Source organism: Nocardia sp. NPDC055002 (assembly GCF_053608825.1).
In genome coordinates, this window is record NZ_JBSGWE010000004.1 from 170502 (window position 1) to 228172 (window position 57671).

The 57671-nt window shown below is 68.0% G+C and carries 57 protein-coding genes (2 of these 57 cut by a window edge); 38 read left to right on the forward strand and 19 right to left on the reverse strand.

Going from position 1 to position 57671, the window contains the following annotated elements:
• On the reverse strand, positions 1–736 hold the 5' portion of the coding sequence (gene glyA, locus ACWF99_RS17590) for a serine hydroxymethyltransferase (protein ID WP_101468461.1). 560 nt of this gene lie to the left of the window's left edge; only the first 736 of its 1296 coding nucleotides appear in the window; its start codon is at positions 734–736; the stop codon falls past the left edge of the window.
• Between the two features lie 157 nt (positions 737–893).
• On the reverse strand, positions 894–2105 hold the full coding sequence (locus tag ACWF99_RS17595) for a DUF885 domain-containing protein (RefSeq protein WP_452536797.1): 1212 nt from the start codon (positions 2103–2105) through the stop codon (positions 894–896).
• Positions 2106–2304: 199 nt separating this feature from the next.
• Between ACWF99_RS17595 and coaA the strand changes: the two genes are divergently transcribed.
• Positions 2305–3237, forward strand: a complete 933-nt coding sequence (gene coaA / locus ACWF99_RS17600; protein ID WP_101465876.1) for a type I pantothenate kinase — start codon at positions 2305–2307, stop codon at positions 3235–3237.
• 22 nt (positions 3238–3259) lie between these two features.
• Here coaA and ACWF99_RS17605 read toward each other — a convergent pair whose 3' ends face one another.
• The 3 genes from ACWF99_RS17605 to ACWF99_RS17615 form a co-directional block, all read right to left on the reverse strand.
• Complete coding sequence (locus tag ACWF99_RS17605) at positions 3260–4384, reverse strand: hypothetical protein (protein WP_378636298.1); 1125 nt, start codon at positions 4382–4384, stop codon at positions 3260–3262.
• Between the two features lie 83 nt (positions 4385–4467).
• On the reverse strand, positions 4468–5034 hold the full coding sequence (locus tag ACWF99_RS17610) for a hypothetical protein (RefSeq protein ID WP_378636297.1): 567 nt from the start codon (positions 5032–5034) through the stop codon (positions 4468–4470).
• A 29-nt stretch (positions 5035–5063) separates the two neighbouring features.
• Positions 5064–5843, reverse strand: a complete 780-nt coding sequence (locus ACWF99_RS17615) for an isoprenyl transferase (RefSeq protein ID WP_378636294.1) — start codon at positions 5841–5843, stop codon at positions 5064–5066.
• 248 nt (positions 5844–6091) lie between these two features.
• On the opposite strand from ACWF99_RS17615, the gene trhA reads away from it, so the two are divergent.
• Positions 6092–6757 carry a PAQR family membrane homeostasis protein TrhA gene (gene trhA, locus ACWF99_RS17620; protein ID WP_378636292.1) on the forward strand — a complete coding sequence of 222 codons (666 nt, stop codon included), beginning with the start codon at positions 6092–6094 and terminating at the stop codon, positions 6755–6757.
• A gap of 115 nt (positions 6758–6872) precedes the next feature.
• On the forward strand, positions 6873–8354 hold the full coding sequence (locus ACWF99_RS17625; protein ID WP_378636289.1) for an adenylate/guanylate cyclase domain-containing protein: 1482 nt from the start codon (positions 6873–6875) through the stop codon (positions 8352–8354).
• Positions 8355–8366: 12 nt separating this feature from the next.
• On the opposite strand, the gene ACWF99_RS17630 is transcribed toward ACWF99_RS17625, so the two are convergent.
• On the reverse strand, positions 8367–10418 hold the full coding sequence (locus ACWF99_RS17630; protein ID WP_378636286.1) for a thioredoxin domain-containing protein: 2052 nt from the start codon (positions 10416–10418) through the stop codon (positions 8367–8369).
• Between the two features lie 265 nt (positions 10419–10683).
• Here ACWF99_RS17630 and ACWF99_RS17635 point away from each other — a divergent pair, with 265 nt between their 5' ends.
• The 9 genes from ACWF99_RS17635 (at position 10684) to ACWF99_RS17675 (ending at position 22759) form a co-directional block, all read left to right on the forward strand.
• Positions 10684–11895, forward strand: coding sequence for an MFS transporter (locus ACWF99_RS17635; RefSeq protein WP_452537158.1), 1212 nt, complete (start codon positions 10684–10686; stop codon positions 11893–11895).
• A 5-nt stretch (positions 11896–11900) separates the two neighbouring features.
• Positions 11901–13136 (forward strand): aminotransferase class I/II-fold pyridoxal phosphate-dependent enzyme, encoded by a 1236-nt coding sequence (locus ACWF99_RS17640; protein WP_452536801.1) that lies wholly within the window; start codon positions 11901–11903, stop codon positions 13134–13136.
• Entirely contained in the window at positions 13133–14698 is a 1566-nt protein-coding gene (locus ACWF99_RS17645; RefSeq protein ID WP_452536803.1) for an acyl-CoA carboxylase subunit beta, read from the forward strand. The genes ACWF99_RS17640 and ACWF99_RS17645 overlap by 4 nt, the downstream gene beginning before the upstream one ends.
• Positions 14695–16689: an ATP-binding protein gene (locus ACWF99_RS17650; RefSeq protein WP_452536805.1), complete on the forward strand. Its 1995-nt coding sequence runs from the start codon at positions 14695–14697 to the stop codon at positions 16687–16689. The genes ACWF99_RS17645 and ACWF99_RS17650 overlap by 4 nt, the downstream gene beginning before the upstream one ends.
• Positions 16690–16730: 41 nt before the next feature.
• Entirely contained in the window at positions 16731–18326 is a 1596-nt protein-coding gene (locus ACWF99_RS17655) for an ABC transporter substrate-binding protein (RefSeq protein ID WP_452536807.1), read from the forward strand.
• Positions 18327–18332: 6 nt separating this feature from the next.
• Complete coding sequence (locus tag ACWF99_RS17660) at positions 18333–19337, forward strand: ABC transporter permease (RefSeq protein ID WP_452536809.1); 1005 nt, start codon at positions 18333–18335, stop codon at positions 19335–19337.
• Positions 19334–20200, forward strand: a complete 867-nt coding sequence (locus ACWF99_RS17665) for an ABC transporter permease (RefSeq protein ID WP_378660736.1) — start codon at positions 19334–19336, stop codon at positions 20198–20200. Before ACWF99_RS17660 ends, ACWF99_RS17665 begins: the two co-directional genes overlap by 4 nt.
• Complete coding sequence (locus tag ACWF99_RS17670) at positions 20197–21903, forward strand: dipeptide ABC transporter ATP-binding protein (protein WP_452536811.1); 1707 nt, start codon at positions 20197–20199, stop codon at positions 21901–21903. Before ACWF99_RS17665 ends, ACWF99_RS17670 begins: the two co-directional genes overlap by 4 nt.
• A 70-nt stretch (positions 21904–21973) precedes the next feature.
• Positions 21974–22759, forward strand: coding sequence for a helix-turn-helix transcriptional regulator (locus ACWF99_RS17675; RefSeq protein ID WP_378636268.1), 786 nt, complete (start codon positions 21974–21976; stop codon positions 22757–22759).
• Positions 22760–22809: 50 nt separating this feature from the next.
• Here the strand turns inward: ACWF99_RS17675 and ACWF99_RS17680 are convergent, their stop codons facing one another.
• Positions 22810–23430 (reverse strand): alpha/beta fold hydrolase, encoded by a 621-nt coding sequence (locus ACWF99_RS17680; protein WP_452536814.1) that lies wholly within the window; start codon positions 23428–23430, stop codon positions 22810–22812.
• 161 nt (positions 23431–23591) lie between these two features.
• On the opposite strand from ACWF99_RS17680, the gene ACWF99_RS17685 reads away from it, so the two are divergent.
• The 8 genes from ACWF99_RS17685 to ACWF99_RS17720 all read left to right on the forward strand — a co-directional run bounded on the left by ACWF99_RS17685 (position 23592) and on the right by ACWF99_RS17720 (position 31462).
• A complete protein-coding gene (locus ACWF99_RS17685) occupies positions 23592–24794 on the forward strand; it encodes a transcriptional regulator (RefSeq protein ID WP_378636261.1) in 1203 nt (400 codons plus the stop codon).
• 87 nt (positions 24795–24881) lie between these two features.
• Positions 24882–26399: an aldehyde dehydrogenase gene (gene adh / locus ACWF99_RS17690; protein ID WP_378636258.1), complete on the forward strand. Its 1518-nt coding sequence runs from the start codon at positions 24882–24884 to the stop codon at positions 26397–26399.
• The gene (locus ACWF99_RS17695) at positions 26399–26776 is read left to right on the forward strand and encodes a DUF779 domain-containing protein (RefSeq protein WP_378636257.1); all 378 of its coding nucleotides are present in this window, start codon (positions 26399–26401) and stop codon (positions 26774–26776) included. The genes adh and ACWF99_RS17695 overlap by 1 nt, the downstream gene beginning before the upstream one ends.
• Before the next feature lie 163 nt (positions 26777–26939).
• On the forward strand, positions 26940–28367 hold the full coding sequence (gene eat / locus ACWF99_RS17700) for an ethanolamine permease (protein ID WP_378636254.1): 1428 nt from the start codon (positions 26940–26942) through the stop codon (positions 28365–28367).
• Positions 28368–28413: 46 nt separating this feature from the next.
• Positions 28414–29826, forward strand: coding sequence for an ethanolamine ammonia-lyase subunit EutB (locus tag ACWF99_RS17705; protein ID WP_378636252.1), 1413 nt, complete (start codon positions 28414–28416; stop codon positions 29824–29826).
• A gap of 59 nt (positions 29827–29885) precedes the next feature.
• Positions 29886–30722 (forward strand): ethanolamine ammonia-lyase subunit EutC, encoded by an 837-nt coding sequence (gene eutC / locus ACWF99_RS17710; RefSeq protein ID WP_378636249.1) that lies wholly within the window; start codon positions 29886–29888, stop codon positions 30720–30722.
• Positions 30723–30797: 75 nt separating this feature from the next.
• Positions 30798–31196, forward strand: a complete 399-nt coding sequence (locus ACWF99_RS17715) for an NUDIX hydrolase (RefSeq protein WP_378636247.1) — start codon at positions 30798–30800, stop codon at positions 31194–31196.
• Between the two features lie 41 nt (positions 31197–31237).
• Positions 31238–31462: a hypothetical protein gene (locus ACWF99_RS17720; protein ID WP_452536818.1), complete on the forward strand. Its 225-nt coding sequence runs from the start codon at positions 31238–31240 to the stop codon at positions 31460–31462.
• On the opposite strand, the gene ACWF99_RS17725 is transcribed toward ACWF99_RS17720, so the two are convergent.
• Entirely contained in the window at positions 31459–31704 is a 246-nt protein-coding gene (locus ACWF99_RS17725; RefSeq protein WP_378636354.1) for a hypothetical protein, read from the reverse strand. The genes ACWF99_RS17720 and ACWF99_RS17725 overlap by 4 nt on opposite strands.
• A complete protein-coding gene (gene mca, locus ACWF99_RS17730; protein ID WP_378636242.1) occupies positions 31704–32570 on the reverse strand; it encodes a mycothiol conjugate amidase Mca in 867 nt (288 codons plus the stop codon). The genes ACWF99_RS17725 and mca overlap by 1 nt, the downstream gene beginning before the upstream one ends.
• Positions 32571–32690: 120 nt before the next feature.
• Here mca and ACWF99_RS17735 point away from each other — a divergent pair, with 120 nt between their 5' ends.
• Positions 32691–33152, forward strand: a complete 462-nt coding sequence (locus tag ACWF99_RS17735; RefSeq protein ID WP_452536820.1) for a DUF4307 domain-containing protein — start codon at positions 32691–32693, stop codon at positions 33150–33152.
• Positions 33153–33410: 258 nt separating this feature from the next.
• A complete protein-coding gene (greA, locus tag ACWF99_RS17740; RefSeq protein WP_056813695.1) occupies positions 33411–33902 on the forward strand; it encodes a transcription elongation factor GreA in 492 nt (163 codons plus the stop codon).
• Positions 33903–33993: 91 nt separating this feature from the next.
• Here the strand turns inward: greA and ACWF99_RS17745 are convergent, their stop codons facing one another.
• Positions 33994–35136: a cystathionine gamma-synthase gene (locus ACWF99_RS17745; RefSeq protein ID WP_378636236.1), complete on the reverse strand. Its 1143-nt coding sequence runs from the start codon at positions 35134–35136 to the stop codon at positions 33994–33996.
• Positions 35137–35234: 98 nt separating this feature from the next.
• Between ACWF99_RS17745 and ACWF99_RS17750 the strand changes: the two genes are divergently transcribed.
• Positions 35235–36416, forward strand: a complete 1182-nt coding sequence (locus ACWF99_RS17750; RefSeq protein WP_378660710.1) for an acyl-CoA dehydrogenase family protein — start codon at positions 35235–35237, stop codon at positions 36414–36416.
• A 1-nt stretch (position 36417) separates the two neighbouring features.
• On the opposite strand, the gene ACWF99_RS17755 is transcribed toward ACWF99_RS17750, so the two are convergent.
• Both ACWF99_RS17755 and ACWF99_RS17760 read right to left on the reverse strand, forming a co-directional pair.
• Entirely contained in the window at positions 36418–36699 is a 282-nt protein-coding gene (locus ACWF99_RS17755) for a hypothetical protein (RefSeq protein WP_378636231.1), read from the reverse strand.
• Positions 36700–36856: 157 nt separating this feature from the next.
• Positions 36857–38158: an NtaA/DmoA family FMN-dependent monooxygenase gene (locus tag ACWF99_RS17760; protein ID WP_452536823.1), complete on the reverse strand. Its 1302-nt coding sequence runs from the start codon at positions 38156–38158 to the stop codon at positions 36857–36859.
• 157 nt (positions 38159–38315) lie between these two features.
• Here ACWF99_RS17760 and ACWF99_RS17765 point away from each other — a divergent pair, with 157 nt between their 5' ends.
• Entirely contained in the window at positions 38316–38660 is a 345-nt protein-coding gene (locus ACWF99_RS17765) for a DUF6401 family natural product biosynthesis protein (protein WP_452536825.1), read from the forward strand.
• A gap of 75 nt (positions 38661–38735) precedes the next feature.
• Here the strand turns inward: ACWF99_RS17765 and ACWF99_RS17770 are convergent, their stop codons facing one another.
• Positions 38736–39569 (reverse strand): membrane protein, encoded by an 834-nt coding sequence (locus ACWF99_RS17770; protein WP_452536827.1) that lies wholly within the window; start codon positions 39567–39569, stop codon positions 38736–38738.
• Positions 39570–40002: 433 nt separating this feature from the next.
• Between ACWF99_RS17770 and erm the strand changes: the two genes are divergently transcribed.
• Entirely contained in the window at positions 40003–40827 is an 825-nt protein-coding gene (gene erm / locus ACWF99_RS17775) for an ErmE/ErmH/ErmO/ErmR family 23S rRNA (adenine(2058)-N(6))-methyltransferase (RefSeq protein WP_452536829.1), read from the forward strand.
• Between the two features lie 58 nt (positions 40828–40885).
• Here the strand turns inward: erm and ACWF99_RS17780 are convergent, their stop codons facing one another.
• On the reverse strand, positions 40886–42136 hold the full coding sequence (locus tag ACWF99_RS17780; RefSeq protein WP_452536831.1) for a Glu/Leu/Phe/Val dehydrogenase dimerization domain-containing protein: 1251 nt from the start codon (positions 42134–42136) through the stop codon (positions 40886–40888).
• Positions 42137–42286: 150 nt separating this feature from the next.
• Here ACWF99_RS17780 and ACWF99_RS17785 point away from each other — a divergent pair, with 150 nt between their 5' ends.
• A complete protein-coding gene (locus tag ACWF99_RS17785) occupies positions 42287–43258 on the forward strand; it encodes a LysR family transcriptional regulator (RefSeq protein WP_378636219.1) in 972 nt (323 codons plus the stop codon).
• Here the strand turns inward: ACWF99_RS17785 and ACWF99_RS17790 are convergent.
• Positions 43226–44608, reverse strand: coding sequence for a cystathionine beta-synthase (locus ACWF99_RS17790; RefSeq protein WP_378636216.1), 1383 nt, complete (start codon positions 44606–44608; stop codon positions 43226–43228). The two genes, ACWF99_RS17785 and ACWF99_RS17790, sit on opposite strands and share 33 nt — an antisense overlap.
• Before the next feature lie 113 nt (positions 44609–44721).
• Between ACWF99_RS17790 and ACWF99_RS17795 the strand changes: the two genes are divergently transcribed.
• Both ACWF99_RS17795 and ACWF99_RS17800 read left to right on the forward strand, forming a co-directional pair.
• On the forward strand, positions 44722–45591 hold the full coding sequence (locus tag ACWF99_RS17795; protein WP_378636213.1) for an SGNH/GDSL hydrolase family protein: 870 nt from the start codon (positions 44722–44724) through the stop codon (positions 45589–45591).
• Between the two features lie 61 nt (positions 45592–45652).
• Positions 45653–46873, forward strand: a complete 1221-nt coding sequence (locus tag ACWF99_RS17800) for an acetyl-CoA C-acetyltransferase (RefSeq protein ID WP_378660691.1) — start codon at positions 45653–45655, stop codon at positions 46871–46873.
• 60 nt (positions 46874–46933) lie between these two features.
• On the opposite strand, the gene ACWF99_RS17805 is transcribed toward ACWF99_RS17800, so the two are convergent.
• Entirely contained in the window at positions 46934–47791 is an 858-nt protein-coding gene (locus ACWF99_RS17805; RefSeq protein ID WP_378636207.1) for a Bax inhibitor-1/YccA family protein, read from the reverse strand.
• A 150-nt stretch (positions 47792–47941) separates the two neighbouring features.
• Positions 47942–49090, reverse strand: a complete 1149-nt coding sequence (locus ACWF99_RS17810; RefSeq protein WP_378636204.1) for a class I SAM-dependent methyltransferase — start codon at positions 49088–49090, stop codon at positions 47942–47944.
• 402 nt (positions 49091–49492) lie between these two features.
• On the opposite strand from ACWF99_RS17810, the gene ACWF99_RS17815 reads away from it, so the two are divergent.
• From ACWF99_RS17815 to ACWF99_RS17855, 9 genes are all read left to right on the forward strand, one after another.
• Positions 49493–50071, forward strand: a complete 579-nt coding sequence (locus ACWF99_RS17815) for an AMIN-like domain-containing (lipo)protein (RefSeq protein WP_452536834.1) — start codon at positions 49493–49495, stop codon at positions 50069–50071.
• A 48-nt stretch (positions 50072–50119) separates the two neighbouring features.
• Positions 50120–50644, forward strand: a complete 525-nt coding sequence (locus ACWF99_RS17820; RefSeq protein WP_452536836.1) for a DUF6153 family protein — start codon at positions 50120–50122, stop codon at positions 50642–50644.
• Between the two features lie 65 nt (positions 50645–50709).
• Positions 50710–51312: a DUF305 domain-containing protein gene (locus tag ACWF99_RS17825; RefSeq protein ID WP_452536838.1), complete on the forward strand. Its 603-nt coding sequence runs from the start codon at positions 50710–50712 to the stop codon at positions 51310–51312.
• A 155-nt stretch (positions 51313–51467) separates the two neighbouring features.
• Positions 51468–52007, forward strand: coding sequence for a hypothetical protein (locus ACWF99_RS17830; protein WP_378636192.1), 540 nt, complete (start codon positions 51468–51470; stop codon positions 52005–52007).
• Between the two features lie 110 nt (positions 52008–52117).
• Positions 52118–53404, forward strand: a complete 1287-nt coding sequence (locus ACWF99_RS17835; RefSeq protein ID WP_452536840.1) for a serine hydrolase domain-containing protein — start codon at positions 52118–52120, stop codon at positions 53402–53404.
• Positions 53405–53512: 108 nt separating this feature from the next.
• Positions 53513–54244: a GntR family transcriptional regulator gene (locus ACWF99_RS17840; protein ID WP_378993109.1), complete on the forward strand. Its 732-nt coding sequence runs from the start codon at positions 53513–53515 to the stop codon at positions 54242–54244.
• An 85-nt stretch (positions 54245–54329) separates the two neighbouring features.
• On the forward strand, positions 54330–54605 hold the full coding sequence (locus ACWF99_RS17845) for a hypothetical protein (protein WP_378636183.1): 276 nt from the start codon (positions 54330–54332) through the stop codon (positions 54603–54605).
• 158 nt (positions 54606–54763) lie between these two features.
• A complete protein-coding gene (locus ACWF99_RS17850; RefSeq protein ID WP_378636181.1) occupies positions 54764–54919 on the forward strand; it encodes a DUF6131 family protein in 156 nt (51 codons plus the stop codon).
• Between the two features lie 35 nt (positions 54920–54954).
• Positions 54955–55167, forward strand: coding sequence for a hypothetical protein (locus ACWF99_RS17855; protein ID WP_378660670.1), 213 nt, complete (start codon positions 54955–54957; stop codon positions 55165–55167).
• Between the two features lie 36 nt (positions 55168–55203).
• Here the strand turns inward: ACWF99_RS17855 and ACWF99_RS17860 are convergent, their stop codons facing one another.
• Together ACWF99_RS17860 and ACWF99_RS17865 are read right to left on the reverse strand one after the other, a co-directional pair.
• On the reverse strand, positions 55204–56001 hold the full coding sequence (locus tag ACWF99_RS17860) for an MHYT domain-containing protein (RefSeq protein ID WP_452536843.1): 798 nt from the start codon (positions 55999–56001) through the stop codon (positions 55204–55206).
• Positions 56002–56188: 187 nt separating this feature from the next.
• Positions 56189–56635, reverse strand: a complete 447-nt coding sequence (locus tag ACWF99_RS17865) for an SRPBCC family protein (RefSeq protein WP_378660664.1) — start codon at positions 56633–56635, stop codon at positions 56189–56191.
• Positions 56636–56798: 163 nt separating this feature from the next.
• Here ACWF99_RS17865 and ACWF99_RS17870 point away from each other — a divergent pair, with 163 nt between their 5' ends.
• Positions 56799–57671 carry the 5' portion of a peptide MFS transporter gene (locus tag ACWF99_RS17870; protein WP_452536846.1) on the forward strand. It continues 615 nt past the right edge of the window, so 873 of the gene's 1488 nt are visible here — the first part of the coding sequence; it begins with the start codon at positions 56799–56801; its stop codon lies beyond the right edge, outside the window.

Consider the following 57671-nt stretch of genomic DNA (forward strand, 5'->3'; position numbering starts at 1 on the left):
GGATCAGGCCGGAGCGGGGGCCGCCGAGGGTCTTGTGCACGGTGGAGGACACCACGTCGGCGTACGGCACGGGCGAGGGGTGCAGACCGGCGGCGACCAGGCCGGCGAAGTGCGCCATGTCGACCCACAGGTAGGCGCCGACCTCGTCGGCGATCTCCCGGAAGCGGGCGAAGTCCTGGTGGCGAGGGTAGGCCGACCAGCCGGCGACGATCACCTTCGGCTTGGCCTTCAGTGCGATGTCACGCACCTCGTCCATGTCGATCCGGTGGTCTTCCTTCGACACACCGTAGGAGTGGACGTCGTAGAGCTTGCCCGAGAAGTTCAGGCGCATGCCGTGGGTGAGGTGACCGCCGTGCGCGAGGTCGAGACCCAACAGGGTCTCGCCCGGGTTCATCAGCGCCATCAGCACCGCGGCGTTGGCCTGCGCGCCCGAGTGGGGCTGCACGTTGGCGAATTCGGCGCCGAAGAGCTCCTTGGCCCGGTCGCGAGCCAGGGTCTCCACCACGTCGACGGCCTCGCAACCGCCGTAGTAGCGGCGGCCCGGGTACCCCTCGGCGTACTTGTTCGTGAGGACGGAGCCCTGCGCCTGCAGGACCGCGCGCGGCACGAAGTTCTCCGAAGCGATCATCTCGAGGGTGTCGCGTTCGCGGGCGAGCTCGCCCGCCATCGCGGCGGCCAACTCGGGATCGAGCTCACCGAGAGACTGGGTATTCACCGAAGCGGTCGTCTGCGTCACGCCGTCGAGTCTATTGCCGACCGTGTGCGCGCCGAGCACGGGGATACCGCAACACCGTCCCGGCCGCTACCGGAGAGACCGGGGTCACAGCCCGTCTGACCAGGTTCGATAGTCGTCGAACAGGCGAACTCGCTGTTCAACCCCGGCGGGTGCGCCGTCAGCCGGTAGCGACACTCATCCGCCGGATCGCCCCCGGCGTCAGCGGCTCGTCGAGCAGACGCCCGAACCGCTCGACCCGATCCTGGGCACCGGCCGCACCGTCGAGCCACCCACCGAGCAAGCGGTAACCCTCGACATAGGTGCTGATGTAGGCCCGCCACAGCGGCGAGGACAGAAATCGCAGCGACTGCCGCGCCCGTTCCGGCGTCGCCAGAATCCACCGTTGCAGGAACAGCGCCACCTCGTCTTCGCTGCGATGCTGGTCGTGCAGCAGCAGCGCGGCGTCCTGACGCACGTTCAGCAGTTTCGCCGACGCGGTCGAGAAGCGTTCGGCCCGTTCACCGTCGAAACGAAGGCCGAGGTCGGCGTAGATCTCCTGCGCCCAGACGCCCCAGCCGGGTCCGACGATCGACCGAAGGGCCAGGTCGGCGAGGCCCTCGGCCATCAGGCACTGCGGGGTGTTGACCAGGAACAGCGTCTGCTCGTCCTCGCCCGCCGCGACCAGTCCGGCCTCCTTGCGGCAGTGCTCGGTGTGATGACCGGGGTAGGCCTCGTGCGCGATGAGCGCGGGGAGGTTGCCCATGTGCTGTTTGAGGTCGGAGTTGATCGCGACCGTCGAGGCGAAATCGCCCAGGTAGTAGTTGAAGCCGGACCACGGCTTGTCGCCGACCACCTCGTAGGTGACGTGCTCGTTGTCGGGCAGCGGATAGCGTTCGCGTACCCGCTCCCGCAGCGCACTCGAGAACGCTTCGACACAGGTAGCGAGCTTTTCCGGCGGGATCTCGTCACCGCGGCGGTAGGCGGCGGCGCGTTCGGCCAGCGGTCCGTCGCCGCCGAGCACCTCGTCCATCTGCCGGTGCGCCTCGCGATAGTCGTCGGGGTCGCCCGGTGCGATGTCGACGTCGAAGTAGGCGCGGACCTCGTCGACGAAGCCGATCTGCTCACCGGCGAACTTGCGGGCCGAGCACTCCATCGCCACCAGGTGGGCATCGAGGAATTCGGTGCGCTGAGCCGAGAGCCCGGCATCGGGCAGGGCGGCGCGCAGATCGACGGCACGGCGGGCCAGCTCCGAGGGCACCGGGACGGGCGCGTTCTCGATATCGCGGCGCAATTGCGGATCGCCGGTGTAGGCGTCGACGAACCCCTCTTCGAGGCGATCGAAAGCCAAACCAAGGCGCAGGTATTCGGTGACAAGTGGATGTGACCCCATCCGCCCGACATTACGTGGTCGATCGGAAAATGGCGTCTTACCTCGGTGTTGTCGCTGGTTACCGACCGGTAGCCAAACCCCCTGTTGCGCGCGGGCAGCGAGCACGGAGCACAATCTCGCTATGCGGTCAGAGTTATCCCGGATCTCACCAGACGGGCAGCCAAGCTGTGCGGATGCGCCCGGACGGAGGGTCGGGTAGGTGGCACGGATGAGTGAACCGAGCCCCTATGTGGAGTTCGATCGAAGCCAGTGGCGCACACTGCGCAAGTCGACTCCCCTGGTACTGACCGAGGACGAGCTGACCGGCCTGCGCGGTCTCGGCGAGCAGATCGACCTCGACGAAGTCGCCGAGGTCTACCTGCCGCTGGCCCGGTTGATCCATCTACAGGTCGCGGCCCGGCAGCGGCTGTTCGCCGCCACCGCCACCTTCCTCGGCGAGAAACATCCCGACAAGCAGGTGCCGTTCGTGATCGGTGTCGCGGGCAGTGTCGCGGTCGGCAAGTCGACCACCGCGCGCGTGCTCCAGGCGCTGCTGGCGCGCTGGGATCACCACCCCCGGGTCGACCTGGTGACCACCGATGGATTCCTTTATCCCACAGCCGAACTCATTCGTCGCGGCATCATGCACCGCAAGGGGTTCCCGGAAAGCTACGACCGGCGCAAGCTGCTGCGATTCGTCACCGAGGTGAAGTCGGGCGCCGAAGAGGTGTGCGCGCCGGTGTATTCGCACAAGTCCTACGACATCGTGCCCGACGAGAAGCACTGTGTGCGCCAGCCCGACATTCTCATCGTCGAGGGCCTGAACGTGCTGCAGACCGGTCCGCGACTGATGGTGTCGGACCTGTTCGACTTCTCCATCTATGTCGACGCCCGCATCGAGGACATCGAGAACTGGTACGTGCAGCGCTTTCTCGCGTTGCGCAAGACCGGCTTCGCCGACCCCGACGCGCACTTCCACCACTACGCGGCCTTCGACGACGAACAGGCCACCGCGGCCGCGCGCGATATCTGGCACTCGACCAACCGGCCCAACCTGGTGGAGAACATCCTGCCGACGCGCCCCCGCGCAACCCTGGTGTTGCGCAAGGACTCCGACCACACGATCAACAGGTTGCGGCTGCGCAAGCTCTGATCCGCCCGCGCCCCGACATCGCTCAGCCGGTGGCCGTCGGCGCACCGAGCGAGACGACCTGCTTCGCCAATTCCTCACGGGCATCGCCCTTGTGGACGACCAACACCCCGTGCGGTGTGCCGCGCGCGTCGGTGGGCTCACCGGCGACCACCTCGATCACCGACTCCTGCGTGTGCGGGAGCATGTCGACCACCGGGTACTCCCCGACCGGCGCCCACCCCTGCGCCGCCGACTGCAACCGGTCGACCATGCTGGGCGCGCCCAGGACATCGGCCCACTTGCGGGTGGCGATCGTGATCGAGCCGTCGGCGGTCCAGCGCGGGCTGTAGGCCGCCGAGCACTCACCCGGCAGCGTCGGCAGGGCCCGGACGCCGTTGGTGGCGGCGTCGATGGTCGCCACATTGCCACTGCCGCAGGTCGCGCTGCGCGCCGTCGCCCCGGCCAGCACGAAGGTGTGCCCATCGGGGCCGGCCGCGGCCGAGAGTCCGGCGTCGATGCCGGGCACGCGACCCAGCGGCAGGATGACATCGGCGCCGATGGCGTAGAGGTGGCTCTTCTCCCACCACAGGCCGCGCGATTCGACGCGGGCCAGCAGCACGAATTCGTCGGTGGCCGCTACCAGCTTGGCCCCGTCCCACGCGCCACCGGTCAGCGGGCTCGGCGAATCCGGCAGGACGATCTCCCGTTCGGCCGCGGCGGGTTCGGCACCGGCCAGGTCCATGCTCATGATCTCGCCCGGCTCCCGCCACCAGCCGACCACCGACCCACGCAGTGCCACCGCGTCGGTGCAGTCACACGGTATGCGCGTCACCGACCGGTCCCGCACCCCCAACGCGACCAGCGTCTTGCTGCTGGTCTCCACCGCGAAGGCGTATCGCCCGTCCCTGGTGAACATCACCGCGGCCGACGAATAGCCGAAACTGCCCGGTGCCCGCACGGTTTCGGCGCCGCGCACCACCGCCAGCTCGGCGTCGGTGCGATAGGCGAACACCGCACCCTTCGCGGCCTGCTCCTCGGCGGGCGTCAGTCGCGGCGGCGCGGGCTGGTCGACCCCACCGCAGCCCGCGACGACCGCCACGGCACCGCACACGGCGCCGAGCACCACGATCCGCGCCCGCCACCCGCTCGCCTTCGTCGCAATTCCCACAGCTCACACCCCTGCAATGTGTCGTCGGGCCCGGTCTCGCGCAGCAGCCTAGCGGGGGGTGGCGCCGGATCGGGTCTACTCCGCTACAACTTCCAGGCCGCGTCGAGCCTGGTCGCCACGTCGATATTGCGGACCGCCGCGATCTCGGGCTTGCGGATCTCCTGTGCGACGTACCGGGCGACGAACCGGCGGATCTCGTGGTCGACGCTGGCCAGCACCCGCAGCAACTCACCGCGCTTGGAGCTGCTGGCGACATTGACCCGCACATCGCCCGGACGCGGCTCGGCGATATCGATGACCACCCGCAACGGGTCGGCGGTGCGCGCGGTGAGATGCAGATGCACGGTGCCGTCGACCCGGAAACGCGACCGGTCGACCGCCAGATCGAGAACCAGATCCACGCGCAACGGGATGGTCAGTTCGAAGGAGATGAACGCGTCGACGAAACGCAGGATTCGTGGCTGCCCGAGCTCCACCTGCGCGGTGACCTTCGCCAGCCGACCGGGCCCCACCCCGATGGGCCCGAAATCGAAAGCGGCACCGGTGAGTTGGCCGAACGCGTCGGCGATGCGCTGCTCGGAGACGGCGTATTCCAGGAAACGCCTGCCGAATTCCTCATAGCTGATGTAAGAAGGCTGGTCGGGTTCCACTGACCGCAGAGTACGCGACGGTTACGACATCACACGCCGAAACGGCGGTGGCGCGCGGCGTAATCCCTTAGTGCGCGCAGGAAGTCGACACGCCGGAATTCCGGCCAATACGCCTCGGTGAACCAGATCTCCGAATAGGCGCTCTGCCACAACAGGAACCCCGAAAGTCGCTGCTCACCAGAGGTTCTGATCACCAGGTCCGGGTCGGGCTGACCGGAGGTGTAGAGATGCTGGCCGATCGCGTCGACCGTAATCGACTGCACCAGATCCTCACCCGACTCGCCCGAGGCGATCTCCTGGCGCACCAGCGACCGCACCGCGTCGGTGATCTCCTGACGGCCGCCGTAACCCACCGCGACATTCACGTGCACGCCGTCGCGCCCGCTCGTTCGCTCGGCGGCCACCCGCAGCCGCTTGGCGATCAACTCGGGGAAACCCTCGAGCGACCCGACGATCCGCACGCTCCAGTTCTGCTCCGGGGCGGACAGTTCCTCGACGACATCGGTGATGACCTCGAACAGGGTCTCGAGCTCGTCGGGGTCGCGGCGCAGATTCTCGGTGGAGAGCAGGTAGACGGTGACCATCTCGATGCCCTGATCGGAACACCAGCCGACGAGCTCGGCGATCTTCAGGGCGCCGACGCGATGGCCGTGGCTCACATCGGTGAACCCGTTCTCACGCGCCCAGCGTCGATTGCCGTCGCACATGACGGCGACGTGGCGAGGGTGCTGCTTGTCTGCCAGCTGCTGCGACAGCCTGGCTTCGTAGATGCGGTACGGCAATCCACGCACCCGACCAAGAAACTCCACGCCCGCACCCTACGCTTGCCCGCCTCCCCGAGTATTTTGCCGGTCGTGAGTAGGGGGTGAGATCCGTGCCGGGCCGGCGGCACGGGCAAGGCCAGGTTTCGGGGTGGCCGGGAAGTTACCCATGTCCTCCCGAGATCAGCCGGTCGGGTTTTGTGTGGCCAGGGGCACGTTTGTGGTGTCGAGATGGGCGTTTGACGTACGGTTGGGGCACAACCTACGGTACCGTAGGTTCCGGCTCGGGAGGTTACGTGGACGATGTCCTGACTGAGATCGCCACGGTGATCAAGCCCCGTTTTCGTGGCTGGATCCATACGTGGGCGGTCGGCGTCGCCGCCGTCGCGGTGACGGTGCTCGTGGTGTTCGGGTTCCTCACGTCGTTGACCGCGGGTTGGTCGACGCTGCTCTACGGGATCTCGGTGTGTGCGCTGTTCGGGGTGAGCGCGGTGTATCACCGGGTCACCTGGGCCAGCGTGCGGACGCGGGTGCGGATGAAGCGGGCCGACCATTCGATGATCTTCCTGTTCATCGCCGGCAGTTACACGCCGTTCGCGCTGCTCGGGTTGCCCGGGCGGACCGGGCAGATCCTGCTGGCCGTGGTGTGGGCGGGGGCTGTCGCAGGGGTCGCGTTGAAGTTGCTGTGGCCTACCGCGCCCGCGTGGGTGGGGGTGCCGCTGTACCTGTTGCTCGGGTGGGCGATCGTGCCGGTGGTCCCCGAGCTGCTGCACAACGTCGGAGTGGCGCCGCTGGTGCTGCTCGCGGTCGGTGGCGTGATCTACAGCGTGGGGGCTGTTCTCTACGCGACCAAGTGGCCCAACCCCTGGCCCGACTTCGGGCACCACGAGTTCTTCCACGCCGCGACGGTGGTCGCGGCACTGTGTCACTACATCGCGATCTGGCTGGTCGTGCTCGGCTGAACGGCGCGTGCGCGTGGCCGCTACCCGCGCGCCTTCTATGCTCGGTAGTTGTGTCACCCGTCAGCGCAGCACGTGATGCCCGGGCGTCCTCGGGCGCCGGGCTCGGGCGTGCGCGGTGAACCGGCTGGTCCGGTGGGCGCTGCAGTCCTACTGGGGACTCGCGCTGGTGGTCATCACCGCCAACATGGTCGGGGTCGCGGCCATCTTCCTGGTCAGCTGGGCGGGTGGCGTGTTCACCCGGATCGGCGACGACTGGAGTGACGCGGCGGTACTGATCCTGATCTACCCGGTGCTCGCCTTCTCCCTCGGGATCGGGATCGCGCTCTACGACCGGCGCCGATATATGCGCTGGCTCGACGACAACCGCAAACCGACGCCGGAGGAAGCGCGGGTCCTGATCCGGCTGCCCGCCGCGATCACCCTGCGCGCGATCATCCTGTGGACACCGGGCGTCGCGTTGACCGTGTGGCTGGTCGACCGGTTCACCGACTATCACAACATCACCGTGCTGCTGGCCGGATTCACGCTCGGCGGGCTGGAGGCGGCGGGCGCGATCTACCTGATCCTGGACCGCCTGATCCGCCCGGCCGTGCCGATCATCACCGCGGTGCTCGGGCCGACGGTGCATCCCAGCTCGACCGTGCTGGTGCGGGTGCTCGTCACCTGGGCGGTATCCAGTGCGCTGCCGGGGCTGATCATCATCGTCGTCCTCAGTGACACGACCACACCGGCATCCGACCGGGTGCGTGCGGCGTGGTTGTTCTCCATCGTCGCGCTCGGGGTGGGCGCCCTGGCCACCGCGCTGCTCGCGCGCTCGGTGGCCACGCCGATGCGCACGATGTACCGGGCGCTGGACCGGATCACCCGCGGCGAACTCGATGTGCGGGTGCCCGTCAGCAGCGCGAGCGAGATCGGCCGCCTCGAACACTCGGTCAACGAACTCGCCGCCACCCTGCGCGACCAGATGCACACCGAGGACGTCTTCGGCAGGCACGTCGGATCCACGGTGGCCGAACGCGCCCTGTCGGGCAGCTCCGACCTCACCGGCGATGTGCGCATCGTCTCGGCGCTGTTCGTCGACGTCACCGGCTCGGTGCAGCTCTCCGCCGAAATGGCCCCCGAGGATTTCGTCCACAAACTCAACCGGCTGCTCGCCACCGTCGTAGCGGCCACCGAGGACAACGGCGGCCTGGTGAACAAGTTCGCCGGCGACGCCGCGCTGTGCATCTTCGGCGCGCCGTCCGCACTCCAGGACAACGCCACCCCTGCCCTGCGCGCCGCCCGCCGCATCCGCGACGAAGTAGTGGCCACCGGCGAGCTCGACGTCGGCATCGGCGTCGCCCGCGGCCAGGTCTTCGCCGGCGACGTCGGCGCCGACACCCGCCTCGAATTCACCGTCATCGGCGACGCGGTCAACGAAGCGGCCCGCCTCACGACAGTGGCGAAGGAAGCACCGCGGCGGGTGTTGGTCAGCGATGCGATCTGGCAGGCCGCGACCCCGGCCGAACGAGCCAAGTGGAAGCGCTACAAGGACTTACGGCTGCGCGGTATCCCCGGCCGGACCCGGACCTGGACAGACATCTCACCGAGAAAGTGAGACCCGGGTCCGTTACCGCCGCAGCGAAGCCGTCAGCGCGGCGGGATCGGTGACCGGGAGGTCGCAGACCGAGCCACGGCAGACATAGGCGGCGGGGGCGCCGTTGACGAGGGGGCGGTCGTTCAGAAGAGGTGCGGTGTTCGGCGGGGCCGCGAGGACGATCGAGCCGCCAGGGGCGCAGGCACGGGCAGCGGCCAGGAGTTCCATTGCCGTGGAGGACTTCTCGGTGGCCGCGATGGCCACCTGGTACGGGCCGCGGACCGATGCTTCGGCGACGGAGAGCCAGTTGCCCGCGGTGCGTGGTGCGCGGGCCAGCAGGATCGCGCCGAGGGCGAGGGTCTGGTCGGCGAGTTCGCGATAGCGGATGGCACGGTCGGGGTCGGCGACCGCCGAGGCGGTGAGGAGCGCCTCGGCCAACGCGGAAGCGCCGGACGGGGTGGCGCCGTCGACGGGGTCGCGGGGGCGGGCGACCAGGGTTTCGGCGTCGTCGGCGGTGTCGAACCAGCTGCCGGGGCGTTCGGGGTCGGCGAAGTGGTCGATCGTGTTGTCCAGCAGCAGCTGTGCGGCGGCGAGCCAGTCGGGTTCGCCGGTGGCCTGGTAGAGGGCGAGCAGGCCGGTGACGAACCAGGCGTAGTCCTCGAGGACGCCGGGCGGGGTGCCCGCGACACCGTCGAGGGAGGCGCGGCGCAGTCGGCCGTCGACGAGGTGGACGTCGAGCAGGTAGCGGGCGCATCGCACGGCAGCGGCGATCCACGACGGTTCTTCCAGTGCCGCACCGGCTTCCGCGAGTGCGGTGATGGTCATGCCGTTCCAGGCGGTGACCACTTTGTCGTCACGGGCGGGCTGTGGGCGCCGGGTACGAGCCTCGAACAACTGGGCGCGCAGTCGATCGAAACGTGACGACTGCTCGGCGTCGACGGGATCGCTGTGGCGGGTGAGCACCGAGGTGCCCTGTTCGAAATTGCCGCCGGTGCTGACGCCGAAAGCGTCGGCGGCCCACATGCCGTCGAGCGGGCCGAGTTCGCCGATCAGCTCGGCCGGCGTCCACACATAGGTCGCGCCTTCGACGCCGGGCCCGTCCGGTTCGAGGTGGGTGTCGGCGTCGAGCGCGGAGGCGAAACCGCCCTGTGCCGTGCCGAGATCACCGAGCAGGAATTCGACCGTCTCGCGGGTCACCCTGTGCGGCAACGACTCCAGCGGGGTCACGGGCGCGCGACGCGCGAGATGGGCGTAGGCGCGCAGCAGCAGGGCATTGTCGTAGAGCATCTTCTCGAAGTGCGGCACGAGCCACCCGGCGTCGACCGAGTAGCGCGCGAACCCGCCGCGCAACTGGTCGTAGATCCCGCCACGCGCCATCGCCTCGGCCGTGCGCTCGACCACGTCGAACACCGACTGGTCGCCGGTCCGCTCCCAGTGCCGCAGCAGCCCTTCCAGCAACGCCGACGGCGGAAACTTCGGCGCCCCACCGAATCCACCGTGCGTCGCGTCCTCGTCGGCGACGACGGCGGGCACGGCCTTGTCGAGAAGATCAGGGGCAATGGCGAATTCGGCGTCGGGCAGACCCGATGCCTGCGCCTGGAGCGCATCGGTCACCTGCCGCGCGGCCTTGTCCACATCGTCGCGCCGGTTGCGCCAGGTCTCGGTCACCGCGCTGAGCAACTGCGTGAACGACGGCATGCCGCCGCGCGGCTGCTTCGGGTAGTAGGTACCGCAGTAGAACGGTGCGCCGTCGGGGGTGAGAAAGCACGTCATGGGCCAGCCGCCCTGCCCGGTCATGGCCACGGTGGCGTTCATGTACACCGCGTCCAGATCGGGACGCTCCTCCCGGTCCACCTTCACGCAGACGAAGTCGGCGTTCATCTGCTCGGCCGTGGCGAGGTCCTCGAAGGACTCGTGGGCCATCACATGGCACCAGTGGCAGCTCGCATAACCGATCGACAGCAGGATCGGCACATTGCGCTCGGCGGCCTCGGCTAGCGCGTCGGCATCCCACTCCCGCCAGTGGACGGGGTTGTCGGCGTGTTGACGCAGATAGGGCGAGGTCGCACCGGCCAATCGGTTCACGAGTTCCACCCTGCCATACGCGACGAGCGCGGGGTTCGCCCCATGTGGTGGACGCGCCCTTCGCCCGGCCTGCGGTGCTCAGGCAATTTCTTCGCATCCCCCACGCGGCCCACCGCGCGGCCACGAATCCGCCATCGATTATTAACCTTTCCCGCTGAAATCAACGCGATCGCAACGGTGTTCGACCGCTTCGCCTGGCCGTATACCTAGAACTCGGATCCAGCATCCTGCGTGATTCGCTCGGCCATAGGGGAGTGCATTGTCTGTGCAAGCGGAAACCGGCGAAATTCCGGCTTCCGCGGCAACACGCCGAGCAGTTGTCACAACGGCATGTGTCGCGGTCGCGGTCGCCCAAATGGCGACCACCATCTACCTGCCGAGCATGCCGGCGCTGGGCGCCGACATCGGCGCCGGCGACAGCGTCCTGCAGCTGTCGGTGGCCGTGTTCGTGGTGTTCGCCGCGCTCCCGGTCGTCGCCTGGGGCAGGGCGGCGGAACGGTTCGGCCGGGTACCGGCCTTCGTCGCGGCCGGGCTGTGCTTCGTCCTCGCCAGCGCGGGCCTCGCGCTGATCACCAACGCGCCCGAGTTGCTCGGGCTGCGCGTGGTCCAGGCGATCGGGGCGGGCGGGATCGCGGTCGTCGGCCGGATGATGATCAAGGATCTGTTCACCGGCGCGGAGCTCGCGCGCCAGCTCGCGCTGCTGTCGATGGCGTTCGTCGTCGCGCTCGGTGGCGGGCAGGTGATCGGCGGCATCGTCACCTCGACGGTCGGGTGGCGATACGGGTTCGTCGTGCTGGCCGTGCTGGCCGCGGTGCCGGTCGCCTTCGCCCTGCGCATCTCGCTGCCCCGACGCGAACCGGGGCCGAGAGCCAAAGGCACCGCAAGACGCCTGTTCACCGACCGGATCTTCGTCGTCAGCGCGGTAGCGGGCGGCATCGGGTTCGCCGTCATCGTGATGATCCAGCAGAAGTCCGCGTTCATCTTCACCGACCGATTCGCGCTCTCACCGTGGGTGTTCGGCCTGTTCGGCGTCTTCTACGGTGCCGCCTACCTCGGCGGCGCGACCTACGTCCGCCGGCGTGTGCGACAGGTGGGAGCGCACGCCATGATGCGGCAGGGCGCCGCGATCATGCTCGCGGGCTGCGTGCTCGTCACCGTCGTGTGGGCCGTTGATCTGCCCCGGGCGATCGCGCTGCCGGTCTTCCTCGCCGGGTACGTCACCACGACCTTCGGCCAGGCGACGCTGTTCCCCAACAGCGCCGCGCACGCTGTCAGCCACCTCGCCACCGGCGCCGCCATCGCCGTCTCGTGGTGCGCGCTGGTGCAGCAGGGCCTCGCGGGCATCGCCTCGCTGGCAGGCCCCACCCTGTCCGGGCTCCTCGCCTGGTCCATCGCCATCACCCTGCTCGCCGCGGTGAACGTACTCGTCGTCGCGGCGCCCGAGAAAACTGACGCATCCTCGCCAACAAAGGAATGAACGGAATGGCCAGAAACCAATTCGCAAATATCCGCAGGCAGTTGCAACTGAGCAACACTTTCTGGGACGACAGCACCACGCACGGACTGGTCGACATCATCGCCGATAATATGCGCGAGGGAATTGTCCATTCCCGCGACGGTCGAACGATCGTCAACTTCTCGTCCTATTCCTATCTCGGTTTGGACAGCGATCCACGAATCATCGAGGGCGCCCATCGCGGGCTCGACGAAACCGCGACGATCAATTCTTCTATTTCCCGGATGCGCATCCGGCTCGGTCTGCTGGAGGAGGCCGAACAGCGGCTCTCCCGGACCTTCGGCGCGCAGGCGGTCACCGTGTCGTCGTGCGCGGCCGCCGCGTGGGCGACCTTGCCGCTGCTCGCCTCCGGTGAGCTCACCGACGGGCACCCGCCGCTGGTGGTCTTCGACAAGAACGCGCACTTCTGCCTGAACGCGATGAAGCCGCTGGTCGCCGACGAGACCGAGTTGGTCACGATCGAGCACAACGACATCGCCGCCTTGGAAGAGTTGTGCCGCACGCATTCCCACGTGGCCTACGTGGCGGACGGGGTCTACAGCACCGGCGGTGGCGCACCACTGGCCGAGCTGCACCGGCTCCAGGATCGCTACGGCTTGTTCCTGTATTTCGATGAGGCGCACGGCATTTCGACATTGGGTAGCCACGGCCGCGGATACGTTCTCGGAGCCTACGAGGGCTGGCGCGAACGGACCCTCGTGATCGCCTCGCTCAACAAGGGTTTCGGCGCCAGCGGTGGCGTGATCTTCTTCGGCGCGGCGGGCGACGCGTCCCGAACACCCACCTTGTTGCGCACGAGCGGCCCGCTGATGTGGTCGCAGCGCGTCAACACCGCCGGACTCGGCGCGATCATCGCCGCCTGCGACCTCCACGACGACGGCACCGTCGACCGGCTCCAGGTCGCGCTCCAGGAGCGGGTCCGCCTGTTCGACTCGCTGGTCGACACCGACCTCGCCGGTGACGGCCTGCCGATCAGATTCGTGAGCATCGGCCAGGAGGACGTCACCGTCGCCGTGGCCAGGGACATGCTCGACGCCGGTTTCTACACCTCGCCGGTGTTCTTCCCGATCATCCGCCGCGGCAGCGCGGGCCTGCGCCTGATGCTGCGGGCCGACCTCGACCCCGACACGATCCGCCGCTTCGCCGACACCCTGAGCTCGAGTCTCGCCGCGCATCAGGACCGGGAGGAACTACCAGCATGACCGCCGTCATCGAGAACACCCTCGGATTCGAAGCCCAACGCGCCCTGTTGCGTGACCACACCGCCGAGATCGTGGCGCCGCGCCGGCGCCCAGGCGACGCGAAACTTCCGGTGCGCGAACGGGTCAACCGCATCCTGGATCCGGGGACGCCGTTCCTGGAGATCGGTCGCCTCGCCGCGCACGAGGTCTACGACACCGATCTGCCCGCGGCCGCGCTGATCGTCGGCATCGGCACCATCCACGGCAGACCGTGCATGGTGTTCGCCAACGACCCGCACGTGAAGGGCGGAACCTTCTATCCGCTCACGATCAAGAAGCACCTGCGTGGGCAGAAACTGGCCAGGGAGTACGGGCTGCCGTGCGTGTATCTGGCGGACTCGGGCGGCATCTACCTGCCGTTGCAGGAGGAGATCTTCCCCGACGAGGAGCACCTCGGAAAGATGTTCCGCAATATCGCGGAGATGTCGGCCCTCGGCTTGCCGCAGATCTCGGCCGTGCTCGGCATCTGCACGGCGGGTGGCGCCTACATCCCGGCGATGAGCGACGAGACCGTGATGGTCAAGGATCTGAGCACCGTCTTCCTCGGCGGGCCGCAGCTGGTGGAGGCCGCCACGGGCGTGGTGGTCGACGCGCAGACTCTCGGCGGCGCCGATCTGCACGTCCGCGAAACCGCGGTGGCCGATCATCTCGCGGCGAACGAACTGGAAGCGCTGGCGATGGTGCGCGACATCGTGTCCCGTACCCCCGGTGACCGTGTGCATCCGCCGGCGTTCGAGGCGCTCGAGCCCGCCGACGATCCAGCGCGGCTCCCGGATCTGATTCCGGGGACCACCAAGAAGGAGATGGACGTCCGCGCGATTCTGCGCTGCGTGGTCGATGCGGGCTCGTGGGTCGAATACCGCAAGGACTACGGCATCACGATCGTGTGCGCGACCGCCCGGATCGCGGGTTACGAGGTCGGGATCATCGCCAATCAGGGCGTGATCTTCCCCGACAGCGCGCTCAAGGCCACCAACTTCATCCAGATCTGCGAACAGCGCCGCATCCCACTGTTGTTCGTGCACAACGTGAGTGGGTTCATGGTCGGCGAGGAGTACGAACGGGCCGGGATCGCCAAACACGGCGCGAAGATGGTGAACGCGGTCTCGTGCGCCACGGTGCCGAAGATCTCGCTGGTGATCGGCGGCAGTTTCGGCGCCGCCAATTTCGCGATGTCGGGGCGGTCGATGGGCGGCCAGTTCATGGCGATGTGGCCGAATGCCCGCTCCACCGGGGTCGGTGGCGAGCAGGCCGCGGCGGTGATGGCGATCCTCAAGCGTGACCGGCTGCGCCGCGAGGGCAAGGAGCTCAGCGCCGCCGAGGAAGCCGCCATCAAGCAGCCGATCATCGACAGCTTCGAGCGCCAATCGCTGCCGACCTACATCGCGGCCCGCATGTGGATCGACGCCGTGGTCGAACCGGAGGACACCCGCTCGTGGCTGGCGCGCTGCCTGTCGCTGGCGCACGAGCGCTGGGACCGGCCGCAGCCCGCGGGTTCGAACTTCGGGGTGTTCCGGCTGTGATCTCTCGACTACTCATCGCGAACCGGGGCGAGATCGCCGCCCGGATCGCCCGTACCTGCGATCGCCTCGGCATCGAGTACGTGACGGTGAGCGTGGCGGCGGACCGGTCGCTCACCTATCACGCGGCGGCGGTGTCGACCGTCACGCTGCCCGAGGGGTATCTCGATATCGGCGCACTGGTGCACGCCGCCACCGAAACCGGTTGCGACGCAGTACATCCCGGATACGGATTCCTGTCCGAGAACGCCGATTTCGCGCGGGCGGTCCGTGCGGCCGGATTGGTGTTCGTCGGCCCGAGTTCGCGGGTGATCGAGACGATGGCCGACAAGTCCTCCGCGCGCCAGATCATGGCCGAGGCGGGTGTGCCCGTGCTGCCCGGCACCGTGCGGGCGAGCGAGGATCTCGATGCCCTGGTGGGCGCGGCGGCCGACATCGGGTACCCGCTGATCGTCAAGCCGGCGGGCGGTGGTGGCGGCAAGGGCATGTCGGTGGTGCGCGCGGCCGCCGGACTGCGCGAGGCGCTGGCGTCTGCTTCCCGCACCGCGACAGCGGCTTTCGCCGACGGCCGACTGCACCTGGAACGGTACGTCGAGCGCGCACGTCACATCGAGGTACAGGTCTTCGGCGACGAATTCGGCCACGCTGTCCACCTTTTCGATCGCGACTGCTCGCTGCAACGGCGGCATCAGAAGGTGATCGAGGAAGCGCCTGCCCCGCGGATTCCCGCCGCGGTGCGCGCGGCCATGTTCGCCGCCGCGGTCCAGGGCACGAAGGCTTTGCAGTACGTGGGCGCGGGCACTTTCGAGTTCCTGCTGGTCGGGGACGAGTTCTTCTTCATCGAGATGAACACCCGGCTGCAGGTGGAGCACACCGTCACCGAGGAGATCACCGGCCTGGACCTGGTGGAGTGGCAATTGCTGGTCGCCGCGGGCGAACCGCTGCCCGCCGACCAGGCGGCTATCGGGTACTCGGGCGCTTCGGTGCAGGTGCGGATGTACGCCGAGGACCCCTTCCGGTCGTTCCTGCCGTGCCCGGGCGAGCTCGAGGTCACCCACTGGCCGGATGTTCGCGTCGAACGCGCCTTCGCCCGCCACCTCGATGTCACCGGCGGGTTCGATCCGATGATCGCCAAACTCGTCGCCACCGGCGCCACCCGCGACGACGCGCTCGCCGCCGCCCGGCGGGCCTGCGAAGACCTTCGCTGGCAGGGCATTTCGACCAACCTCGGCTTCGTCGCACGTGTCCTGGCCGCCCCGATCGTCGCGGCGGCCGAGCACGACACCGCCTATCTGGACCGGATCGATCCGGTCGCCGAGTTCGGCGATCCCGACGAGCTCAGCGCCCTCGCGGTGGCCGCGGCGCTCACCGCCCCCGACCGCGCGACACCCTGGTCGACCGGCGCGCCCGGCGGTGATCGGTCCTGGCTCGATCCCACCGATCGCGACCTCGGCGGTCTCGACCTGTCGGTCGACGGGCGCGCGGTGACGGTGCGAGTCGGCGGCTACGAGGGCGACGCGGTGCTCGTGCGCGCCGACACCGCCGACCCGAGCAGCCCCGCTGTGCAGACCACCGGCCGCAGCGCCACCGCCCGGCGCACGACCGAGGTGGGCGTCACCGCTCGACGAACCGACCGCGACACGATCACCGTCGGCTCGACCCCCTGCGTCGTACAACGCGTAGGCGAGGGCTGGATCTGCCAGGTAGCCGGGGTTTCCCGGCAGGTGCGCTACGCCGAATACCGCTCGCTCGGCACGACCGCGACGGATCCCGAGATCCGATCGCCCATGCCGGGCACCCTCGTACAGCTCCACGTCGAATCGGGCAACCCGGTCGAGAAGGGACAGCTGCTCGGCGTGGTCGAGGCCATGAAGCTCGAACACGAACTGACCGCCACCCATGCGGGGATCGTCACCGTGACCGCGGCCGAAGGCGCCGTGGTCACCACCGCTCAATCATTGTTTCTCATCGAAGAGAGGGGCGCCGCGCTGTGATGCGACATCGGCGACTACTTGCCACAGCTCTGGTATCGGCGGTGGCCGTGCTGGCGACCGCGTGCGGTGGAACGGACACCGCGGCACGCGAATCGGCGCAACCGGTCAGCGGCGGATCGTTGACGTGGGGGGTGGAGACCGAACCGACGACGTTGAACCCGCACCTCAACGGGCAGAGCAATACGCACCTGATGTTGCGCAACGTCTTCGAGTCGCTCCTCGCGCGCACCACCGAGGGCGGTTTCGTCTCGTGGCTGGCCACCGGCCACGAGATCTCGCCCGACGGGCTCACCTATACCTTCCCCCTGCGCGAGGGCGTGAAGTTCACCGACGGCAATCCGCTCACCGCGACCGCCGTGGCCCGCAACTTCACCACGATGCAGGACGTGTCCTATTCCGGCGGCTGGTCCGCCGGGCCGCTGTCACATCTGGCCGCGGTCACCGCCCGCGACGAGCGCACCGTGGTGTTCACCCTGAAGGACCCGTACGCGCCGTTCCTCGACTTCGCCGCCGGTTTCCCCATCATCTCCTCGGCCGCGTGGGACAAGCCGCAGCTCAAGGCCGGTGGGCCGGAGATCGCCGGTACCGGTCCGTTCATCCTCGACCGCTACGTGAAGGGTCAGGAACTGCACTTCCGCAAGAACCCCGACTACAACTGGGCGCCACAGAGCGCCAAGCATCAGGGTCCGGCCTATCTCGACGAGGTGACCTACCGTTTCCTGCCCGAGTCGTCGGTGCGCACCGGCGCGCTCACCTCCGGTCAGGTCGACCTCATCGAAGGCGTCTCCGGCAACGACGCCTCGCTGTTCCGGGACAACCCCGACTTCACCTATACGACCGGGCTGAACAACGGCAGCCCGTACACGCTGTACTGGAACGCGACCTTCGGCCCGGCCACCGATCAACGAGTCCGCAAGGCGCTCAACAACTCCGTCGACGTGAACGCGGTGCTGCAGTCGATCTATCGCGGTGAGCGCACCCGAGGCTGGGGCATCGCCTCCAGCGTCGACACCCTGTTCTACGACAAGAGCATCGAGGGCACCTACGGCGCCGACAAGGCCGCCTCGAACCGGCTGCTCGACGAAGCGGGCTGGACGGCAAAGGATTCCGAAGGGTTCCGGACCAAGGACGGCCAGCGGCTGACCGTCGAACTGGTGCAGGCCCAGTCGACGGTGCGCGACCAGCGTGAGGTGCTGTTGCAGGCGGTGCAGGCACAGGCCAAGCAGAACGCGGGCATCGATCTGAAGCTGTCCTACGTCGACCTCGGCACCTACAGCGAGCTCCGCAAGAAGAACGCCTTCGGGTCGATCGCCAACTCCGACACCATCACCGGCGGCATCGACATCGAGAACCACTGGTACCCGCCGACGCCGCTGGGCACCCTGAACTACAGCCGCGCCACCGATCCCGAACTGTCCACCTGGCTGCGGGCCGCCGCCTCGACCACCGACTCCGCCGAGCGGGCGAAGCAGTACGCGCAATTGCAGCGCTTCGCGATCGTCGACAAGGCCTACGGGCTGCCGCTCTACATTCCCGAGAACCAGATCGCGACGGGAGCCCACGTGTACGGCGCGGGATACCGTCCGTACAAGCAGCTCGCGGAGAACGCGTACGACATCTGGGTCGATCGTGGATAGCCACCGATGACGACGGAAGCGATCGCACCGGAGGTCGTGACCACCACAGTGGACAGCGAGGCTCGCGCCGGCACAGCCACACGGATCGCGCTGCGGGTGATCACGGGTCTCGGCGTGCTCTGGGGCGCGACCACGCTGTCGTTCCTCGGTGTGCGGCTGGCGCCGGGCGACACGGTCGACGTGTTGCTCGGCGAACAGCAGCGCACCCCGGAGGTCGAGGCGGCCATCCGTGCCGAATGGGGACTCGACAGCCCGGCCGTTGTCCAGTACGCCCGCTACCTGTGGAATGTGGCGCACGGGGATTTCGGGCGTTCCTACGTGTTGCAGCGGCCGGTATCGGAAGTCATCGGCTCGCAGGCCGGTCCCACCTTGGCGCTGACCGGTGCCGCGTTGGTGGTGGCGCTGGTGTTCGCGGTCGTCGTCGCGACGAGCACGGCGCAGCGGCGGCGATCACGCGCCATCGCGAATGCGGTGGAACTGGCTCTTGTCTCGACGCCCTCCTTCTGGCTCGGCATCGTGTTGCTGTCGGTGTTCAGCTTCCAGCTGAAGATCTTTCCGGTGGCGGCGAACAAGGGGCTGTCGGCCTTGGTTCTGCCCGCACTCGCCCTCGGTCTGTCGCTGGGCGCGGTGATCTCCCAGGTGCTGCGCGACGGGCTGGAGCGGGCGCTGGACGAACCGTTCGCGGTGACGGTGCGGTCGTGGTCGGTGAGCGAGAGTGCGTTGCGGCTGCGACACGGTCTGCGGCACGCGGCCCTGCCCGCGGTGACGCTGACCGGCTGGCTGGTCGGCGGATTGCTCGGCGGGGCGGTGATCATCGAAGAGGTCTTCGGACGACCAGGACTCGGACGGGTGACCGTCGACGCTGTACTGGCGCAGGACCTTCCCGTGGTGCTCGCGGTCGCGATCCTCTCCGCCTTCGTCTACGTCGTGATCAGCACGCTGGTCGATCTGCTCTACCTGTGGCTCGACCCGCGTCTGCGCCGCGACTCACGCAATGGAGGGAAACGATGACTGTCACCGCGACGCCGCGCGCGGCCGGTCGACTCGGTCTACGCGCACAGGGTTTCGCTGTAGCGCCGGGCGTAGCGGTGGCAGCGCTGACGGTGGGGCTGGTCGCGATCGCGGTGGTCGCCCCGGCCCTGCTGACCGGTGCCGACCCACTCGCCGCCGATCCCCTTGCCGCCCAGCTGCCGCCGAGTGCGCAGCACTGGTTCGGCACCGATCACCTGGGCCGCGACGTTCTCACCCGGGTCATCCACGGCGCGCGCTACTCGCTGCTCATCGGCATCACCGCTGTCGCGATCGCGGTGGTCGCGGGCACGGCGCTGGGTTTGCTGTCCGGGTTGGCGCGCGGTCCGCTCGACGAGCTGATCACCCGGTTCCTCGACGTGGTCTCGGCGTTCCCCGATCTGCTGCTCGCGCTGGTCCTGATCTCGTTCACCGGTCCCGGCACCACGAACCTGATCTTCGCGCTCGGCATCGCCTCGATCCCGCGGTTCGCCCGGGTGGTGCGCGCGCAGACCTTGGTCGTGCAGGAGTCCGGGTATGTCGAACAGGCGAGGACTTTCGGGCTCACCAGGGCAACGCTGGTGCGGCGGCACGTCCTGCCGCACGCGGTCGCGCAGGTCCCGATCCTGGCCACCATCGGCCTCGGCACCGCCATTCTCGGCGCGGCCGGTCTGAGCTTTCTCGGGATGGGCCCGCAACCGCCGGAACCGGAATGGGGCGCGATGCTGGCCGAGGGACGCAACTATCTGCGCAATGCCTGGTGGATCGCGGTGCTGCCCGGCGTGGCGGTGACCGCCACGGTCATCGCGGTGAGCTCGCTCGGTCGGCACTGGCAGCGGCACTACGACGGAAGGCCATCGGTATGAGTCTGATCGCGGTCGAGAATCTGCGAGTCGGGTTCGCGGGCAAGGAGGTGGTGCACGGCATCGATCTGCGGATCGAGCCGGGCGAGGCCGTCGCCCTCGTCGGTGAATCCGGGTCGGGCAAATCGGTGACGGCGCGCGCGCTGGTCGGCCTGGCCGGTCCGGGCGCGGGGGTGCGCGCCGACCGTCTCGAACTCTTCGGGCAGGACGCGCGCGGTCATCGCGATCGGCAGTGGCGGCGAATCCGGGGCAGCGACATCGGATTCGTCCTCCAGGACGCGTTGGTCTCCCTCGACCCGCTGTACTCGATCGGTAGCCAGCTCGCCGAAGCGCAACGCGCGCTGACCGACCTGCGCGGGCAGGCGCTCACCGCCCGCAGCGTGCGACTGCTCACCGATGTCGGCGTCCCCGAACCCGAACTGCGCCTGCGTCAGTATCCCCATGAGCTGTCCGGCGGGTTGCGTCAGCGTGTGTTGATCGCGACGGCGCTCGCCGGCGATCCTCGGCTCATCGTCGCCGACGAGCCGACCACCGCACTCGATGTGACTGTCCAGCAACAGATTCTGGAACTGCTTCGCGCCCGCAAGGCCGACGGCACGGCACTGCTCCTGATCAGCCACGACCTGGCAGTGGTCGCCGAGGTGGCGGACCGGGTGCTGGTGATGCGCGACGGGGAGGTTGTCGAGGAGGGCAGCACGCGCGACGTGCTGACCCGTCCGGAGCACCCGTACACGAAGAAGCTGCTCGCGGCCGTTCCGTCCGCCGCCTCGCGCGGTTCGAAGCTGACGGTTTCCGACCAGCTCGCCGAACCACGCCAGCCCACCGATCCGCCGATTTCATCGCCGGCTCCGGCATCGTCGCGATCGGAGCCGCTGGTTCGCGCCGAACTCCGCGAGCAGTCGCCACCGCGCTCGGTGGACAACACCCGGGTCGTGCTCTCGGTCCGCAACCTGCGCAAGACCTACGGCTCCGGATCGGCCGCCCGCACCGTCGTCGACAATGTCGACTTCGACCTGTTCGGCGGCGAGACTCTGGGCATCGTCGGCGAATCGGGTTCGGGCAAAACCACCACGGCCCGCCTCGCGCTGCGGCTCGTCACACCGTCGTCCGGACGGGTGGTCGTCGACGGCGAACCATGGAGTGAGCTCTCCGACAAGGCATTACGCCCATTGCGTGGCGCGGCGCAACTGATCGCCCAGGACCCCCTCAGCTCCTTCGACCCCCGCTACACCGTGGAGCGCGTCATCGGCGAAAGCCTCGACACCGTCGATCTGCGGGGCAAAGCCCGCACCCGGCGCGTCCGCGAAATCCTCGACGCGGTCGGCCTCGCCCGCGACCTGCTTCCCCGCCACCCCCGCACCCTCTCCGGCGGCCAACGCCAGCGCGTAGCCATCGCCCGCGCCCTCGCCCCCAACCCCGCCCTCCTGGTCGCCGACGAGCCGCTGTCCGCCCTCGACGTCTCCGTGCAAGCTCAGATCCTCGACCTCCTCGCCGAACTCCGATCCGAGTTCGGCACCGCCCTTCTGCTCATCTCCCACGACCTCGGCGTCGTGCACCACCTCGCCGACCGCGTCCTGGTCATGAAAGACGGCAGGATCGTCGAATCCGGCGAAGCGGATTCCGTCCTGCGCTCACCCCAGCACGAATACACCCGCCAACTCGTCGCCTCGGTCCCCCGCCTCCCCGAGGCCGCCGATCGCCGATGACCATCGCAGAGGCGCCGACCCGAATCCCCGGTCGCGGCGCACCCGGCGACACGTCGATACCCTGGTACGGGTGAGCGTCGATACCCGTTCGAAGGTCCGCGGTTCCGCGCGGATACCGACCGCGTGGGCACGGCCGGGCCACATCGGGTACATCGGGCCGGATCTGCGGCCCGATACGCACTCGCCGCCGGTCGCGATGCTCACCGTGGGCCTGGACGGACCTCTGATCGTGCACACCACCCGCGGCCTGATTCGCACGGGCAGTTCCTTCGCGCCTGCCCGCACCGCCCACCGCGTGGTTGCCACGCAGGGGTGGATCCTGGTGTTGTTCATCGACCCGTCGAGTGCGCCCGCGACCATGATTGCCGACGAGATGACTTCCGCGGCAGGTACTTTCGGTCTCAGCCACCGCCGCGAGCGCGAACTCGTCGAGCTGTGTGGCCAACCCGGCGTCGACCCGGATCTGCTCTACAACCGCGCCATCGCGGGCCCGGCCCTCGGCACGGACGCGCGCATCGCCAGGCTCGCCGCCGCGATCCGCGACCAGCCCGCCAACGCGCTGCGCGCCGACCAGATCGCCGCGAATCTCGGCCTGTCCACCGGCCATTTCCTGCATCTGTTCACCCAGCACTGCGGCACCACGTTCCGCGGCTATCAACGCTGGAACCGCATGGTCACCGCGATCGCCAACGCCGTCAACGGCCACGACCTCACCCGCTCCGCCATCGACGCGGGCTTCGCCACCCCCTCCCATTTCAGCGAATCCTTCCGCGCCATGATCGGCCTGCCCGCCACCACGATGCTCGGAGCAGGCATCCACTTCGACCTCGGCACCAGGGCCGTCCAGCGCGGGTGAGCAGTTCGTCGGCCACCCACCGACGCCGCACTGCTCGCCTCCCTCCGCGATCAGAGCAGGAGGCGGGCCAATTCCGCAGGCCTGGACATCATGACCATGTGCCCGCCATCCATTTCGACCGGCTCGATCCCCAGCCGGGAGGCGACGAGTTCGCGCATGAAGTCGGCGGGGAAGAATCGGTCGTCGCGCAGCACGATGAACCGGGTCGGCACCTCAGGCCACGACGCCAGCGGCCATGGGGACGCCATCGGGGTATCGGACTGGCCGCGCTCGTATTTCTCCGCGTCGGCCCGCTGCTCGGGAGTGAGCTGGTTGTAGAACACGTCGTCATCGCCCGAGGTCGCGTGTCCGGTGTTGGCCCACCAGTCGCCTGGCGCCTCGCCAGGCGCCGCAATCATCGCCGATACCAACACCATTCGCTTTACCGGTACTCGATCGCACACCAGTGGGGCGGTGAACCCGCCGAACGAGTGCGCCACGACAACCACATCCCGTCGCCCGCCGATCGCCTCGACCACCGCGTCGGCGTATTCCGCCAACCCGGCGCTGTCGTCCTCGCTCGGTAGCGACACGGGTACCGCGTCATGGCCGAGGCCACGCAACTCGTCGGCCACCTGTCCCCAGTAGCCGGCATCGCACCCCGCTCCCGGGATCAGCATGAATACGCTCATGCACCTTGATACCAAGGCCGACCCCGCCTGTCCCGTGAACCCGGCGTCGCGAGGTTGCCGTCGTGGTAGTTCGGCCTGACGAAACCGCTGCTCAGCGGGTGGCGCTGGGGCATGATGAAATGTGGGATCCTCGCCCAGTTCGTCTAGTAGGAAGAACCGAGATGGTGCAGCTCACGCTTTCCGCGCAGCGGGCTGCGCTGGAGCGGGAGTGGGCGATGTGGGTACCGGGTGGGGTGGGAGTCTCGGGGGCGGGAGTACGCACCGAGGTGGCGCAGTCCTGGTCGCGCTCGTTGCGGACCGTCGATCCGGGGCGCGATCATGCGCCGGTCAGTGAGACCGATATCGGGCCACGGTGGGCGGAGTCGCCGCTGCGGGGGCCGGTGACCGAGCTGAAAGAGCAGTTGCACAGTGTCGCCGATGACGCGGGCTACGTCGCGGCGGTCACCGATGCTTCGGGGACGATTCTGTGGACGTATGGCGGACCCGTGATGCGCAGGCGGGCCGAGCAGGTGAACTTCGCGCCGGGTGGTCGATGGGACGAGGCCCACATGGGGACCAACGCCCTGTCGTTGGCGTTGCGCACCGACCAACCGCACACCGTGTTCTCGGCCGAGCATCTCGTCGCGGCCCTGCACGGCTGGGTCTGTTATTGCGCGCCGATCCGCGCCGCCGACGGAACCCTGCTCGGCGTGCTCGACCTGTCGACCACCTGGAAACGCTCACATCCGCTGGCCATGGCCACCGTGCGCACCATGACCAGCGCCATCGAATCGAAGTTGCACGCCGCCGTGCCCGCGCCCGCCGGGATGCGGCTGACCTGCCTGGGCACCGGCCGGTTGATGCGTGACGGTCAGCAGATCCGGTTGCGGCCACGCCACCTCGAGATCCTGACCCTGCTCGCCCTCGACGACGACGGCTACAGCCACGAGCGCCTGCACTACGCCGTCTACGGTGATCGCGCGGTCGGCGCGAGCACGCTCAAATCGGAGATGTCGTACCTGCGCCGCGCCACCGGCGGCGACATCACCAGTCGCGTCTACCGCTTCACCACTCCCCTGTCCTGCGACGCCGTCGACGTGCTGCGCGCCATCGAGCGAGGCGACCTGGACACGGCCGTTCGCCTGTATCACGGCCCGCTGCTTCCCGATTCGGATACACCGGGCATCAGCGAATGGCGCGACTACCTCGAAGTCGCCATGCGTAACGCGGTTCTGAACAGCCCGGACGCGAATCACGCGCTGGCATACGGCGACTCCGCCCCCGACGACATCGCCGTCCACGAACACGCCCTCGCCCTGCTCCCCGCCCGCGACGCGCGCCGCGCCGTCGCCACCGCACGCTTGCACAGCGCCCTTCGCGCCTGATCGGTCCGGCTTCAACGTTTCATCAACCCTGAACAGGGATAGTGATGGGCGTCACGATTCACCGGAATCAGCGAGGAGCCACCGCACATGATCTACGCCAAGCCGGGCACCGAGGGCAGCGTCGTCAGCTACGCGCCGCGATACGACAATTTCATCGACGGCAAGTGGATTCCGCCGGTCGAAGGCCGCTATTTCGAGAACACCTCGCCGGTGGACGGGCAGCCGTTCTGCGAGATCGCCCGCTCGAGCGCCGCCGATGTGGAACTGGCGCTCGACGCCGCCCACCGCGCCGCCCCCGCCTGGGGTGAGACCTCGGCCGCCGAGCGCGCCAACATCCTCAACAAGATCGCCGACCGGATCGAGGCCAACCTCGAGGCCCTCGCCGTCGCCGAGACCTGGGACAACGGCAAGCCGGTCCGCGAAACCCTGGCCGCCGACCTCCCCCTCGCGGTCGACCACTTCCGCTACTTCGCCGGAGTGCTGCGCGCGCAGGAAGGGGGCATCAGCGAAGTCGACAAGGACACCATCGCCTACCACTTCCACGAGCCGCTCGGCGTTGTCGCGCAGATCATTCCGTGGAACTTCCCGATCCTGATGGCCACCTGGAAGCTGGCGCCCGCGCTGGCCGCCGGAAACGCGGTGGTGCTCAAGCCCGCCGAGCAGACCCCGGCCTCGATCATGAAGGTCGTCGAACTCGTCGCGGATCTGCTGCCGCCGGGAGTTCTCAACGTGGTCAACGGTTTCGGCGTCGAAGCGGGCAAGCCGCTGGCCTCGAGCCCGCGCGTGGCGAAGGTCGCGTTCACCGGCGAGACCACCACCGGCCGGCTGATCATGCAGTACGCCAGCGAGAACATCATTCCGGTCACCCTCGAGCTGGGCGGCAAGAGCCCCAACATCTTCCTGCCCGATGTGATGGCCGCCGACGACGACTACCTGGACAAGGCGATCGAGGGGTTCGTCATGTTCGCCCTCAACCAGGGCGAGGTGTGCACCTGTCCGTCGCGCGCGCTGATCGCCTCGTCGATCTACGACGAGTTCATGGCCCGCTGCGTCGAACGCACCAAGGCGATCATCAGCGGCAACCCGCTCGACGAGGCGACCATGATCGGCGCCCAGGCCAGCAACGATCAGTTCGAGAAGATCCTGTCCTACATCGACATCGGCAAGAAGGAGGGCGCCGAGGTACTCACCGGCGGCGCGGTCCGCAGCGTCGACGGGCTGTCCGACGGCTTCTACATCGAGCCGACGATCTTCAAGGGCAGCAACGACATGCGCGTGTTCCAGGAGGAGATCTTCGGCCCCGTCGTCGCGGTCACCACCTTCGACACCACCGAAGAGGCGCTGTCGATCGCCAACGACACCCTCTACGGTCTCGGCGCCGGCGTGTGGACGCGCGATATGAACACCGCCTACCGCCTCGGCCGCGGCATCAAGGCGGGCCGGGTCTGGACCAACTGCTACCACGCCTACCCCGCGCACGCGGCGTTCGGCGGCTACAAGAAGTCCGGCATCGGGCGCGAGAACCACAAGATGATGCTCGATCACTACCAGCAGACCAAGAACATCCTGGTCAGTTACTCGGCGACGAAGCTCGGCTTCTTCTGATGGTGCAGCGCGTCGACCTCACCGAACAGGCGGCGGCGTTGCTGCGGGACTTGACCGGGCAGCACGGCCCGGTCATGTTCCACCAGTCCGGCGGGTGCTGCGATGGCAGCTCGCCGATGTGTTACCCGCGTGGGGAATTCCGGGTGGGCGGTTCGGACGTGCTGCTCGGGTACCTGCCGGGCGACACCCCGTTCTGGATGAGCGCCGACCAGTTCGAGTACTGGAAACACACCCACCTCACCGTCGACGTGGTGCCGGGCCGCGGCGGCGGATTCTCGCTCGAGGCTCCCGAGGGCGTGCGGTTCCTGATCCGCTCACGCCTGTTCACCGACGAGGAAGCGGCCGCGCTCGAATCGGCGCCGCCGCGAACCGGGTGATCTGAAACACCCGTAATCAGTTCGTTTCCGCAGGTCAGCGGTGCCCGATACGCATCGCTGACCTGACGGATCCACGGCCGTAACAGTCGTCAATCATTCTTCAACCTTCGACGAGCACCGTGGCCGGTCGAACGCGCATCTGTTTGTTGATGAGGAGCTCGAAGTGAGTACAGAAATCAGCCCCGCCACCGGCGAGGGCGCACCGGTCGACGACTATCTCGCCAAACGCACCCTGCGCAAGGGCTCGGCGGGCTGGGTGCTGCTCGCGGGCCTCGGCGTGAGCTACGTGATCTCCGGCGACTTCTCCGGCTGGAACTTCGGTCTCGCCGAGGGCGGATTCGGCGGTCTGCTGATCGCCACGATCGTTATCGCCGCGATGTATCTGGCGATGGTGCTCGGCATGGCCGAACTGTCCTCGGCACTGCCCGCGGCGGGCGGCGGCTACACCTTCGCCCGGCGAGCGCTCGGACCGTGGGGTGGATTCGCCACCGGCACAGCGATTCTCATCGAGTACGCGATCGCGCCCGCGGCCATCGCCACCTTCATCGGCGCCTATGTGGAATCGCTGAACCTGTTCGGGATCACCGACGGCTGGTGGGTGTATCTGGCGGTCTACGCGCTGTTCATCGGCATCCATCTGGCCGGGGCGGGCGAGGCGCTCAAGGCGATGTTCGTGATCACCGCGATCGCGCTGGTGGGTCTGGCGATCTTCGCCTTCGCGGCCGTGGGCAAGTTCGACGCGGCCAACCTGACCAACATCGCGGCCGATCCCGAGGCCACCGGGTCGTCGTCGTTCCTGCCCTTCGGCTACCTGGGCATCTGGGCCGCCATCCCGTTCGCGATCTGGTTCTTCCTCGCCGTCGAAGGCGTACCGCTGGCCGCCGAGGAAGCCAGCGAGCCGGAGAAGAACGTGCCCAAGGGCATCATCGTCGCGATGCTGCTGCTGTGCGTCACCGGCGCGGTGGTGCTGTTCCTGGTCACCGGCGCGCTCGGTGCCCAGAGCGCGTCCGCCTCGGGCAACCCCCTCGTGGAAGCGCTGGGCGACAGCTCGGCGGCCAAGGTGGTCAACTACATCGGCCTGGCCGGTCTGGTCGCCAGCTTCTTCTCGATCATCTACGCCTACTCCCGGCAGACCTTCGCGCTCTCCCGCGCCGGCTACCTGCCGACGGTCCTGTCGGTGACCAACTCCCGCAAGGCCCCGATGCTGGCGCTGATCGTGCCCGGCATCATCGGCTTCGCTCTCTCGCTCACCGGCAAGGGCGCGATGCTGCTGAACATGGCGGTGTTCGGCGCGGCCGTGAGCTACGTGCTGATGATGGTGAGCCACATCGTGCTCCGCCGGCGCGAACCGAACATGCCGCGCCCGTATCGCACCCCCGGCGGCATCGCCACCACGGGGTTCGCACTGGTCATCGCGGCCGCGTCGGTAGCCGCGACCTTCCTGGTCGATCCGACGGCCGCCCTGTGGACCCTCGGTGTGTTCGTGGCCTTCATGGCCTACTTCGGGCTCTACAGTCGCAAACACCTGGTCGCCAAGTCGCCGGATGAGGAGTTCGCGGCGATCGCCGAGGCGGAATCCGAACTGGAGTAGCACGCCCTGGATACACAGGCCGGCACATTCTTTCGAAAGGGACCCGATGACCGTGTACCGCAGCACAATCGGCGTCACGACCCACACCTTCGACGGTCTGATCGACCTGATGGCGAAGGCCACGCCCCTGCGCAGCGGCGACGAACTCGCCGGCTGCGCGGCCGCCACCGACGCCGAACGTGCCGCGGCGCAGTGGGCCTTGGCGGAGGTACCGCTGACCACGTTCCTGAACGAGGCCCTGGTGCCGTACGAAACCGACGAGGTCACCCGGCTGATCATCGACAGTCACGACCGGGTGGCCTTCGGGCCGATCGCGCACCTGACGGTCGGCGGGCTGCGGGACTGGTTGCTCGCCGTCGCCGCCACCGAGGATTCGGCGGCGACCCTGGCCGCGGTGTCGCCGGGGCTGACGCCGGAGATGGTGGCCGCGGCGAGCAAGATCATGCGCAATCAGGACCTGATCGCGGTGGCCAAGGCGGCCGAGGTGACCGCGGGATTCCGCACCACCATCGGCCTGCCCGGCCGGCTGAGCACACGGCTGCAACCCAATCATCCGACCGACGATCCGCGCGGGATCGCCGCCGCCACCCTGGACGGGCTGCTGCTCGGCTGTGGCGACGCGGTGATCGGGATCAACCCGGCCACCGATTCGCCGCAGGCCACCGCGGATCTGCTGCATCTGCTCGACGAGGTGCGATCGCGCTTCGACATCCCGACGCAGTCGTGCGTGCTCTCCCATGTCACCACGACCATCGGGTTGATCGAGGCCGGTGCGCCGGTGGACCTGGTGTTCCAGTCCGTCGCGGGCACCGAGGGTGCCAATACCGGCTTCGGCGTGAACATTTCGCTGTTGCGGGAGGGGAACGAGGCGGGACGATCGCTACAGCGCGGCACTGTCGGCGACAACGTGATGTACCTCGAAACCGGCCAGGGGTCGGCGCTGAGCGCGAATGCCCATCTGGGCGTCGGCGATCGGCCCGTGGACCAGCAGACCCTGGAAGCGCGCGCCTACGCCGTGGCCCGGGATCTGCGACCGCTGCTGGTGAACACGGTCGTCGGCTTCATCGGACCGGAGTACCTCTACGACGGCAAGCAGATCATCAGGGCCGGACTCGAAGACCACTTCTGCGGCAAACTGCTCGGCCTGCCGATGGGCGTGGATGTCTGCTACACCAATCACGCCGAGGCCGACCAGGACGACATGGACACCCTGCTCACCCTTTTGGGCGCTGCCGGTTGCGCCTTCGTCATCGCGGTGCCCGGCGCCGACGACGTGATGCTCGGCTACCAGAGCCTGTCGTTCCACGATGCCCTGTATGCCCGCCAGGTCCTGAACCTGCGGCCCGCACCGGAATTCGAGGCCTGGCTGTCGGGCCTCGGCATGCTCGACGCGAACGGCCGTGTGCGACAGGTGGAACCGCTGTCCTCACCCCTGCGAGCCCTGACAGCCACTCGATGAGCGCACCGCGTCAGCCGGACGAACCGCTCACGAACATCGACGCAGAAACGGAACCGCCTGTGACCCCACCTGTTCCGGCCCCACCGGTCGCTGCCGCGCACGAGACGCGATCGCCTGTCGCCGAAGACTTCTGGCGAGATCTCCGGGGCAGTACGCAAGCCAGAATCGGGCTCGGCCGCACGGGCGACGCGTTGCCGACGACCGACGTCCTCGCCTTGCGCGCCGCACACGCCGCGGCCCGTGACGCCGTGCACCTTCCTCTCGATGTCGCGACGTTCACCGAGCACATCGCCGCACTCGGCCTCGGCACTCCGGTCACCGTAGCCAGCAGGGCGGCCGATCGCGCCGAGTACCTGCGCCGCCCCGATCTCGGCCGGGTGCCCGACGATCTCACCCCCGTCACCGCCACCGGCGCGGACATCGGCTTCGTTCTCGCCGACGGGCTGTCCCCCTTGGCACTGTCCGAGCACGCCCCCGATCTCCTCGCCGCCCTGGCAACCGAACTCGGCGACCGCTACACCATGGCCCCACCGGTGATCGCCACCCAGGCCAGAGTGGCGCTGGGTGACCACATCGGCGAAGCCATGGGCGTGCGCACTGTTCTGGTCCTGATCGGCGAGCGCCCGGGCCTCTCGGTCGCCGACAGCCTCGGCATCTACCTGACCCACCTACCGCGCCCCGGCCGCGCGGACGCCGAACGCAACTGCGTCTCCAACATCCACCCACCAGACGGCCTCACCTACGCCGACGCCGCCCGCGTGGTGGCAGGGCTGGTCGCGGGGGCCCGCGCACTCGGCCGCTCGGGAGTCGACCTCAAAGACACCTCGCGTACCGACTCGCTGGCCGCGGCCGAAACGCTGACCGTCGACGCGCCGCCGCGGGCATCGTCTCGGTGAGCTGACCCAGACACCAGCGTGACGCGGAGCACGTTCGGCACGAGACGGGGCCGAACGCTCCCTAGAGTGATCCCCATGATCCGCACCGCCGCCCTCGCCCATGTCCGCGACCGCAGGCTGATTCAGACGCGTCCCGAAGGCAAAGATGTCTTCTACATGGCGGGCGGCAAGATCGACCCCGGCGAGACCCCTTTACAGGCGCTACATCGCGAGATCGAGGAAGAACTGGGTGTCGGCCTGGCCGGGGTCGCCGAGTTCGGCGTCTTCGAGGCCGAGGCTTTCGGGCACCGTCGCAACACCGGCCTGCACATGACCTGTTTCCGTGCCGAACTCACCGGCGAACCCCACGCCACCGGCGAAATCGCCGAATTCCGCTACTTCACCGTGAGTGAATACGCCGCGATGGAGCACGTCGCGCCCGGTTCGATGATGGTGTTCCGGCGCCTGCACGAACTCGACCTGATCGACTGGTAGTTCGCGCACGGCGTCGATTGAGTATCGGCAGAAACGAACCTGTGAACAGTGACGATCCCATAGTCGTGAACCTGCCGATAACCACCGCGCCGATGACAGTGTCCGAACGCCGCGCCGCCCTACGTCAGCTCGTCGCGCTGTTCGGCCTGCTGAACACGATGATCGAGTTGAGTGCCGGCGGCGCGCCGCGGTCGGTGGCCGAACACGCCGCCACCGCGCGCGACCTGGTCGGCGAACTCGTCGCCGACCTCGCCGCGGCGCGCTAGGAGTTCTGCTTCGGCTCGGATTCCTCGACCGCGATCACACCGGGCTCGGTGCCGTCGTCGGCCTTCTGATCCGGTTCCGGGTGCTCGGGTTCGAACGTTTCCGGCAGCCCCTTGAGATGCTTGTTCATCGAGCGGACCAGCAGCACCGTGCCTGCCAGCAGGATCAGGATGACCAGCAGGCCGAGCGGGGAGGCCTTGCCGAACTCGGGGCCCGTCGGTTGCTGTGCGAGGTAGACCAACATCACCGGTCGTTGTCCTCGATGCCGGCGAACAGGTCGGTCTCCGGGATGGCGGTGGACACGCGCGTCTTGGCCAATTCGAACTCCTCGGTCGGCCAGAGCCGCTGCTGCATCTCCAACGGGATCGCGAAGAACGCGCCGTTGGGATCGATCTGGGTCGCGTGCGCGCGCAGGGCGTCGTCACGCTGGGGGAAGTATTTCGAGCATTCGATCTGGGTGGTGACGCGGCCCATGATGTCGCCGCGCTCCGACATGTACTGCTTCATCCGGTCCAGCCACTCCTGCAGCGGGAACGGTTCACCGATGCGCTCGTACTCCTCGGCGAAGGCTTCCAGGCGCTTCATGCTGAAGCCGTGGTCGTAGTAGAGCTTGAGCGGCGTCCACGGCTCGCCCGCCTCGGGGAACTTCGTGGGATCGCCCGCCGCCTCGTACGCGGCCATCGAGACCTCGTGGCAGCGGATGTGGTCCGGGTGCGGGTAGCCACCGTTCTCGTCGTAGGTGGTGATCACCTGCGGCTTGAACTCGCGGATCACGCGCACCAGCGCCTCGGTGGATTCCTCCAGCGGCACCAGCGCGAAGCAGCCCTCTGGCAGCGGCGGCAGTGGGTCGCCCTCGGGTAGGCCCGAGTCGACGAATCCCAGCCAGTGCTGACGCACGCCGAGCGCGTGCGCGGCCGCGGCCATCTCCTCGCGCCGGACCTCGTTGATCCGGTCCAGCACGCCGGGGGTGTCCATGGCCGGGTTCAGGATGCTGCCGCGCTCGCCGCCGGTCAACGTCACGACGAGCACCTCGACGCCCTCCGCGGCGTACCTGGCGGTCGTCGCGGCGCCCTTGCTCGATTCGTCGTCGGGGTGGGCGTGCACTGCCATGAGGCGAAGGCCACTCACTTCTCGTTCACCGTCGCTCTCGCTCGCGGGTGTCAGATGTCGTTACCTATAGTTCCATCCGACCCCCTGTTTGTTCCGACCACCCCCGGGAGCGCGAAAACGATGACCGAGCCCGCACCGGACTCCGCCGCGACCTCGGCCGCCGCAGCAGCGCGACACGCCGATCGATATGGCACGAAACCACCTGCGCGTCGCCTGTGGCTGATGGTTTTGCTCGGTGTCGGCGTGGTGGCGGCCGGCTTCGCGGTGGCCTATCTCGGCTTCCAGAAATATGGCCCGAAGGCGATCGAGACCGAGCAGCTGGGTTACGTGGTCGTCGACGACGCCACGCTGGACATGCGGATCAAGGTCACCCGCGACGACCCACAGCAGGCCGTGGTCTGCTTCGTGCGGGCGATGGACCGCGACGGCACCGAGGTGGGCCGGCGCGAAGTACTCGTACCGGGCTCGGACTCGACCAGCGTGCAGGTGAGCACTACGGTGAAGTCGTCGACACGCGCTTCGGCGGGCGATATTTATGGTTGCAGCGACCAGATTCCTGGGTATTTGCGCACCAGCGAATAGTGAGCCAGCACCGCAAATAGCCCGCCTGACTAGGCTGACCTGCATTTTTGTGAGACATGCTAAAATGGGCTGATACACGGTTCCGGGGTTCGGAGCCGTGTTTGCTGCATTGGCGGCCAGCGGTGCTGTTTGCGGGTATCGGGTTCACCCCCAGGATCGCTCCAGCCGTCGGGCTGGTGCATGCCCTCCTCCGGGAGGTTTCGCGCTGGTTTCAGGGAATCCCGGTGCGCCGGGAACAACTACTAGGGAGTGATCGAGATGACCGAGAATGTGACCTGGCTTACCCAGGAGTCGCACGACAGGCTCAAGGGCGAGTTGGACTCGCTCATTGCCAATCGTCCGGTCATTGCCGCCGAGATCAACGAGCGCCGCGAAGAGGGCGACCTCAAGGAGAACGGTGGCTACCACGCCGCGCGTGAAGAGCAGGGTCAGCAGGAGGCGCGTATCCGCCAGCTGCAGGAACTGCTGAACAACGCCAAGGTCGGCGTCGCCCCCACCAAATCCGGTGTGGCGCTGCCGGGCTCGGTCGTCACCGTCTACTACGACGGCGACGAGGGCGATACCGAAACCTTCCTGATCGCGACCCGCGAAGAGGGACTCGGCGCCACCGGCCTCGAGGCCTACTCGCCGAACTCGCCGCTGGGCGGGGCGCTGATCGACGCCAAGGTGGGCGAGACCCGCGAGTACACACTCCCCAACGGCAACACCATGAAGGTGACGCTGGTCAGCGCGGAGCCGTACCACAGCTGATCTCGCTGAACCCGTACGTTCAGAACCCGAACGCAAGCGGCCGCATCCGGATACCGGATGCGGCCGCTTCGTCATGTGTGTCGGGTCCCGCTCAGCTCAGCGCCTGTTCGACATCGGCGAGGAGATCGCTGATGTCTTCGATGCCGACCGAGAGCCGGACCAGGTCGGCGGGGACTTCCAGCGCCGAACCCTCGGTGCTGGCGTGGGTCATGGCACCGGGGTGTTCGATGAGCGATTCGACACCGCCCAGCGATTCGGCCAGCGTGAAGATCTCGGTCCGCGAGCAGAACTTCAGCGCCGCTTCCCGGCCACCGGCCAGGCGCACCGAGATCATGCCGCCGCTGCGGCGCATCTGCTTCTGCGCGATCTCGTAGCCGGGGTGCGTGGGCAGACCGGGGTAGATGACCTGCGAGATGGCCGGATGGTTGGTCAGGAACTCCGCGATCACCTCGGCGTTGTCGCAGTGCTTCTCCATGCGCACGGCGAGGGTTTTGATGCCGCGCATCGTGAGGAAGGCGTCGAACGGGCCGGGGACCGCGCCCGCGCCGTTCTGCAGGAACGCGAAGTCCTTGTCGAGGTCGGCGCTGTTGGTGATCAGCGCGCCGCCGACGACGTCGGAGTGACCGCCGAGGTACTTGGTGGTCGAGTGCAGCACCACGTCGGCGCCGAGCAGCAGCGGCTGCTGCAGGTACGGGGTGGCGAACGTGTTGTCCACCACCAGCTTCGCGTCGGCCTCGTGGGCGATATCGGCCAGCGCGGGGATGTCACCGATGCTCAGCAGCGGGTTGGTCGGCGTCTCGATCCACACCAGCTTGGTGTTGGGGCGGATGGCCGCGCGCACCGCGTCGAGGTCGGCGATGTGGGCGGGCGAGTGCTCGATGCCCCACTGGCTGAAGACCTTGTCGATGAGCCGGAAGGTGCCGCCGTAGGCGTCGTCGGGGATCACGATGTGATCGCCGGGGCGCAGCATGGCGCGCAGCGCACAGTCGGTGGCCGCCATACCCGAGGCGAAGGCACGCCCGTAGCTGCCCGATTCGAGGGCCGCGAGGTTGGCTTCCAGCGCCGTGCGGGTGGGGTTGCCGGTGCGCGCGTACTCGTAGCCACCGCGCATGCCGCCGACGCCGTCCTGGGCGAAGGTGGAGCTCGCGTAGATGGGCACGTTGACCGCACCGGTCTGAGGATCGGGTTCGTATCCGGCGTGCACGGCCCTGGTGGAGAATCCCAGCTCACTCATCACCTCAGACTAGTTGGCCTGCTCCGGGTGCGATCGCGGGGGTATCGGGCTGGTCGAAGTGTCGGTTTCGGGGCTGGTACTGCGGTTAAGCTCACGCCATGGTCACTGTCGAAGAGTTGTTCGCCATCGATCCGTTGCTGTCGTCGGAGGAGCGCGAAATCCGCGACACAGTGGCGCGATTCGGGGAACGCAGGCTGCGACCGCACCTGGCCGACTGGTTCGAGGAGGGCACGTTCCCGGTCCGCGAGATCGCACCGGAACTGGGCAAGCTCGGGCTGCTCGGCATGCACCTCGACGGCTACGGCTGCGCGGGCGCGTCGGCCACCGCGTACGGCCTCGCGTGCATGGAACTCGAAGCCATCGACTCCGGCGTGCGCAGCATGGTGTCGGTGCAGGGCTCGCTGGCGATGGCGGCCATTCATTTCTTCGGTTCCGAAGAGCAGAAGCAGCAGTATCTGCCCGCGATGGCGGCCGGTGAGGTGATCGGGTGCTTCGGGCTCACCGAACCCGATTTCGGGTCCAACCCCGGCGGCATGCGCACGCGGGCGCGCCGCGACGGTGACGACTGGGTCCTGAACGGGTCGAAGATGTGGATCACCAACGGGTCGGTGGCCGACGTCGCCGTCGTCTGGGCGTATGCGGAGGAGCCCGGGGCGGACAAGCCGCGGGTGCGCGGCTTCCTGGTGCCCGCGGGCACACCGGGTTTCACCACCCGTGAGATCCATCGCAAGCTGTCGCTGCGCGCATCGATCACCGCCGCACTGGATTTCGACGACGTGCGCCTGCCCGCCGATGCCGTGCTGCCCGAATCACGGGGGCTCAGTTCGCCGCTGGCGTGCTTGAGCGAGGCGCGATTCGGCATCATCTTCGGTGCGCTCGGCGCAGCGCGCGACTGCCTGAGCTCCGCGATCGATTACGCCCGCACCCGCGAGGTGTTCGACAAGCCGCTCGCGGGCTATCAGCTCACCCAGGCCAAACTGGCCGATATGGCGCTCGAACTCGGCAAGGGACAGTTGCTCGCCCTGCACCTGGGCCGATTGAAGGATCGGCACGAGATCACCGGCGAGCAGATCAGCGCGGGCAAGCTGAACAGCACGCGCGAGGCCATCGCGATTGCTCGCGAATGCCGGACCATCCTGGGCGCCAACGGGATCACCCTCGACTACCCGGTGCTGCGGCACGCCAACAACCTGGAGTCCGTGCTGACCTACGAGGGCACCGCCGAGGTGCACCAGCTGGTCATCGGCAAGGCGCTCACCGACGCCAACGCGTTCCGGTAGCTCAGGGTCGAGCCGACAGGCTCGGCCTCGGCGCGGGCCTGATCATGCCGCCGGCGAAAGCCGCGGCGAGCATCACGATCACCACGGTGAGCACCGTCAGCGCGATCGGCACGGTGATCGCTGTGGGAATGCCGAGCACGGTCAGCCCGGCCACACTGCCGCAACCCCAGAAGATCGCGGCGGCGAGACGACCGAGCAATGGCGCGTAGGGTGAGCGGCGCCAGGCGCAGGAAATCCTCGACTGCGCCGAATACCCTGCGCTAGCAGCGATTACCGTGCTCATGCCGAACAGGTGAACGGCCGGGTCGGTGACCTGCACTGCGGATCCCTTCGCTCGCCGAGCTGGTTTGCCGAAAGTTGTCTCGGAACGGTTATACCCATTCAGAGTCCATCGGACGCCCGGTTCACGCAAGTCCGCGATCTCGATCACATCTCGCCGGCTACGCCCTCGTCGCCGAGGTCGGCGCGGGCAGTTCCAGATTCTCGCGGTAGGTCGCGCCCAGATAATCGGTGTCGAGCAGCTTCCGGCGACGCAGCTCGGGCAGCAGACCGTTGACGACGAAATCGTGGGTGCGCTCGTCGGTGAACCCGCCGAGGGAGATCACGTCGAGCACATTCGCCCGATAGCGCTCCTCGATCGCGTCGGCCAGCTGTTCGGGCGTGCCCGCCGCCGCCCAGTGGCCGGTGTCCTTGGCGGCGATGACGAGTTCCCGCAGCGTCGCGCCGGAGGCGGCGAGCTTGGCGAATATCTCGACCCGCCCACGGCGCCGGTGCACCGAATCCAGTTGCGGCAGCAGCGTTTCCGGAATGGGTTTGTCCAGCGGCAGCTCGGACAGGTCGATGCCGCCACCCAGCATGTCGGCCAGTTGCCGGCGCCCCGCCTCGAAATCGGTGGCTTCCGCGGCCTCGCGAACCAACCTGCGGGCTTCTTCCTCCGTCGCTCCGTAGGTGGCGTGGAAGGAACTGAAGATGAGCGGAAGCCCGTCCGGCCTGCCCAACTCGGTGGCGCGGGTGCGGATCTTCTTCGTATAGGTGATCGCGTCCTCGAGCGTCGAGAGCGAGGTGAACACCACCTCCGCGAATCGTGCGCCGAGTTCGACGCCGCCCGCGGATTGACCGGCCTGGAACTGCACCGGCCTGCCTTGGGGCAGCGGCGGGATGTTCAGCGGGCCGCGGACGGAGAAATGCTGTCCGGCGAAGTCGATCGGCCGCACGAGCGTTTCGTCCAGGATCGCGCCCCCCGCGCCGTCCGGCCGCAGCGCGCCCGGTCGCCAGCTGTCGAACAGCGCGTTGACCACCTCGATGGATTCCGTGGCGCGCGCGTAGCGCTGCTCCGGGCTCGGTAGATCGCGGTCGCCGTAGTTCTCCTCGCCCAGCGACGAGGTCACCGCGTTCCAGGCCGCGCGGCCATTGCTGATGTGGTCGAGCGTGCCGAAGAGCCGGGCCAGGTTATAGGGATGATGGAAGGTCGTGGACACGGTGGCGATCAGGCCGACATCGGTGGTCACCGCGCCGAGGGCGGCGAGCTGGATCAGTGGTTCCTGCGCGCCGATCGCCCCCTGGGCGCCGAAACCGAGCAGGTCCGCCGCGAAGATCGCACCGATCTTGTTCTGCTGTGCGATCCGCGCGATCCGGATACCTTCCTCGAGCGTGGAACGGGTCGGGTCCAGTGCCGCGGCGTACACATCGCGCGATCCGCTGACCCCGGTGACGGTCTTCAATTTCCGACGTTCGCTGCCCATGCTCGACAGTCCAGCAGGGCACTGGGCGAGCGACCATGGTTGCGCTCAACCGAATTCGATCGACCGCGGAAATGTTGCGCCCTATTCGCCCGGTCACGCTATTGATCTTGAATCGATCCAATTTCATCAGCGACGGAGAGATTGCTACCATATTGCAATGTTTGCGCCAGGTCCCGCGTTGCTCGAACTCTCGGCGCAACGACAATTACAGCAGTTGAACACCGAGTTCGGAGCACCCGCGGCTGCCGTCGCCGCGCTGGTACCCGGACTGTCCGCCCAGCTCGACCAGCATGCCGCCGCGGTGCGCGACATTCTCGATCTCGGCGTCGACGATTCGGCCCGGGTGCCGCTCATCATTCTGCTCGCCGGTTATGTCCGCGGACTGCTCGACCATTTCGCCGAGCGGGCCGACGGGTTCTTCGCGGGTGCGCCGGACAACTGGCACGACGCCGACTGGCTGCAGTTACGCCTGGCCGCGGTGTGCGCGTACGCCGCCGACTGATACCCCACCGACGACATCGGCGCACCGCCACCCGAAGGTGACGGTGCGCCGATGGCCGTTGATTACCGCACGTGATTACCGCACGGTTTCGCCGCCCCAGCCCGGCTCTCCTCCGGGGTAGGTCGCGCCGGGCGTGACCCGCGCCTGCTCGGCCGCACTCGGCGCCACCTGCTCGCCCTGCCGCAGGGCGTCCTCACGGCCACGCTGGTAGGCCTGGGCATGCCCCTTCATCGCGGGCATCTCCGATTCCAGGTTGCCGAGCCAATTGCTCCAGCGCTGTTCCATGGGCCTGACCAGGCCGCCACCGACGCCGACCACCAGGATGCCGCCGATGGTGGCGAGCACGGCGATCAGGACCGGGGTGGTCACCGAGGTCGCCACACCGATCTGGTTCAGCGCGGCGATGATGCCGATACCCCAGATGAACACCGCCGCGATCCGGCCGAGCATGTGCCCATAGGACAGCCCACCGAGCGCGTTGGAGACGAGATCGCTCACCGCGTGAGCGATCGCCGCGGCGATCACCACGATGACGATCGCGACCACCGCCTTGGGCAGCCACGCCACGATGCTGGTGAGCAGCGCACTGACCGGGTTCGGCCCGAACACCGCGAAACCGATCTGCAACGCGATCAACAGAATCGCGTAATAGGCGATCTTGGCGATGATGTCGGAGGCGTCATATTTACTGCGGGACATCATTTTCCGCAGTTCGCCACGTTCGACGAGCTTGTCGAATCCGACACGTTCCAGCACCGCGTTCACGATCTTGGCGACCACCTTCGCGATGATCCAGCCGACGAGAAGAATGGCGACGAATGCCACCGCTTTGGGGACGAACTGCGCGACCGAACTCCATGCGTCGGTCAAGCCCTGCTGGAAATCTATCGCAATGACGGAGGTATCCACGGCCTATCCTTTCGCTCATTCCGATCAGTGCGGCTGAATTGCCGATGCACCTGTTTTTGCTGTTTACCCAGGTAATTCTCATCGAATCCGCACAGTTGCGATAAATTTGCTCACGGCCGGTCAGAGCCACTGTGACCCACGGATCTCGGTGGGGGCTCGCGCTCGGCATGCCGGCGGCCGCACAGTTGCGCCGGACAGGGAGGCCACCGCGGCGGTGCTGGTCGGCGTGCCGATCGGCGCCGGTCCGAAATTCGGTTGCCCGGTTCTCGACCGCTTCCTAGAGTCGGTCGCATGTCGTGCCACTACTTCATTCGTCTCCGCTACAACCGGGCTCTGGCCCGCTAGCGGACGCGGATAACTTCATCGGCGTCCACCGGCGCGCCCAGGGCCCTTCGAGACTCATTCGACTCGAAGACCCGAAGGGGCAACTGCCGTGGCGCAGGATTTCGCACATCGAAACTACTCACACACTCAGCGCAAGGTCACCGGCAAGAGTGGCGGTCGGACCGCCCGTGACCACGCGAGAAGAACACTGTCCCAGAACTTTCTGGTGGATCGTGCCGCCGTCGACTCGATAGTGGCGGTGGCCGATCCGGCGGGAACAGTTCTCGAGCCCGGTGCGGGCGAAGGCGTTCTCACGCACGCACTGGCTCGCCGGGGCGCTCAGGTCACCGCGTACGAGATCGATCCACTGCTCGCGGCCAAGCTCTCGGCACGAACCCGGTCCGAGGACGGAATCCGCGTCGTCCGTGGCGATTTCACCAAGGCCAGGGCTCCCCGTGAGCCGTTCGCCGTGGTGGGCAACATCCCGTTCTCCGTGACCGCCGAGATCGTCGACTGGTGCCTGACCGCACCGGCCCTGACCTCGGCGACACTGCTCACCCAGCGCGAATACGCCCGCAAACGCACCGGCGACTACGGCCGCTGGAGCCTACTGACCGCGACGACCTGGCCGTGGTTTTGCTGGGAACTCCACGGGCAGGTACCTCGCCACAGCTTTCGCCCGGTCCCGTCGGTCGATTCGGCGATCTTGCGGATCACCAGGAGACCGGAACCACTTGTGCGACAACAGGATTCCTACACCGAGCTGGTGCGAACCGGCTACTCCGGTATCGGTGGCACGGTACGCGCTTCGCTGCGTACCCGCTACCGAGGCGTCGACGAAGCGCTGACCGCCACCGGCATCGACCACAACACTGTCGTCGCCTATGTCCACCCGGACCAGTGGGTGGATCTGCACTCGATGCTCACCTGCTGACGGGAGTCGGTGCTGCCTTCATTTGTGCGGGCAGCACCGACTCCCCCATGCCGCGCTGTCAGGGGATGACGACCGGTCCGGTGAGCGGTGACGGGTCGTCGGCCCAGCGGTGGCCGATCTCGCGGGGGGTGATGTGCTCGTCGGTCCATGCGATCAGCAGCTGTGCGACCTTGTCGTGCATGGTGGTGCGGAGCCGGTCGAAGGAGGTATCCGGGACGTCGTCCACTTCGCCGAGCAGCAACCACCACGCCCAGGCCACCGCACCGGCGTTGGCGACGAAATCGGGCAGTACCGGGACGCCGCGGGCGGCGAGCATGGCTTCGGCTTCCGGGGTGGTGGCGGCGTTCGCGGCTTCGACGACGACGCGGGCCCGGATGTCGTAGGAGTTGTCCGGCGTGATCGCATACGAGATCGCCGCGGGCACAAGGATATCGACGTCGGTGGACATCACGGCGCCGCGCGGCATCTCCTCGATGCCCGCGGGCAGGCGGGACCGGTCGATCTCGCCGTAGCCGTCGCGCAGTTCCAGCAGCGCCGGAATGTCGAGACCCTCGGCGCAGTACAGGGTGCCCGCGGCATCGGCCACCGCGGTGATCTTCATCCCGGCCTCGTGCAGGTAGTACGCCGCCGCCCCGCCCATGGTGCCCACGCCTTGGATCGCGGCCGTCGTGTCGGCAGGCGCCTGCCCCCACTGCACCGCCGCGGCCAGACAGGCGTGCGCGACACCGAAACCACCGATGACGTCACCGAGCAGGAAGCCGCCGTCGACCGCGGCGTTGAGCCCGCTGCGGACCCGCGCCAGCGTCGCCGCCGGGTCGGCGGAGCGCCGGATCGCGGCGTGGAAGCTCTGGTCGAGGTCGAGCTTGTCGAAGACCGTGTCGATCAGGTGCTGCGGAACCCCCAGGTCCTCGGCGGTCACCCAGTGCGTGTCGAGCCACGGGCGCATCGCCTCACAGAACCGCTCCAGCACGTCCACCGCACGCGGATCCTTCGGATCGAAGTCGATCCCGCCCTTGGCGCCGCCGATCGGGAGGTCGAAGGTGGCGGTCTTGTTCGCCATGCCGCGCGCCAGATCCTCGACCTCACGCAGCGTGCAACCGGCGCGCATCCGGGTGCCGCCGGTGGCCAGGCCGCCGCGCAGGGTGTGGACGACAAGGTAGCCGACCGCGTCGGTGAGCGAATCCGTCCAGTGCAGACGCAGGTACGGCTCGCAACGACGGTTCGCGGGAGTGATGGCCGGGTCCGCCGATGTGCCCGCAACGCCGTGCGTCACCTGCGGCGTACCTGTGGCCGGGTCCAGCATCGTCATGGTGCCCACCTCCTCATTCGTCGTGATCGCCCGTGGCGGACCTCGTCGTCCCCGGTAGCACCAAGCCTGCGCGGCCCCTGGCCGCGCGTCTATTTACGGTTCGTTCACGGCACCCTTCACGGTTCCTGCACAGTGCATACGCTCGGTGCTATGGACCTGTCTCTGGCCCGCTTGCGAATGTTGCGCGAGCTACACCGCCGCGGCACCATCACGGCCGCCGCGGCCGCTCTGCACTACACCGCGTCGGCGGTCTCCCAACAGCTCGCGCAGCTCGAACGCGACGCGGGCACCCGGCTGTTCGAACGACGCGGGCGCCGAGTGCAGCTCACCGACCTCGGGATCGTGCTGGCCGAGCACGCCGAAGAGATCCTGGCCGCGGTCGAGCGCGCGACTCAGGCGCTCGAGGAAGCGGGCGGATCGGTGACGGCGAAGATCACCGCCGGAGTGTGGGCGTCGGTGGCCTCCGGCCTGCTCCCCGACGCGCTCACCACCCTCGCCGCCTCACACCCGGGCATTCTGGTGCGCACCACCGAACTCGCGCCGGAATCGACGGCGGCCGCGGTCCGTGACGGCACGCTGGACCTGTCGTTCGTGCTCGACTACTCGAACTATCCGATGACCTGGGACCGTGGCCTGGAACGCGCGATCATCGGCGTCGAACGGATCCACGCCGCCGTCCCGGCCGGCGCGGTACCCGCCGCAGGCGTGACCCTGGCCGAGTTGTCCGAGCATCCGTGGATCATCGCGCCCGCCCGATCGCACTTCGGGCACGCGGCGCGGCTGGCGTTCCAGTCCGCCGGGCTGCGGCCGCGCATCGACCACGAGCTGGAAGAGCAGGCGACCTCGATGGCGATGGTCGCGGCCGGACTCGGTGTGACGCTGGTGTCGGATCTGGGTCTGGCGTTGCGCCCACCCGGGGTGGACATCGTCGCGCTCGGCGACGCCCTCACCCGCACGGTGTCGCTGGCCTACCGCACCAACTCGGCGGGCCGGGCAGCGCTGCTGCTGGTGGTGGACGCGATCCGGACCGCCGCGGCGAAGAAGGGACTCGCCCCCGATATCCGCACCGCACCCACCGTGCGCCGGACCTCAGATGCTGCCGGTGCTCAGGAAACCGAGTAGATCGTGGCGGGTGATAACGCCGACGGGCTTACCGTCTTCGACGACCATCAGCGCGTCGGAATCCGACAGTGCCTTGGTGGCGGTCGAGAGGGGCTCGCCCGAGCCGATCAGCGGGAACGACGGGCTCATGTGCTGGGCAACGGAGTCGGTGAGATTGGCGCGGCCTTCGAAAACCGCCGAGAGCAGGTCGCGTTCGGTGACGCTGCCCGCGACCTCGCCGGCCATGACCGGCGGCTCGGCGCCGACGACGGGCATCTGGGAGACGCCGTATTCGCGCAGGATCTCGATGGCGTCGCGCAGGGTTTCCGACGGGTGGGTGTGCACCAGGTCGGGCAGGGCGCCGGACTTGCCGCGCAGCACGTCGCCGACCAGCGGTTCCGGGCCGGCTTCCAGCGGAGTCTGGAGGAAGCCGTAGGAGCTCATCCACTTGTCGTTGAAGATCTTCGACAGGTAGCCGCGGCCACCGTCGGGCAGCAGCACGACCACCACGGCGTCGGGATCACGGCGGGCGACCTCGATCGCGGCGACCACGGCCATGCCGCAGGAACCACCGACCAGCAGACCTTCCTCACGAGCCAGGCGCCGGGTCATCTCGAAGGAGTCCGCGTCGGAGACGGCGATGATCTCGTCGGGGATCGACGCGTCGTAGGCAGTGGGCCAGAAGTCCTCGCCGACACCTTCGACCAGGTAGGGGCGGCCGGTGCCGCCGGAGTACACCGAGCCCTCCGGATCGGCGCCGATGATCTTGACCTTGCCGCCGGACACTTCCTTGAGATAACGGCCGGTGCCCGAGATGGTGCCGCCGGTGCCGACGCCCGCGACGAAGTGGGTGACCTTGCCTTCGGTGTCGGCCCAGATCTCGGGACCGGTGGTCTCGTAGTGGCTGTCGGGGCCGCCCGGGTTCGAGTACTGGTTGGGCTTCCAGGCGCCCTCGATCTCCCTGACCAGGCGATCGGAAACGTTGTAATAGCTGTCGGGGTGCTCCGGCGGCACGGCGGTCGGGCAGACCACGACCTCGGCGCCGTAGGCACGCAACACGTTGCGCTTGTCCTCGCTGACCTTGTCCGGGCACACGAACACGCACTTGTACCCGCGCTGCTGGGCGACCAGCGCCAGGCCGACACCGGTATTCCCCGAGGTCGGCTCGACGATGGTGCCGCCCGGTTTCAGCAGTCCGTCCTGCTCGGCGGCGTCGATCATCTTGACCGCGATCCGGTCCTTGGAGCTGCCGCCCGGGTTCAGGTATTCGACCTTCGCGGCCACCAGGCCCGCGTTGGGGCCGACCACCGAGTTCAGCCGAACAAGGGGGGTGTTGCCGATGAGATCGACGACATGATCCGCGATGCGCATGGTGCCGAGGGTAGCCGAGCACTTGCGCCCGACGCCGAGCGGAGGGGCGCCCACCAGGCCGCAAGTGGCCGACATCTCCGTTCATCGCGATCTCCGTCGTAGAATTTTCGAATGTGAGCGCACCTCGAATCAGCTGGCGAACGGCGGCCGTGACCGGAGCGACTACGGTGCTCGCCGGATCGAGCGCCGGAACTGTCTCCTGGGCGACGTATCGATTGCTGATGACGCAGGCGGGTGCGGCGCGCGCGGTGATCGGCCGCGATACCTCCAAGCCGCCCGAGGCCGATGGCGTGTACGCGCCGGGCGCGAGCCTGCCGGAACCGTGGCGTAAGACGACGCCGGTCGACCTGCACCTGATGATCTTCGGCGACTCCACCGCGGCCGGGCTCGGCTGCCTCGGCGCCGCCGATGTGCCGGGGGTGCGGTTGGCCCGCGGGCTGGCCGAGGCCACCGGCCTGCGCATCCGGTTGAGCACCAAGGCCATCTCCGGCGCCACCTCGAAGGGCTTGGCCGGACAGGTCGACGCGATGTTCGTCGCGGGGCCGCCGCCGGACGCGGCGGTGATCCTGGTCGGCGCCAACGACATCACCAAGAAGCACTCCATCCGGGCCTCGGCGCGCAGGCTGGCCGCCGCGGTGTCGCGGCTGCGCGAGGCCGACGCGCTGGTGGTGGTCGGCACCTGCCCGAACCTGGGCACCGTCACCGCGATCCAGCAACCGCTGCGCACCATCGTCGCGAACTGGAGTGTGCGGCTGGCCAAGGCGCAGACGGTCGCGACCACCATCGCGGGCGGCATCGCGGTGCCGATGGGCTCGCCGCTGGTCGCCTCGGAGTTCCGCGCCGCGCCCGAAATCCTCTTCGCCACCGACGGATTCCACCCGTCCGCGGCAGGCTACGAATTGGCCGCCGCGCAGCTGCTTCCCGTGCTGATCGCCCAGGTGCGCGACCGCCCTGCTCTTCCCGTCGCGCAGCTGGAGACGTAGATTCGAGAATGACCGGCATGTAAACAGCCGTTCACGTCGAACAACGCGAAAAGGAGTCCTCATGCCCGAGGCCGTCATCGTCAGCACCGCCCGTTCCCCCATCGGCCGTGCCGTCAAGGGGTCACTGGCGGGAATGCGCCCGGACGACCTGACCACGCAGATGATTCGTGCCGCGCTGGCCAAGGTGCCTTCGCTCGACCCGACGCAGATCGACGACATCATCCTCGGCACCGGCTCTCCCGCCGGTGAGGGCGGCTTCGGCATGGGCCGCATCCTCGCCATCCAGCTCGGCCTCGACGTCGTCCCTGGCACCACCGTGCAGCGCTACTGTGCGTCGTCGGTGCAGACCACCCGGATGGCCTTCCACGCCATCAAGGCAGGCGAGGGTGACGTGTTCATCTCCGCCGGCGTGGAGACCGTCTCGCGCTACGCCCGTGGCTCCGCCGACAGCTCCCCCGACACCAAGAACCCCGAGTTCGCCGAGGCCGAGGCCCGCACCGCCGAGACCGCCCAGGGCGGCAAGGGCGCATGGCACGACCCGCGTGAAGACGGCCTGCTCCCCGACGCCTACATCGCGATGGGCCAGACCGCCGAGAACGTCGCGTCGCTGACCGGCATCTCGCGCGAGGACCAGGACCACTGGGGCGTGCGCTCGCAGAACCGCGCCGAAGAGGCCATCAAGGCCGGTTTCTTCGAGCGGGAGATCACCCCGGTGACCCTGCCCGACGGCTCGATCGTGAGCAAGGACGACGGCCCGCGCGCCGGCGTCACCTACGAGGCGGTCAGCCAGCTCAAGCCGGTGTTCCGTCCCGACGGCACCGTCACCGCCGGTAACTGCTGCGCGCTCAACGACGGCGCCGCGGCGCTGGTGATCATGAGCGACACCAAGGCCAAGGAGCTGGGCCTGACCCCGCTGGCCCGCATCGTCTCCACCGGTGTCTCCGGCCTGTCGCCCGAGATCATGGGCCTCGGCCCGGTCGAGGCCGTCAAGCGCGCGCTGGCGATCGCGGGCAAGTCGGTCTCCGACATCGACCTGTTCGAGATCAACGAGGCCTTCGCCGTGCAGGTGCTCGGTTCGGCACGTGAGCTGAAGATCGACGAGGACAAGCTCAATGTCTCCGGCGGCGCGATCGCGCTGGGCCACCCGTTCGGCATGACCGGTGCCCGCATCACCACCACCCTGCTGAACAACCTGCAGACCTACGACAAGCAGTTCGGCGTGGAGACCATGTGCGTCGGCGGCGGCCAGGGCATGGCGCTGGTCATCGAGCGTCTCAGCTGAGACAGCAGACCCAAAAAAAGCGGCCCACCTCATTGAGGTGGGCCGCTTTCGTGTCGTCGATCAGTCGCGCTGGAAGTAGCTCAGCAGGCGCAGGATCTCGACGTAGAGCCAGACCAGGGTGATGGTGAGGCCGAGGGCGACACCCCAGGCGGCCTTCTCGGGGGCCTGGGCGCGGATCAGCTGGTCGGCGGCGTCGAAGTCGAGCAGGAAGCTGAACGCGGCGATGGCGATGCAGACCAGGCTGAACACGATCGCCAGGGCGCCACCGTCGCGCAGGCCGAAGCCGCCGTCGGTGAAGAAGCTCGCGATCAGGTTGCCGACCATCAGCACCAGCACGCCGACCATCGCACCGATCAGCATGCGGGTGAAGCGGGGGGTCACGCGGATGGCGCCGGTCTTGTAGACGACGAGCATGCCGAAGAACACGCCGAACGTGCCGAGCACCGCCTGGCCGATCAGGGCGCTACCGCCCACACCGCCGAATTCGGTGTCGGTGAACATCAGCGACAGCGCGCCGAGGAACAGGCCCTCGAAGGCCGCGTAGGACAGCACGATGGCCGGGTTGTCCATCTTGCGGCCGAAGGTCGCGATCAGGACGAGCACCAGGCCGACGATGGCGCCGCCGATGACGAACAGTGGCGCCAGCGACGGGTTCGCGCTGGACAGCGCGAAGGAGATGATCGCCGAGACGGTCAGCACCGCGAGGGTGATGCCGGTCTTGGTGACCACGTCGTCGATGGTCATCGCGCGGGTGGCAGGGGCCTGCTGGAATTGCTGGCCGTACTGCTGCCCGTATTCGCCGTACTGCTGGTTGCCCAGCTGGCCCGCGCCGGCTACGCCCGAACCGAAGTTCGCGTAACCGCCGACACCCTCCTGGCGGGGAAGGTTCTTGAACACCGGATTCGATGAGGTACGCACCGTGCGCCTTTCTTGGAGTTACGAGTCGCTGTACAAGCTCCAACTGCCCTGTTCAACGCGCCACGATCGGACAAAGTTCCCAGCGATCCGGTCCAGGACCACACCGCCCGCCCGATCGGACAAATCGGACTCTACCGCTTTCGGGTCGCCCTATCGTTGTACGTCGCGCAGACCACGAACGGACCGCGTGACCGTGAACTTCTGGTTCCGGCCGATCACATCGGTGCGCCCGACCATCCGCTCCACTACGCCGCGATAGTTCAGGTGCGAGTTGTATACCGTCCACAGTTCTCCGCCGGGCCGCAGCACGCGGCCGGTCTCCACGAACATCTTGATGGCCGAACCGGTGTGCACGGCCGCGCCGACATGGAAGGGCGGATTGCACAGCACCAGGTCGGCGCTGTTGTCGGCCGCCGAGGACATGGCGTCGTCACGGACCACCGTCACCCGATCGCCGACGCCGTTGGCCTCGGCGGTGGCCCTCGCCGAGGCGACGGCGGCGGCGGACTGATCGGTGCCGACCACCCGGATGTGCGGGCGCGACTTGGCCAGCGCGACCGCGAGAATGCCGGTGCCACAGCCGAGATCGACGGCATCGCGCGCGTCGGGCTTCATCCGGTCCATGTGCTCGAGCAGGAAGCGGGTGCCGATGTCGAGGCGCGAGCCCGAGAAGGCCGCACCGAACGCGACGACATCGCCGTCGATCTCGATGACGTGCTCGCGCACCGGGAACCGGGGTTCGCCCACCGGCAGTGGTTCGCCGACCACGAGCACACGCGACTTCTGCCGACCCCGGCCCGCGCGGACCTGCGCGAAGAATTCGGCGAGTATCTCGTTCATGGCCGGAGTGAGGTACTTGTCGCGACCGCCCGCGAACACCACCACATCGTCGGCGGCGTAGCGGGCGATGGCCTCGGCGATCTCGGCGACACCCGACAGCATCCGCGGCAACCGCATCACGACCACGCGCGCCCCGGACAGCAGGTCGGCGTCGAGGGCGTGGGCGGTGTAGCGATCGGTGAGACCGAGGGTCTTGGCATTGGCCGCCAGCGCCGATTCGCCGGTGATCAGGTCCTGGTGCACGCGAATACCGGCGAGTCCGTGCTGCGCGGCGATCCCGAGGGTGAGCGCGCCGTAGGCGTCGCCGATCACCGCAACCTCACCGCTACCCGCGGCCGCGAGGGCATCGGCGGCTGTGTCGAGGATCAGTCGGTCGGCGGCGTCGACGGCATAGAGGTTCGGCGCCTCCACATCCGGATACCGGCGTAGTCGGTCGAATACGTCCTCAACACTGTCCACCCGGCAAGTGTGCTAGATCGTTGCCCCACCGTCACATCCGGCCCCGGTATCGACCGGCGAGGTAGCTCCGGACGGGTCGTCGTGGGATGTATTTCACTGAGCACTAACAGGTTCCATCGATTCGCGACGGCCTGGCAGATCGCTCCGGATTCGCCGGCCTCACGAATTTCGTTGTTTCCCAATGCTTCGCCGAAGGCCACCACCCGGCCCGCGCCGGAACCGATCACCGCAGGTCGCGCTAACCGCGGAACTGGTACGCGTTCACCGAAAATCCCGGCCCCGACCTGCGCGCATCAACAGCAACAGCTCCCATTTCGAAGTAATCAGCAAACTTTCGGTAGCCCGAACACGCCCCGTGTTACTTCGCCCACCACGCCGCTGTCCCTGCGTAGCATCAGCCTCATGCGCAACGCCCTCGTGTTCGTGCTGATCGCCGCGGCCGCGGTGTCGGTATCCGGCTGCGGCACCGACGACGCACCGGCCGCCGCGCCGCCGACTACAAGCACCACCAGTACGTTCGCCGATGCCACCGGCGAAGTGCCGACCGACGCGAGCCCGAAGTCCGGCGCGGCCTCCCCGGGCGCGGCACTGACCGTCACCGATATCCGGATCGGCAGGCAGCCCGGCTTCGACCGCGTGGTCTACGAGCTCGGCGGCACGGGGTCCCCCGGCTGGCAGGTGGCCTACACCGACAGCGCGGTGCAGGACGGCAGCGGCAAGACCGTCGACGTGGCAGGACGCGCGATTCTCGAGGTGCGCATTCTCGGCTCGGCGTATCCGTTCGACTCGACCGTTCCCCCGTTCGCCGGGCCCGATCCGGTGACCGATCCGGGCGCGCCGACCATCACCGGTGTCTACAAGAAGCTGGTCTACGAGGGCGTCACCCAGTCGTTCATCGGCCTCGACGCCGACCAGCCACCGTTCTCCGTCACCGCTCTCGCCGATCCCCCGCGCCTGGTCGTCGACATCGCCACCCCGTGATTCCTACCCCTACCGGGTATCACGCCGGCGATCGCTAGACTGGTCGCCGTGATGGACCAGCAGCCCGCGCGCGCACCCGGCATTGCCAGGGCGCTCGCCGTGCTGATGCTGCTCGCCGGGATCGTCGCCATGCACTCAGCGGTCTTCGGCACCGCGCACGCGAGCGACAGTGCGCACGGCCCGCAGGCTCCGGTCGCCACCGACCACTCGGATCCGCGTCCGGCGGCGGCTCCGACCGGCGAGCACGCCGGGGTCCTCGCGATCGACCACTCCGGCCAGGACATCTCAGTTCTCGCCGGAGCTCCGTCGACGGACTCGACGGTGCTCATCGCCGCCCCGGCCGACCCGCACACAGGCTGCGGCGCGGCGGGCTGTGATGAGCACGCCGCCGTCCACGCCTGCGTTTTCGTCCTGGCCGCACTCGCCATCGCACTGACCCTGGTCCTGCTCTACCGCCTCGGCGACACCTCCGAAGCCGCTCGGCAACCGTCGACGGCATGGCGCGGCCGACGCGAACGCCCACCACCGTGGACCGTCCTCACCCTGTCCCAACTGGCGATTCTGCGGATCTGACAGGCACGGCACCACGCGTGCCCTGCCAGTTTCGACACCTCACCCGAATCCCCAGGAGGATCACCATGTCCATCAGCCGTACCCACGTCCTCGTCGCCGCTGCCGCCACCGTCTTGTTCGCGGCGGGTTGTAGCGACGACAGCACCACCACGCACACCACCGAGCACTCCACCACCACCACCTCGACCAGCGCGGCCGCGAGTACCGACTTCAACGATGCCGACGTCACCTTCTTGCAGATGATGTACCCGCATCACGCGCAGGCCGTCGAGATGGCGAAGATGGTGCCGAGCCACACCCAGAACCAGCAGCTCATCGCACTGGCCGCCCAGGTGGAGAAGGCACAGGCGCCGGAGATGCAGCAGATCACCGATCTGCTCGCCGGTTTCGGCAAGCCCGCGCCGAGCGCGACCGAAGAGCACGGCGGGCACGATATGCCCGGCATGATGACCGACGCGCAGATGAGCAGTCTGCAGGCCGCGAACGGCGCCGATTTCGACCGGCAGTGGCTGGAGATGATGATCGAGCACCACGAGGGCGCGGTCGGGATGGCCCAGACCGAGCTGAACGTCGGCGTGAATCCGCAAACACGCCAGCTCGCGACGGCGATCGTGGCCGATCAAGAGGCTGAGATCGCCACCATGCGCGGCATGCTCGGACAGAACTGACCGGGTGCGGCGCCGGGCCCGACACCCCGGCGCCGCGTCTCGGTTCGTCATCGAAATCGTCACCGCGACCTGACGTCACCCGGAAGTTGCCAGTACGGTCGATATGTTCGGCTCCGGCCCAACCGGTGCCTGCAATCTCGAGGCAGGAGAGAGAAATGCGAGTACTGGAACGGCTGGGGCTCGGAACCGCGTTCGCGGCCACCGCGACCGGAGTGATCTTCCTCGGCGCCTGCTCCCAGCAGGTGCCGGGCACCGCCGAGGTGAACCAGAGCGAGCTCGCCTCGTACACCTCCGAGGTGGCGGCGTCCTCCGCGGCGGCGTCGTCGTCGAAAGCGGCGAAGATCGAGGCGGCCAACGACACAGCGTGCGACGGCCTGCGCTCGGCCAACAAGACCTCGGTGACCTCGTTCAACGCCTACATCGCGGCGTCCAACGATCAGGCACCCGATGCCGACGCCAAGGCCACGGACGCGGTCACCACCCTGCGCAATAGCGCCAAGGACCTCGACCGCAAGATCACCGCCGATGTGATCACCGATCTGTCCGTGCCGCTGCGCGCCTACATCGAGAAGACCAATACCCTCGCCGACACCCTCGAACGCCGGGCGCCCACCGACGAACTCAACGGCGTGATCGATATTTTCAACACGTCCAAGGACGAAGCGATCGCGGTGTGCACGCCGTACGGCAGCTGAGTTCCCTCGTAACAAGAACGTGATCGTTCACGATTCCCCTCCGGACACACCATCTGGAGGGTTGCGTGCAGGGCTATCTGAAATACGTTGTGGCAGCGACGATTACCGTGATGACCCTGATTTCGGGGGCATGGCTCCCGAGTCCGGCGACGGCCGACCCGGTCACCGCGAAGCAGTGTGAGGTCACCACCGGCCGCACCCCGCAGTCCGCGACACCGGCCGAAGCCGCGCTCGACCCCGCCGTGCTGGCCGCCGCCATGGCGCGGGCCACCGACGTGACCCGCTTCAACATCCAGCTGTACCGCAACAACTGCCTGATCGCGACGGGCCCGCGCAACGCCGAATCCGGTGGGGTGGCGTGGAATCTGTGGAGCGGGACCAAGAGTGTCGTGGCACTCGTCGCCGGGGCCGCCGTCGACGAGGGGCTGCTGCGGATCGACGAGCCGATCGGCCGCTATCTGCCGCCGGGTCTCGGCGACGCCGCGCACCGGGAGATCACCGTGCGCAATCTGCTCACCGAGTCCTCCGGCATGGAAGTCGCCGTGGCGGCGGAGGGCGCGACAGGGCTGGCGCAACTCGATCCCAATGTCGTCGCCCAGGCACTCGCGATGCCGATCGAACGCCCGCAGGGCACGATGTTCCGCTACAGCCAGCGCGCGGTGGACCTGCTGGTCTACGTGGTGCAGCAGGCGGTCGGCGAGGATTTCCAGACCTTCGCGCAGCGAAAGCTGTTCGACCCGTTGGGCATCACCCGCAGCGACTACTACTGGGCCCGCGATCGTGCCGGAAACACCTACGGCCACGCGCATTTGATCCTGCCGCCGGACGACTTCGCGAAACTCGGTCTGCTCGTGGGCAATCGAGGTCGCTGGAACGACCGGCAGGTGATCTCCGAGGACTACATGCGCGCGGCCGTGTCACCGTCGCCGAGCATGCCCTGCTACGGCTTCCTGTTCGTGATCAACGGCGCACCGTGCCGGCTCGAGTTCCCCGGACTGCCCGACGACGCCGTGAAGATGTCGGGCATGCTGCGCAACGACAGCTTCATCGTGCCCAGCCTCGGCCTGGTGCTGAATTGGACCGGTGTCGCGACGGTGGGCAGTTCGACCACCTACACCCACGACGTGATGCGCACGCTCGTCTCCGCGTTCCGCGACCAGCAGATCCCCGATCCCGGCGAGTATCGGGAACGTCCCGATGTGAGCGTGACCGATCCGATGATCGCCCGGCCCGATGCCTTCTTCGGCACGCTCGGCGTCGGCCCGTACGCCTACCCCGGTTGCAACTTCCTCGACTGCCTCGGCGAAACTCCGAAGGCCCCGTTCGCGGATTCGCCACCGGGATGCGTCATCCTGGGATGCGTCGGCACCGACCCGCGCACACCGGGAATCCGCTGATCCGGGTGTAGATCTCTGGGCACCTCGGCGCCGGTCGCGTATTCTCGTTTCCACCGGATAGGACCAGTAGGGACCGGTCGGCCTACCAGGAAAAAGGAGCCACTGGCGATGCCCGCACCGCTGCGCGACAGCGCAGTGCCCAAACACGAACAGCTGCGCGCGATCCTGCTGCAGAAGTGCACGCGCGAGCTGCAGCCGGGCGACCTGCTGACCAGCGAGCGCAATCTGATGCAGGACTACGGCGTCAGCCGGATCACCGTGCGCGAGGCGGTCGGTCAGCTGGTGAACGAGGGATATCTGGTCCGGGTTCGCGGCAAGGGGACTTTCGTCGCGCACCGGCCCGTGCAGTCGCGGCTGCACCTGGCCTCGTTCACCGAGGAGATGCGCGCGCTCGGCCACCATCCGACCACCCTGGTGCTCGTCGCCGAGGAGGCGATAGCGCCCGAGGCCACCGCCCGCGCGCTGCGTCTGCCGCAGGGCGTGCTCGCCTATCACGTGCGCCGATTGCGCCTGGCCGACGACGATCCGGTCAGTGTCGACGACGCCTGGTTCAACCCCGAACTGGTGCCCGGCCTGATCTCGCACGACCTCACCGGCTCGATCTACCGGACCACGGCAGACCGCTACGGCAGACCGATCGAACGCGCCGTGCAGACGGTCGACGCCCAGGCCGCCGAGGCCGGTGTCGCGGCGCTGCTCGGTGTCAAGAAGGGCGCTCCCGTACTGCATTTCGACCGGGTGTCGTTCAGCGCGGAGGTGCCGATCGAGCACACCCAGAGCTGGTACCGCGCCGACCGCTACCGCGTTCAGATGGAAGTGGGCCAGCGGCCACAGGCGTAGCGGACCACGCCGATCTGGTGTGAAATCAGCGTATTTCAGTTACCGTCTGGGAGCTATCACAGCGAAGCTCTCGGAGGTATCACCCATGTCCATCCGTCAAACCACCGCCGCCAGGGCAGGCCTGCTGGCCGCGCTCGCCGCGGGAACCCTGCTCGGCGCCGCCGGCACCGCCAACGCGGTCGGCAGCGCCGACTGGGATCTGCTCCCCTCCGGTTCGGTCGTGATCGGCCCGCCCACCGGCAGCTCGATGGGCTCGGTCGATGTCGGTAGCGGCACCGGCTCGTTCGACGCCGACCTCGGCTCCAGCGCCCCGCCGCCGCCTTCGACGGGCTCGGCCGCGCTGCCGATCTTCGGACGCTGACCCGTCCCCGCGCCGCCGTGGCCGACTGATCGGTCACGGCGGCCGGTGCCCCGGTCGCTTGGGGCACAGCCTGTTTCGAATCGGGAAAACCGGGCATGCGGCTATTGTGGGTGCCCGCCGGCATTCCACAGTCCCGACACCGAACAAGGTGAGATCTGATGATTATTCTCGGCGCAATTCTTCTCATAGCTGGACTCGTTTTCGGCATCCCCCTCCTCACCACGGTGGGAGTCATCCTCCTCGTGGTCGGCCTGGTCCTGGCATTGGTCGGTAGCACCGGGCGTGTTATCGGCGGCCGTCGGCACTACTACTGACCATGCGCAGAATCCGTCGAACCAGAGGACCAGTCATGGCAGGCAGTAGTTCACGCATCATTTCGATCGTTGTGCTGGTGTGGTTACTGATCGGAATCCTGGCCGCGGGCCAACGCGGCTACTACACCGAACGCGATCAGAACTGCGCGACCCTCGGCACCATCGCGGTGACGATCATCGCGGGCCCCTTGAACTATGTGGGCGCCAATCCGAAGGTCGATGACTGCGACCTACCTCAGCCGAGCTGATGGATGCCGCCGTGGCCGAACACTCGGCCACGGCGGTCAATCCGGCTGACGCGGCCAGTGCTTTCCGCTGTCGGAGAGCGTGGCCGGATCTGTGCTGTACATGCCACCCGCGCTCGGTCGCACCGGTGTGAATTCCGACCGGTTGTCGCCGGCTTCCGCTTCGGCCAGCCCGACCACGATCACCAATCCGGTGACCACCAGCGACACCGTCGCGATCAACGGCAGCAGCAATTGCACCGGCGTGACACCGTCCACCACGGTCATCGGTTCACCATGGTGCACGCGCATCGCCGCCATCGCCGTGTAGTGCATGCCGCACACCGCGATTCCCATGACCAGCGCGGCGCCCGCCGTCATCAGCAGGCCACGCACGTGCAACATGAACCACAGCGCCGCCGTGGCCGCGACCACCGCGACCACGAGCGACAACGCCATCAGCGCCGGCTCGTATTCGATGACAGCCTGGGTGCGCATCGCCCACATCCCCAGATAGTGCATGGCAGCCACCCCGAGCCCGGTGATGGCGCCACCCATCGGCAGCGTCACCCACTCGTTGCCGCCCCCCGTGACGACGGTGAGCCCGATCAGCACCACCACGATCGCGATGACCGCGCTGAGCAGCGTCAACGGCACGTCGTAGCGGATGACCGCACCGTCGATGCCGAACCCGAGCATGGCCGTGAAGTGCATGACCCAGATGGCCGCGCCGCCCAGCGCGACCGACGCCGCGATGAGCCACCCGAGCGGTGCGGACGACGCTTTGGCGTGCACCGCGCACCGCAGCCCCAATACCGAACCGATGAACGACAGGCCGAAGGCCAGTACCGGATTCATCCAGCCATTGTTGAAGTGCTCGATATGAAGCACACGCGTTCCCCTGATCTACCCAACGCATTTCGACAGTGGGCTAGAGACTAATCCACAAGCGCAGACAGAACGCGGAGACAGAGAATTCCACGAAACCATTGCAATGCGAAATACTCGCTATCAAGAAATACGAACCGGTCGGAATTCCTGCGAGTCATTCATTCTGCGAACGCGCACGGATCAAAGCGGCCAGCCGATCCAGGGATTCCTGGTTGCGTGCCGAGAAGAGCAGATCTTGCGCCAGGCCGGGGATCAACTGCGCGGGTCCGCGGGCGGCGCGTTCGACCATCCGGATCGTGGTGTGCCCCGGGGATTGTTCGACGAGCGTGAGCGTGATCCATGCCGAGCCGACCGACCACAGCCGCGCCTCCAGCTCCAGCCGGTGCGGCGGGTCGATCGCCCGCACCACCGTCGTATCGCTGATCAGCACCGGCCACAGCCCGAATCGGTAGTGGATGCGGCTGCCGATGGCGGGCCAGCCGGGGTCGACCTTACCGATGTGCGAGGCGCCGACCACCCAGCTCGCGTAGAGCCAGCCGTCGGCCAGGGTCGCGAACGCCCGCTCCGGCCGCACGGGCACGGTCACCTGGGCTGTCAGCACGTCTGATTTCCTCGTCCGTCGCGGGAGTCCGGTCACCACAGCCTAATTGGTGTCGGGGTCCGCCGCCGGACGTGTTCGCACCGGCCCGGCGGGCACGGCACGCCGAACCCGCGACGATGCGGGAAAATTGCTGTCCGCCGTTTCGACGTGGGATCGTTCCCTTATGTCCACGGAAGAAGCACGGCTCGGCGACCCGCCGAGCCCCGCCGACACGGCGGCCGAACGCACCCTGTTCGGTCACCCCATCGGTTTGACCAACCTGTTCGGCGTCGAGCTGTGGGAGCGTTTCTCCTTCTACGGCATGCTCACCATCCTGGGCTACTACCTCTACTACTCCACCACCGAGGGCGGCCTCGGGATCGCGCAGAGCACCGCGCTCGGCATCGTCGGCGCGTACGGCGGCTTGGTATACCTGTCCACCGTGCTCGGCGGCTGGATTGCCGACCGGGTGCTGGGGATGGAGCGAACGGTCTTCTACGGCGGTGTCGTGGTCGTGGCCGGGCATCTCGCGCTGGCGGTGCTGCCCGGGCTCACCGGTGTCGGCGTGGGTCTGGTGCTGGTCGCGCTGGGCAGTGGCGGGTTGAAGGCGAACGCGTCGTCGTTGCTCGGCACGCTCTACGCGCCGACGGACGCGCGAGTCGACGGCGGGTTCACGCTGTTCTATCTGGGCATCAATATCGGCGCGTTCTGCGGCCCGCTGCTGACCGGCCTGTTGCAGCGCGAGTGGGGTTTCCACGTCGCCTTCGGCGCGGCGGCCATCGGCATGGCGCTCGGCCTGGCCCAGTACGTGATCTTCCGCCGCAATCTCGGCACCCACGGGCGCGAAGTGCCCAATCCCATCACCCGCCGCGAACTGACCCCGGTGCTGATCGGTGTCGCCGTCGCCGCGGTCGTGGTGCTGGTCGCCGTGCTGACGAAGCTGATCACCCTCGAGAATCTGTCCGACGTCACCACCGGCGTCATCGTGGTCGCCTCGGTCATCTACTTCGCGGTGATGCTGCGCAGCGCCAAGGTGACCCAGGTCGAACGAACGAGG

What these genes read in the sequence shown, in the direction of transcription:
- ACWF99_RS17595 (WP_452536797.1), bottom strand. Translation starts at nt 2,105, where the DNA reads ATGGGGTCACATCCACTTGTCACCGAATACCTGCGCCTTGGTTTGGCT.
- ACWF99_RS17640 (WP_452536801.1), top strand. Translation starts at nt 11,901, where the DNA reads ATGGCCAGAAACCAATTCGCAAATATCCGCAGGCAGTTGCAACTGAGC.
- ACWF99_RS17645 (WP_452536803.1), top strand. Translation starts at nt 13,133, where the DNA reads ATGACCGCCGTCATCGAGAACACCCTCGGATTCGAAGCCCAACGCGCC.
- ACWF99_RS17660 (WP_452536809.1), top strand. Translation starts at nt 18,333, where the DNA reads ATGACGACGGAAGCGATCGCACCGGAGGTCGTGACCACCACAGTGGAC.
- ACWF99_RS17665 (WP_378660736.1), top strand. Translation starts at nt 19,334, where the DNA reads ATGACTGTCACCGCGACGCCGCGCGCGGCCGGTCGACTCGGTCTACGC.
- ACWF99_RS17670 (WP_452536811.1), top strand. Translation starts at nt 20,197, where the DNA reads ATGAGTCTGATCGCGGTCGAGAATCTGCGAGTCGGGTTCGCGGGCAAG.
- ACWF99_RS17680 (WP_452536814.1), bottom strand. Translation starts at nt 23,430, where the DNA reads ATGAGCGTATTCATGCTGATCCCGGGAGCGGGGTGCGATGCCGGCTAC.
- ACWF99_RS17685 (WP_378636261.1), top strand. Translation starts at nt 23,592, where the DNA reads ATGGTGCAGCTCACGCTTTCCGCGCAGCGGGCTGCGCTGGAGCGGGAG.
- adh (WP_378636258.1), top strand. Translation starts at nt 24,882, where the DNA reads ATGATCTACGCCAAGCCGGGCACCGAGGGCAGCGTCGTCAGCTACGCG.
- ACWF99_RS17695 (WP_378636257.1), top strand. Translation starts at nt 26,399, where the DNA reads ATGGTGCAGCGCGTCGACCTCACCGAACAGGCGGCGGCGTTGCTGCGG.
- ACWF99_RS17705 (WP_378636252.1), top strand. Translation starts at nt 28,414, where the DNA reads ATGACCGTGTACCGCAGCACAATCGGCGTCACGACCCACACCTTCGAC.
- ACWF99_RS17715 (WP_378636247.1), top strand. Translation starts at nt 30,798, where the DNA reads ATGATCCGCACCGCCGCCCTCGCCCATGTCCGCGACCGCAGGCTGATT.
- ACWF99_RS17725 (WP_378636354.1), bottom strand. Translation starts at nt 31,704, where the DNA reads ATGTTGGTCTACCTCGCACAGCAACCGACGGGCCCCGAGTTCGGCAAG.
- mca (WP_378636242.1), bottom strand. Translation starts at nt 32,570, where the DNA reads ATGGCAGTGCACGCCCACCCCGACGACGAATCGAGCAAGGGCGCCGCG.
- ACWF99_RS17735 (WP_452536820.1), top strand. Translation starts at nt 32,691, where the DNA reads ATGACCGAGCCCGCACCGGACTCCGCCGCGACCTCGGCCGCCGCAGCA.
- greA (WP_056813695.1), top strand. Translation starts at nt 33,411, where the DNA reads ATGACCGAGAATGTGACCTGGCTTACCCAGGAGTCGCACGACAGGCTC.
- ACWF99_RS17745 (WP_378636236.1), bottom strand. Translation starts at nt 35,136, where the DNA reads ATGAGTGAGCTGGGATTCTCCACCAGGGCCGTGCACGCCGGATACGAA.
- ACWF99_RS17750 (WP_378660710.1), top strand. Translation starts at nt 35,235, where the DNA reads ATGGTCACTGTCGAAGAGTTGTTCGCCATCGATCCGTTGCTGTCGTCG.
- ACWF99_RS17755 (WP_378636231.1), bottom strand. Translation starts at nt 36,699, where the DNA reads ATGAGCACGGTAATCGCTGCTAGCGCAGGGTATTCGGCGCAGTCGAGG.
- ACWF99_RS17760 (WP_452536823.1), bottom strand. Translation starts at nt 38,158, where the DNA reads ATGGGCAGCGAACGTCGGAAATTGAAGACCGTCACCGGGGTCAGCGGA.
- ACWF99_RS17765 (WP_452536825.1), top strand. Translation starts at nt 38,316, where the DNA reads ATGTTTGCGCCAGGTCCCGCGTTGCTCGAACTCTCGGCGCAACGACAA.
- ACWF99_RS17780 (WP_452536831.1), bottom strand. Translation starts at nt 42,136, where the DNA reads ATGACGATGCTGGACCCGGCCACAGGTACGCCGCAGGTGACGCACGGC.
- ACWF99_RS17785 (WP_378636219.1), top strand. Translation starts at nt 42,287, where the DNA reads ATGGACCTGTCTCTGGCCCGCTTGCGAATGTTGCGCGAGCTACACCGC.
- ACWF99_RS17790 (WP_378636216.1), bottom strand. Translation starts at nt 44,608, where the DNA reads ATGCGCATCGCGGATCATGTCGTCGATCTCATCGGCAACACCCCCCTT.
- ACWF99_RS17800 (WP_378660691.1), top strand. Translation starts at nt 45,653, where the DNA reads ATGCCCGAGGCCGTCATCGTCAGCACCGCCCGTTCCCCCATCGGCCGT.
- ACWF99_RS17815 (WP_452536834.1), top strand. Translation starts at nt 49,493, where the DNA reads ATGCGCAACGCCCTCGTGTTCGTGCTGATCGCCGCGGCCGCGGTGTCG.
- ACWF99_RS17825 (WP_452536838.1), top strand. Translation starts at nt 50,710, where the DNA reads ATGTCCATCAGCCGTACCCACGTCCTCGTCGCCGCTGCCGCCACCGTC.
- ACWF99_RS17830 (WP_378636192.1), top strand. Translation starts at nt 51,468, where the DNA reads ATGCGAGTACTGGAACGGCTGGGGCTCGGAACCGCGTTCGCGGCCACC.
- ACWF99_RS17835 (WP_452536840.1), top strand. Translation starts at nt 52,118, where the DNA reads ATGACCCTGATTTCGGGGGCATGGCTCCCGAGTCCGGCGACGGCCGAC.
- ACWF99_RS17840 (WP_378993109.1), top strand. Translation starts at nt 53,513, where the DNA reads ATGCCCGCACCGCTGCGCGACAGCGCAGTGCCCAAACACGAACAGCTG.
- ACWF99_RS17845 (WP_378636183.1), top strand. Translation starts at nt 54,330, where the DNA reads ATGTCCATCCGTCAAACCACCGCCGCCAGGGCAGGCCTGCTGGCCGCG.
- ACWF99_RS17850 (WP_378636181.1), top strand. Translation starts at nt 54,764, where the DNA reads ATGATTATTCTCGGCGCAATTCTTCTCATAGCTGGACTCGTTTTCGGC.
- ACWF99_RS17855 (WP_378660670.1), top strand. Translation starts at nt 54,955, where the DNA reads ATGGCAGGCAGTAGTTCACGCATCATTTCGATCGTTGTGCTGGTGTGG.
- ACWF99_RS17860 (WP_452536843.1), bottom strand. Translation starts at nt 56,001, where the DNA reads ATGAATCCGGTACTGGCCTTCGGCCTGTCGTTCATCGGTTCGGTATTG.